A 55897-nucleotide genomic window follows, 5' to 3' on the forward strand; every position below is an offset into this window, starting at 1 on the left:
GTGTCTGCTGTTCGACCAGACCAAGCAGCTGTTCCAGCGATGGCTGTTCTACGGCATCGGCACGATGTTCTCGATGGCGGTACTGGCAGCGATGGTATCGATCGCGCTGGACATGGTGATCCGTGTCTCGACCGCGTTCTGATCCACCGCCTTGGTCAACAAGTTCCTACTCGAAGGCGCCTCCAGCGACGGCATGACAGCCAGGCGATGCAGCAGGGCGGCATGGGCTTGATCCTGACGACGTTGATTCTGACTGCGCCCCCAATGGCGGCCATGTTCTTCCAGGGCACCTTGGGTAGCTTCATGGCATATTCGCAGATAGGTGGCAGCCCGGTGGCTCAGGCGCCTGGTCCGAATGGCCAGCCGGCAGGGAGCTATTACGCTCCGCCGAAGCCTTCTAGCAGTACTGAGGCTCCGACGGCGGGTCAGGACGCGGCTTCCGGGACAGCTCGCATGGCCTTGCCACAGAACTCAGCGCCGACGATTCACGACACGGGCCTTCGCGGGGTGAATCGTTAACTTGATGCGTCGCCGCAAGTTGGCAAAAATTCTTGATCTGCTGTCGAGTCGCTTCTTATGAGAATGAATAATTTTCTATTGCTGATTCTCCTGATTCTTGCCCCACTAGTTGCTTATGGGGAGGGGCGCTGCCCGCCAGGTCAGTATCCGATTGGCGGGCAGGGTGCGGGTGGCTGTGCCCCGATTCCAGCCTCTCAGGGTGAGGGGAGTTCCGGGCCGCGTGCGATAGGTAAGTGGATCAAAACCTGGGGAGCCATATCCCGTTCTGTTGCGACCGGTGATGTGGGAGCTTCGGTTGGAAAGAGATCAAAGGCCGAGGCTGTCGCTGAGGCTCAGTCCCGGTGTGCGACATATGGTGCGAAGGATTGCACTGTAGGGATAACGTATAAGAACCAGTGCGTCGCTTACGCGGATCCGGCTCCGGGCTCTAAAGGCTTGATTTCAATGGCCGGCGGCCCAACGAGAGAGGCTGCTTCCACTGAGGTTCTGAAGTACTGTGCTGCTCACGGCGGTGGGCAGTGCACGATCAAGTACACCGATTGCAGTGAGCCGATCTTCCAAGAATTCTGATTGCTCGATGGAGCTGCGTTGATACATCCGACGTCCAGCGTCTATCGTATTCTGGCAGATTAGTGGCATCTGTCTCTAGGTGAGACTGCTGCTTGGCGCTTGAGTCACGTAGGTAGCCACTCATGGTGATTGCGCTTTTTTCAATCAAGAGCGCCTCTCAATCCAAGTTCCGTTAGGCGAGCAATCCCTCCTCGAAGTAGGGTGCGTTCGCGTCAAAAATGTTGACGCATCAGCCCCTCAGACGCAGGAACTTTTTCGTCGTTGACGGCTCTGAGGGCGAGTATTGCGGGTGACGCTCACGGCGCAGTAGCGCGGCATGGGCTTGATCCTGGCGAACACGATTCTGACTGTTGCCAATGGCGGCCATGTTCTTCCAAGGCACCTTGGGTAGCTTCATGGCATATTCGCAGATAGGTGGTAGCCCGGTGGCTCAGGCGCCGGGCCCGAGTGGGCAGCCGCCGGGTAGCTATTACACGCCGGCCGCTCCGGAGAAGGGGCATTCTGGCCAAGACAGTGGTGCGCTTGATCGTCATGCGACTGCACGTTCAACTCTTCCGTCGTCAGATTCCACCAGGGTTGCCGAAACCGGCCTCAGAGCTGCACATCCCGGCAATCAATAGCCGCCATACATAACGGAGTAAAAGTGTGAAATACATATTGCCCTTCATTCCTGCCGGCTTGCTCCTATGTTTTTTTATGACGGGTGAGGCGAAAGCGGAAGGGCGTTGTCCGCCAGGGCAGTACCCGGTCGGTGGTCAAGGAGTAGGTGGATGCGCACCTATTCCGGGCTCCGGTGCTGAAGGCGTGCAGAGCAGTCCTATTGCTACTGGGCGTTGGATCAAGACTTGGGGTGCAATTGCGGGGGCGGCAAGCACGGGCGATATGGGGGCTTCAGTTGGAAGGCGCTCCAAGCGAGAAGCCGTCTCAGAAGCGCTTGCTCGGTGCGCGACACACGGGGCGAAAGACTGCAAGATCGATACAACTTACAAGAACCAGTGCGTCGCATATGCTGACCCTGAGCCGGGCAGTAAGGGGATAGTTTCCATTTCAGTCGCCGGCTCAAGAGAGGACGCGACCAGTCGGGTTCTCTCCTACTGTGCGAAGAACGGTGGTGGGCAATGCAAGGTGTTGTACACGGATTGTGCTGAGCCAATATTTGAATCTTTCTGATCTATGCCAGTTGAGTCATAGGCGGGATTATGAATCGGCCTTTGCATGATGGGCATGGCCTGCTGAAGAGCAGGCCATCTCATTTATGGGCAAGCCGGAACTGCTGATCAAGGTGGTAATGCTGGGTGTCGTCACTAGTCACTTGAATGCAGTTGCATGGGGGATGCCCCAGTCTGGGGCATGGTAATTTTGGCGTCGACTTCGCTTAGCACAATAGCGCTGGTGAACAAGCATTCTCTGGCCGTTGCCTTTAGCAATCGCATGCCCGCACAGTTGGCGCAGCGGGGCGGCATGGGCCTGATCCCCACGACACTTTTGCTGATGCGTCTCACATTGGCAGCCAGATTCTTCCAGATAGCGCTGAGGCGTCCCCATGGCATATCCGCAGCCATGTGGCTGTCGTGAACGCCCGGGCACACTCCAGCGCGGTGCCCGACGCCAGGGCGGGTAGGCATCCATTCACGTTAACCCCGCTTTTTATGTGATCAAGTGCGCTTTTCATCCCAAGCCCCCTTCGACGAGCCCCGCCTCCTCGAAGTAAGCTGCGTGCGCGTCAAAATCCCGGCGCGCCGGTGCCATCGAACGCAGGAGCTTTTCCGTCCATGAGGACTGTGTCCCCCCGCGATGCGGGTGACGCTTGCCACCATCGCGGTTGCCGTGGGCTCGGGGCTATCATCCGCCATGGCGGCCGCAGGGCACGTGCGAGGCATCGCCCCGTTTCCGGCCTCCGCTCGGGAACTGGCAGGACGGGATTGAAGGAGTTGCAGGGGATGGAGAAGGGGAGTGGCGTACACATGGACAATGCCTTGGCGTTCGTTCCGTCCGGCGCGAACCTGCTGGAAGCCGTGCGCGGTGATCTGACCGGCAATGGTTTCCAGGACCAACTGCTGGTGATCGACCAACCTCCTCCGGAGGGCTTGTTGCCCGGCGAGCACGGACCGAACCGGGTCCTGCTGTTGCTGCTGGGCGATGCCACGGGCCGCTGGCAGCTGGCGGCACGCAACGACAAGCTGGTGCCGTGCTCAACGCGCGGTGGCATGGCCGGTGACCCCTTCGCCTACGTGACGATTGAAGACGGCGCGTTCAGCGTGATCACCAACGGCGGCAGCCGCGAACGCTGGAGCAGCGTCTACACGTTCCGGTATGCACCTGCCGAGCAGGCGTGCTGGGTGCATGGCGTGCAGCGCAGGGTGGTGGACACCGAGACCGAGGCCACCCATACGCGTGACTTCTCGGCCGCCGAACTTGGCCGGGTGCGGTTCGAGGATTTCGATCCGTCCGTCGTCGCCGACGTCAGCTTGCCCTGAGTGCCATGCCGGTGAGGAGGCGGGAGTATCCAACGATGATCGAGCAGGAGTTTCACCGTGTCGCAGGATAGGGAGTCGCAGCTGTTGCGGCAGGCCACAGAGGCCGGCATGACCTCGTCCCGGGAACTGGCCAACTTCATGGCGCAGGCCGGGCACGAGTCCCGTGGCTTGAGCCGTCTCAACGAGAGTTTCAACTTCACCCGGGGCATCTCGCAGATCCCGGTGGAAGCTGCGTGGCGCAATGGCAAGGCTGCGTTGGAGAGCGCCCGCCAGGAAGCGCTGCGTGGCCGCCCGGAAAACCTGGCTGAGCTGATGTACGGCGGACGCATGGGCAATGATGTGCCCGGCGACGCATTGAAGTACCACGGCCGCGGCTATCTGCCGTTGGTCGGCAAGGAGAATTACGAGCGTGCCGGCAAAGCGCTGGATCTGGACCTGGTGAATCACCCGGAACTGGCCGCGCAGCCCGAGCACGCAGGCCGCATTGCCGTGTGGCAGTGGCAGACGCGGGTGCCGGAAGCGGCGCGCGAGGACGTGCGCGAAGCGACGCGCGCGATCAATGGTGGCCTGAACGGCATCGAGGCCCGCCAGCAGCGATTCGAGGTGTGGCAGCAGAAGCTGACGCCAGATGTGATGGCGCGGCTGGAGCGGGGCGAAGTCGGGGCGCCGGCCCAGCAGGCAACGGGACGCGACATGTCGCAACCGGGCGAGCCGGGATACACGCTGTTCTCGGGAGCGCGCCAGCACCTGCAGCAGATGGGGCCGCAAAGCGGTCTGCGCAGCGTGCAGGAACTGGACAATGCTGCCGGCGCACTGGCGCTGAGCGCGCAGAAGGCGGGGATGTCGCGCATCGATCATCTCCTGGCTGGCAACGACGGCCGCACGTTGTTTGCCGTGCAGGGCGCGCTGGGTGACCCGGCCATGCTGCGCGCTTCGGTCGAGCGCGAACAGGCGGCGCAGCAGCCGCTGGCGCAGAGCAGCCAGCAGTTGGCCGCCAGTGTCGCCCAGCAGGACCCCGCGGCCGCGCTCGCCCGCGAGCAGGAGCAGCGCTCTCGATCCCTGTAGCACCTGATGCCGGCGGGCAGAGTGCCCGCAGGCGCTTTACGTACGACGCGTGGCGCCCTGTGGCGCCGACATGGAAACCCACTCGTAAGGACACCACATGCGAATCGTTCCCTCGAATACCCGGCACGCCGCTGCCCGCTGCACTGCATCCGTGCGCTGCCTGCCGTCGGTCTGGCTGTTGTCACTTGGACTTGTCGCGGGGGCGGCACAGGCTCAGGAGGTAGCGGCATCTGTGGTGGAGACGCCCCCCGCTGCCGAGGCTACCGTTGAGGCGCCTGCAGAGGCGGCGCCCGTTGCCGCGCGCGCGGCGGCCGACGCCGTTGTCGTGGCGCCGACGCCCGAGGTGTCGGCTGCCGTGACACCCCCTGCGACCCCTGTGGTGGACGCGCAGCCGGCGCCGACTGCGGATCCGGCGCCGGCGCCCGTTGCGCCCGCAGCGGCGGCACCTGTGGCTGCACCGCCCGCCTCCGTCGAGCCAACCGTTCCCGCGGTAGCCCCCGCTCCGCCCGCATTGGCCATCGTGCCGTTGCCGCCAGAGCAGGCGACCGAGCGGGCGCTCGGTGCCCGCTGCCCGGTGGATCTGGCCGGGCGGCTGGCGACCCAGGGCGACCTGCTGATTGGCGCCTGCCAGGGCACCATGCCGGCGCATCTGGCCGCGTTGCTGGTCGCGCTGCCCGTGCAGGACATCCACCTGCCGCGCAGCTGGCGCGAGCGCGAGGTGCGGCAGAAGGCCTGGTTCAAGGCTGTGCCGGGCTATGGCCAACGCCCGGACTTCATCGTTCGGATGGGCGACATCTGGGTGCGTTCGCTGGAAGGGCGCGACGCCGACAGCACGTTCTATCTGGTGTCAGCACCGTTCACCTGCAGCGACCAGGTCGCCAACCGCGATGAGTACGGCGCGGAGCCGGTCCGCGTGCCAGCGGGTGAATGCCGCGAGGCTCATGTGGCCCAGCGTGTGTACCAAGTCCGCGGGGACGCGGCGCCGAGGGATGTGACCGCCGATGCGTTGCCGGCCACGCCGCCGGTGACGGACGCCGACCGTGCGCGACAGCTGTCCCGTGAGGGCCGGCTCAATCTGGACCACAGCAAGTTGCAGTACGGCCCGGCGATGCGCTGGTTCGTGCAATACCCGGAAACGGCGCAGAAGGGCGGTCCGCGCGCCTACAGCGACTGGAACCGCGAGCACATCGCGTTCGTGGTCTGGACCGGCGATCGCTTCGAGCTGCGCGAGAAGGTCGCACGCGCGCAGTGGCCCTGTGATCCGGTGGCTCCCGGCGATCGCGCCTGCGGTGGATTCCCGGATTCGGGCCCGGATCCGTTCGTGACGGCCGGAGCATCCGTGCCAATGGCAGCGTCCAGCCCCTGAGCCGGAGTTTCGAAGTGATGCGGGAGCCGGGCTGACCGGCTCCCGCGCTGCATCAGGCCTGCAGGCTGCGGGTCTGGTTCCGCTGCTGTTCCAGCTGCTGGTCGCGCTCCAGCGCAACGCGCTGGTCGGCGGCCTGCTGGTCGATGCGCTGGCTGCTCTGTTCCAGCGGGGTGTTCATCGCCACTGCCGTATCCACCGACACACGAAGGTGGGCGGGGTCACCGCCCTGGCCCTGCACGGCGAAGCTGCGCGAGGCATCGGCATTCATGACCACTTCGTCGATGCGCTTGCCGCCTGCTGCGTGCATTTCGGCGGCCAGACTGCCTGCCAGTTGCGTGCTCATCACGTCTGGTACCCGGCCGACGCGGACATCCTGCGCGTGCACGCCACGGATCGCGTCGTTGAACAGTGGGTTGCCCACATGGTTGGCATCGTCCATTCGCAGCATGCTGGTGTGATGGCCGTTCTTCTCCGCTTCGCGGCGTGCCGGCTCACCGGGCTGCAGCGGGCCGCGGATGTGGTCGTACAGGTCGACGGCGCCGCCTGGAATGCCCCGCGCCGCGCGGGTGACACCACGGCGCAGTGATTCAACGTCGTCGCGGTACTCCTCGATCATCCTGGCGTTGTCTTTTGCCAGCTTCTGCGTTTCCGGGTGCTGCAGCACCGAGCCGTCACCGAGGAAGTTGCCCAGCTTGTGCGCGCCGAACGAGCTGCCTGCGGCGATGATCGGCCGGTCGGGGATAAGGGCGCGCAACGAGTGATTGCTGAAACCGTTCGCGGCGAGCGTGCTGATTTCATTCGGCCTGGCGTAGATGCGCACCTGGCCGAAGTGCGGCGACGCCGCGCTGACCGGATCGGAGGCCATGACATGGTTGATCATGGTGTTGCCACCTTCCGGGATGCGGTAGCTGAGGCTGACCGCGCCATAGGCGTTGAAGGTCTCGCCCTTGACGTTGAAGTGGTGCGAGGTGATCTGGGCCAGAGCGCCGCCGAGGGAGTGACCGGTGACGGTGACCTCTGGCGGACGTTGTCCGAGATCCTGCCCCTCCTTCTTGGCGTAAGCGAGGGCGCGTTGGGTCAGCGCGATTGCGTCCGGCGCCTGCACATTGGTACGGGCAACGACCATGCCACCATCGGTCAGAATCGCATCGCGTGCGATTTGTTCGGTTCCGCGATGTGCGACGACAATTTCATTGGTGTCGACTCGCTGGTAGATCGTTCCTTGATAACCGTTCAGCCGATTATCAACGTGCTCGAGGATCTTGTACTTGTGCCCGTTGATCGGAACGATTTCTTCTTGACCCGGTGCTCGACGACCGACCGCGTAATCCTTGTATGCATCTTCGGATAGCGCAGCGTAGTCTTGGCTGTTGAGGCTCATTGGCGGACCTCGCTGGCTTCAAGCGAAGCGGAGAACAGCGCATTCCGCAGTTCAGGGCGGAACTTTGTCGGATCCTTTTGGCCACTTGCACCGTAGTCCGGAATCTCGCTGACTCGGGGATAGTCGGCACGCGGATAGTGGCGGGTCTCGACTTGGCCTTCGATAAGGGCCGAGGCTTCAATAAATGACAGGAAGCGCGTCTCGCCTTCAGCGCCCGTCGCCTTCAACATCGCCCCAGCACCAGTGAACTCCCAGTGGCACACGCCGCGGCCGTAGTAGTCTTCATCCAGCATGCGGTCCACATAGAGCGTGCCCCGATACTCGCCATCGGCGACCTTGCGCAGCTCCACCGGCTCCTGGCTGGTGATGCGTGCGGCCGTGCCGGTGGCCGGCTCGATGTGACCGCACTGGTCTTCGTTGGTGACGTCGTACTGTGCGACGCCTTCGACCACCGCAAAATCGCCGGGGGCGTCCTTCAGGCGCAGCACCAGTTCATAGGCCTTGCGCGGGCTGGGGTTGAGCTTGGCGAGGCCACGCCCACCCTGGGCGACATCGGCTTCAGCAGCGGCACGTTCCTGGTTCATGGCGGTCTCCGGATTGCAGGCGGTCAATAGAAGCAGAGCAAGGCACGGGATCATCTTGTGGCGCAATGTCGGCCTCCTTGGGGGTAGGGATGGTTGAACTGGCAGCTCATGGCGCGAGTTTCTGCACAGTGGTGGTGGTTGAGAACAGCGCGTTGCGCAGATCTTCGCTGTACCCCGACGGATCTTCTTGGCCACTGGCGCCAAAGTTGGCGACAGTGGCGGCGCGCGGATAGATAAGGTTTGGGTAATAAAGCGTAAGAGGTGAGTCGCTCTCCATGCGCTCCTTGTCGACGAACGTCAGGAATCGCGTATCCGCCTCGCCGGTCGTAGCGCGCAACATCGCACCGACTCCCGTCAGCGCCCAATGGCAGACACCACGCCCGTAGTAATCCTCGTCCTGCATGCGGTCGAGGTAGAACGTGCCGCGGTACTCGCTCTCACCGACCTTGCGCAGCGTGACGAGCTCCTGGCTGGTAACACGGCTGGCGGTACCGGTCGCCCTCAGGACCCGGCCGCAGTCCTTGTGGTTGCTGACGTCGTACTGGGCAACGACCTCGACGACCGCGAAGGGACCAGGGGCATCCTTCAGTGTCAGTACCAGCTCGTAGACCTGCTGCGGTGACGGGTTGAGCTTGGCCAGGCCGCGTCCACCTGCGGCAACGTCACGCTCTGCGTCCGCGTAGGGCGAGCAGGCCGTCAGTGCCAGCAAGAGGCCCATCGGTACCAGATGGCGTCCCTTGCGTGTCTGCATGGTTACATCCATGGCGGCATCCTGCATCGTGCGTCCGTGTCCATATATCCTTCCCTGGTGACAGGTTTATCGATTATGGAGTGTTCTGGAAACCTGACGCCAGCGACGGCAGGGCGTCTGCGACGGAATTTTGACGCATTCAGCGTTCGGTGGTGTCGCCGAATCGATTGCGGCACGGGCGATTCGAGGTTCGCGGGGCGATTGCGCCTCGCGCTCGACATTTCGCCGCTAATTTGTGACAAAGGTCGCAAATTCACCCAATGCTCACGCAAGCGAACATTACGCCATGAACTACACCATCCGTGCCGAAGCCATTGATGATCATGCCACCCTCCGTGCGCTCACCGAGGCCGCATTCCGGGATGCTGCGCACAGCAGCCATACCGAGCAGTTCATCGTCGACGCCCTGCGCGCCCGCGGGCAGCTGAGCGTTTCGCTGGCGGCCGAGATGGACGGGAAGGTGATCGGTCATGTGGCGGTGTCGCCGGTGACGATCAGCGATGGCAGCACGGGCTGGTTCGGCCTGGGGCCGATCTCGGTTTTACCCGCGTGGCAGGGGCAGGGCATCGGTGCGGCCCTGATGCACGCCGCACTTGAAGCACTGCGTCAGCAGGGTGCACATGGCTGTGTATTGCTGGGCGAGCCGGCCTATTACGGTCGCTTCGGCTTCCGTGCCGAGCCGGGCCTGGTCCTGCCGGGTGTGCCCGCAGAGTACTTCCAGGCACTTTGCCTGCAGCCTCCGCTGGCACAGGGCGAGGTGCAGTACTCTCCGGCGTTCGAGGCGACGGCCTGATCCGGGCCTGGCACGTTCCGGCTCAGGGCGCCCGCCAGACGGTCGGTTCGGGTTGCGGCTTCGGAATGCGGTAGCCGCCGATGTGTTCAAGCAGTTCGTTGGTACGGCGCTGCTCGACCAGTACCTCACGCAGCAGGTTGCGCACGGCGAAGATGGCGAACGGCACCAGGATCCAGACCAGGCTGATGCCCAGCGCAAACAGGGTCAGCAGGGCTTTTGCACCATCCATGCACGGCGTTCCTTGGTCGAAAGCAGCCACGCTAGCACGTGGCCGCTGCCGACGGATGTCAGCCGTTATGCCGAAGATGGATGAGCGGATACGGACGGCCTTGCGAATCGAGCGGTGAGCGGCCGCTTTCGACGAAGCCCATGCGCAGGTAGAAGCCGACGGCCTGTGCGTTCTGTTCGTTGACGTCAGTGCTCAGCTGCGGATGCTGGGCAAGTGCATGTTGCAGCAGTTGCCGGCCGATCCCGGTGCCACGTACGTCGGGATCGATGAACAGCGCTTCCATGTGCGTGCCGTCGATCAGCATGAAGCCCAGCGGCCGATCCTGTGCATCGACAGCAACGGTCATCGGCGCCTGCGGCAGGAAACCGGCCACTTCGGCATCGATGGCCTGGCGGTCTTCGGCGCTGAGGAAGTCGTGGGTGGCGTCGACGGCACGGCGCCAGAGGTCGACGAGGGCGGCGCCGTCATCGGCGCGCGAGGGACGGAGGGTGGTCATGGGTTCACCAAGGTGCTTGCGGAAGGGCTCAGTATGAGGCCTGCAGCCTGGCTTCAGCGCGCTCGCTGCTTGGACCGCCTGTCGCGCGCAATTGCATCGCCTATACCCGCGCCGCCTGCACGGCCGCGGGCGTACAATGCGGCCCCGGCGGCCATCCTGGCCCTGCACACACGCGAGAACCGCCATGACCGACGCCCTGGGCGTGCCGGTGCACGACACCGATGAACACTGGATGCGCCACGCGCTGGCGCTGGCCGAGCGCGCGCAGCGCGAGTTCGACGAAATTCCGGTCGGAGCCGTGCTGGTGGGTGCCGATGGCCAGCTGCTGGGGGAGGGCTGGAACCTCAACATCGCCTCGCACGACCCCAGCGCGCACGCCGAGATCGTGGCGATGCGGGCCGGCGGAAAGCTGCTGACGAACCACCGCCTGCTCGGCAGCACGCTGTATGTGACCCTGGAGCCGTGCGCGATGTGCGCGATGGCGATCGTGCACGCACGCGTCGCCCGTCTGGTCTACGGCGCCAGTGACCCCAAGACGGGCGCCTGCGGCAGCGTGTTCGACCTCATTGGCGACGCCCGCCACAACCATCGCGTCGAGATTCACGGCGGGGTGCTGGCCAAGGAAGCCAGTACACGCCTGACCAATTATTTCCGCGCCAAACGTGGCAAGCCGCCGCTGCTGCTGGAAGACCACGCCGGCGAGGGCTGAGGGGCGAACGGGTATGATGGGCGCCTCTTTCCTTCACCGGTAGGCCGCGCGCCTGCCCAGCAACGAGGCGACACATGGCGGACAACGGCGCGGCCAACGAGCGACTGATCTGGATCGACCTGGAAATGACCGGGTTGGATACCGACAACGATTCGATCATCGAGATCGCCACCGTGGTCACCGATGCCCAGCTGAACGTGCTGGCCGAGGGTCCGGAATTCGCCATCCACCACCCGCTGGAAACGCTGGAAGCGATGGATGAGTGGAACCGCAACCAGCACCGTCGTTCCGGCCTGTGGCAGCGCGTGCTGGACAGCACCACCACGCTGGGCCAGGCCGAGGCGCAGACGGTGAACTTCCTGGCGCAGTGGATCCCGGCCGGCCTTTCGCCCATGTGCGGCAACTCGATCTGCCAGGATCGCCGCTTCCTGCACCGCCAGATGCCGAGGCTGGAGAAGTACTTCCACTACCGCAACCTGGACGTGTCCACGGTGAAGGAATTGGCCAAGCGCTGGGCGCCGAGCGTGGCCGCCGGCGTCGGCAAGAACAGCAACCATACCGCGCTGAGCGATGTACACGATTCAATCGCCGAGCTGCGTCACTACCGCCAGTTCATGGGCGCGCTGTCGGGCCTGCCGGCTGCCTGAACGACGCCGTCGGGTGACACGCCCACGGGTAGTGCCGGCCGCTGGCCGGCAAGGCGCCGGATCCGCCCCTTCTGGCGTGACCCGCGACGAAGCGTTCAACTTCCGGGCGCTAAGATCGGCGCCATGAACGAGCCGATCCTGCTCCCCCGCGACATCGCCCATGACGCCCGCGACTGGTCCGACCTGCAGCGCGCGGTGGCCCTGCTGGAAGCGCCGACCCTGACCGCGCGCATGGCCAACCTGGTCGGTACGCCGCTGGAGTTCGCGGTGAAGGCGCTGCCCAGCTCGGTCTCCAACCGCATCCACGGTGCGGTGCAGGCGGCGCTGTCCAAGTCGGCGCAGGCAGCCCTGTGGAGCATGGACAACTCGCCCGGCAAGGGAGCGTCGACCCGCTGGCACAAACTGGCGGCAGCCACCTCCGGTGCGGTCGGCGGCGCCTTCGGCTTTGCCGCCTTGCTCATCGAGTTGCCGGTGTCGACCACGATCATGATGCGTGCGGTGGCCGACGTCGCCCGCAGCGAGGGGTTTGACCTGTCCGACTTCAGCACCCGCCAGGCGTGCCTGGAGGTGTTCGCGCTGGGCGGCAACTCGCCACGCGATGACGCCAGCGAGACCGGCTACTACCTGGCCCGCGGCTTCACCACCGACGTGATGCGGCATCTTTCGGCCGAACTGGCTGGGCGTGTGGTGACCGGCCGCGACCTGACCCTGGGCGTGGCACCGAAGGAAGCTGGAAAGCTGCTGGCGAAGATGGTGGAAAAGGTGGCAGCGCGCTTCGGCGTGGTGGTCACCGAGAAATTCGCCGCACAGGCGGTGCCGATCGTCGGTGCTGCCGCCGGTGCAACGCTGAATACCATGTTCACCGACTACTACCAGGACATGGCGCGTGGTCACTTCATCGTGCGCCGGCTGGAGTTGAAGTACGGGGAAGATGTGGTGCGCACCTGCTATGACCGCGTGGCACACGGTGCGGTAAAGATCGAGCCAAGGGTGGAGTAGATCCACGCCATGCGTGGATGAGCCCTCGTACCGGGTGATCCTTGCCGTGGGGGAACAACTGTTTTGCCAGTGCGTGCCTGTTGCCTGGCGGGCGCCATCCCCATTCTTTGCGGCACTCCCCCCGCAAGAGATGTCCGCCATGTTGTTCACCTCCCACCGTCTGGGCCCGCTGACCCTGCCCAACCGCATCGTGATGCCGCCGATGACCCGCTCGCGTGCGGCTGCCGGCAATGTTGCTACCGCCGAGATGGCGACCTACTACGCGCAGCGTGCCGGTGCCGGCCTGATTGTCAGCGAAGGCACCCAGATCAGCCCGCAGGGCCAGGGCTATGCCTGGACGCCGGGCATCCACAGCCCCGAACAGGTAAAGGGCTGGCGGCAGGTGACCGATGCGGTGCACGCCGCCGGTGGCCGCATCTACGCGCAGTTGTGGCACGTCGGCCGCGTCTCGCATGTGGCCCTGCAGCCCGATGGCGCAGCGCCGGTGTCTTCCTCGGCATTGCTGGCCGATGGCGTGAAAGTGTTCGTCGACCCGACCGGGGTGGGTCCCGAAGCCGGGGTGGGCGAAATGATCCAGCATTCGATGCCGCGCGCGCTGCGCGAAGACGAGATTCCGGGCATCGTCGCCGATTACGCGCAGGCCGCCCGCAATGCGCTGGAGGCGGGCTTCGACGGCGTCGAACTGCATGGCGCCAATGGCTACCTGATCAACCAGTTCATCGACTCGCAGGCCAACCAGCGTACCGATGGCTATGGCGGTTCGCTGCAGAACCGGCTGCGCTTCCTGCGCGAGGTCGTGCAGGCGGTGGTCGCAGTAGCCGGTGGTGATCGCGTTGGCGTGCGCCTGGCGCCGCTGACCACGCTGCAGGGCGCGGTGGATGATACGCCGCAGGCCACCTATCTGGCGGCCGCGCATCTGCTGGGTGAACTGGGCGTGGGTTACCTGCACATTGCCGAAGCGGATTGGGACGATGCACCGTTGATGCCGGTGGCGTTCAAGCAGGCGCTGCGCATGGTCTACCCGGGTACGCTGATCTACGCCGGCAAGTACACCGCCGAGCGCGCCGAGCAGGCACTGGCGGAAGGCTGGGCTGACCTGATCGGCTTCGGCCGGCCGTTCATCGCCAACCCGGATCTGCCTGAGCGACTGCGACTGGGGGCGGAACTGAATCCGCCGGATCGTGCGACGTTCTTTGGCGGTGGCGCGGTCGGCTTCACCGATTACCCGACGCTGGAAGAGAGCGTCGCGGCCTGATCCTGGCCGCTGGCCGGCATTTCAATGTCGTATCGCCGACGGGTGGGTGCCGACCGTTGGTCGGCACTACCGGCATGGATCAGGGCTTGTCGCGCACCAGCGCGTCGGCCTCAACCACGCCGCCATCCTTGCCATGCAGGTACAGGTGCATGTCCTGCTGCGGGTACGGGATGTTGATGCCGGCCTTGTCAAAGCCCAGCTTGAGCTGCTCCAGCAGCGTGACCTTGGTGCCGAACCAGTCGGCCGACTTCACGTAGCAGCGGATGCCGAGGTTGATGGCGTGCGCACCCAGCTCGTACACCACCACGTCCGGGGCCGGCGTCTGCAGCACGCGCGGGTCGGCCTTCATCAGCGCCAGCGCGGTGTCGCGTGCCAGCTGGATGTTGTCCTCGTAGCCGATGCCGATCACCAGTTCGACGCGGCGGGTCGGTTCGGCGGTGAGGTTGATGATCGGTGCGGCGGTGATCAGCGTGTTCGGAATGGTGGTGTGCTGGTTGTCGGCACCGGTGATGACGGTCTGGAAGATGCGCACTTCGCGCACCGTGCCGGTCTGCCCGGCCACGGTCACCACATCGCCCACGCGGAACGGTCGCAGCGTCACCAGCATCACGCCCGAGGCGATGTTGGACAGCGAATCCTTCAACGCAAGACCGACCGCCAGGCCAGCGGTGCCGAGCACGGCCAGCAGCGGGGTGATCTTCACGCCGAGCGTGTCGATGGCCAGCAGCGCCACGATCACGAGTGAGGTGGCATAGACCACGTTGCGCAGGAAGCTGCCCAGCATCGGGTCCACGCCCATGCGCGCAGTGGCGCGCGGCATGGCATTGGACAGGCGTCGTGCCACCCACAGGCCCACCAGCAGCACCACGATGGCGGCCAGCAACGGTACGCCGTAGGTTTCCAGCAGGCGCTCCCAGTCGAGCGAGTGGAACCAGGGCGTTGCGGCGGGGGCGGGTGGGGCTGTAGCAATCATGCGGGCTCCTTGTCGAACGGGCGCGGCGCTCAAGAACGCCAAAAACTGAAGACCCCGCAGAGGCGGGGTTGCATGCGGGCAAATTATCGGCACGGCGGGATGAACGTGATGTCACCCATCTTCGATCAATGCGCCCGTACCCTTGAGCAGCGAGCGTAGTCCCTGCACCAGATGCGGTTCTACCGTGCTGAGCCAGAGGCGGCCGGGCACCAGCTCTTCCAATGTGCAGCCGGGGGTACTTTGCAGTATCCCAGCCAATGTCTTGTCGGGCGCGACGGGTGCACCCAGCTGTGCCGGATTGAGCAGACTAAGCGGGAAAATGTTGCGGGCCTTGTGCAGGCGCACCTCTGGCGGGGCGTCATACCAGATCTGGTTGCGGTCTTCTTCGTCCTGCGGCTGTGTGCCATCGCAGCAGCTCATGATGTAGGCCTGCGGGCTCCGCTCGAAGGGCGGGTGGGTGACGTAGCCAAAGTCCCAGTCATACAGAGCGATCAGCCCCACCAGGAGCTCGCGGAAGGACTGCGGTTCCAGAGAAAAGCGAGCGTCCTTGGGGAACAGAACGAATTCCGTTCCAAGCTCACAACTGGAGGAGAAGTCCACTGATGCGGTCAGATCATAGGCGGGCGCGTCACTTCCTTTGGGTACAGCGACAACACTGAGGAGAGTCAGCTCGTTGAAGCCACTGGCCAGAAGTCTTCGATGTGCTGCATTGCCCAGTTTTGCCAAGTTGCTGCTGTGGCCCTTTCCGTCAGACGCAAAGTGGGTGGCCTGTACTCCACGCTCTTCGAGCATGGATATAGCAAACTCGTGAAACTCCTGGAATTCCCGCGCTCCTGCCAACGGACCGGAGTAGTTGAACAGTCCAAGTGCGAATGGGATGGTCATGGGGCGAACCTTGCAGGGAAGTGATTCCAGTGCTCCCAGTGTGCGTCGGCCATTTCAGGGCGCCTACTGGAATAGTTGCAAATGACATATCGGCCCAGTTGGTCCCAAAAGCAGAAACCCCGCCGAGGCGGGGTTTCTTTAATCAGCCTTACAGCCGGATCAGCCGTTGGCCTTCAGCTTGGCCAGGCGCAGCCAGGTATCAACCACGGTGTCCGGGTTCAGCGACACCGACTCGATGCCTTCCTGCATCAGCCATTCGGCCAGATCGGGGTGATCGGACGGGCCCTGGCCGCAGATGCCGACGTACTTGCCCTTGGCACGTGCTGCCTTGATCGCCATCGACAGCAGCTTCTTCACTGCCGGGTTACGCTCGTCGAACAGGTGCGCGACGATCGACGAGTCGCGGTCCAGGCCCAGGCTCAGCTGGGTCAGGTCGTTGGAGCCGATCGAGAAGCCGTCGAAGATCTCCAGGAACTCATCGGCGAGCAGTGCGTTGGACGGCACTTCGCACATCATGATGATCTTCAGGCCGTTCTCGCCCTGCTTCAGGCCGTTCTGTTCCAGCACCTCGACGACCTTGCGGCCTTCTTCCAGGGTGCGCACGAACGGAATCATGACCCACAGGTTGTCCAGGCCCATTTCGTTGCGCACGCGCAGCACGGCCCTGCACTCCAGCGCGAAGGCGGCCGAGAAGCTCGGGTCGACGTAACGGCTGGCGCCGCGGAAGCCGATCATCGGGTTCTCTTCGTGCGGCTCGTAGTTGCTGCCGCCGATCAGGTTGGCGTACTCGTTGGACTTGAAGTCCGACAGGCGCACGATCACCGGGTTCGGTGCAACCGAGGCGGTGAGGGTGGCGATGCCTTCGGCCAGGCGGTCCACGTAGAAGCTGACCGGATCACCGTAGCCGGCGATCTTCTCGTCGATCTTCTTCTTGGTCGCGGCGTCCTGGCGGTCGTATTCCAGCAGCGCATTCGGATGGATGCCGATGTGGCTGGCGATGATCATTTCCAGGCGGGCCAGGCCGATGCCGGCGTTCGGCAGCTGACCGAAGTCGAAGGCACGTTCCGGGTTGGCCACGTTCATCATGATCTTCAGCGGGGCCGGCGGCATGTTGCCCAGATCGGTCGTGGTGCGTTCAAAGCCGAGCTTGCCTTCGTAGATGAAGCCGGTATCGCCTTCAGCGCAGCTGACGGTGACCAGCTGACCATCCTCGATGACCTGGGTGGCGTTGCCCGAACCAACCACGGCTGGCACGCCCAGCTCGCGCGCGATGATCGCGGCGTGGCAGGTGCGGCCACCGCGGTTGGTGACGATGGCCGAGGCGCGCTTCATCACCGGTTCCCAATCGGGATCGGTCATGTCGGCGATCAGCACGTCGCCCGGCTGCACGCGGTTCATGTCGTCCAGCGTCTTCACCACGCGGGCCACGCCCGAACCGATCTTGGCGCCGACGGCACGGCCCTCGGCCAGCACCTTGCCGCCCTTCTCGGTCAACGCGAAGCGCTCGATCTGGGTGGCGTGGCTGCGCGACTTCACCGTTTCCGGGCGCGCCTGCACGATGAACAGCTTGCCGCTGACACCGTCCTTGGCCCACTCGATGTCCATCGGGCGGCCGTAGTGCTTTTCGATGACCAGCGCCTGCTTGGCCAGTTCCTGCACGTCCTCGTCGCTGATCGAGAAGGTGGTGCGCAGTTCGGCCGGGGTGTCTTCAATACGGACGCGCTCACCGGGGACATCCGAATACACCATGCGGATCGCCTTGCTGCCGAGCGAGCGGCGCAGGATCGCCGGCTTGCCGGCCTGCAGGGTGGGCTTGTAGACGTAGTATTCGTCCGGATTGACCGCGCCCTGCACGACCATCTCGCCCAGGCCGAACGAGGAGGTGACGAACACCACGTCGCGGAAGCCGGACTCGGTGTCCAGGGTGAACAGCACGCCGGAGGAGCCGACGCCCGAACGCACCATCAGCTGCACGCCGGCGGACAGGAACACGTCCTCATGCTTGAAACCGTGGTGCACGCGGTAGGCGATGGCGCGGTCGTTGTACAGCGAGGCGAACACTTCCTTGACCTTGTGCACGACGTCGTCGGCACCGGTCACGTTGAGGAAGGTTTCCTGCTGTCCGGCGAAGGACGCATCCGGCAGATCCTCGGCGGTGGCAGACGAACGCACGGCCACGGCAACGTCGCCGCCGCCATTCTCGGCGCTCAGCTTGGCGTAGGCGGTGCGGATGTCCTGGTCCAGCTGCGGCTGCAGCGGGGCGTCGATTACCCAGCCGCGGATTTCCTTGCCGGCGGCGGTCAGCGCATTGACGTCCTCGACGTCCAGCGTGGCCAGCCTGTCGAAGATGCGCTTGGACAGGTCGTTGTGCGCGATGAAGTCCTTGAAGGCTTCAGCGGTGGTGGCATAACCGCCCGGCACCGAAACGCCCAGACCGGCCAGGTTGCCGATCATCTCGCCCAGGGACGAATTCTTGCCGCCTACGCGGGCCAGATCGGCCAGACGCAGTTCGTGCAACCACAGGATGTTCTCGTTCAAGCGCGATGCTCCGTTTGGCCATCGCCCGAGGCGGGCTGAGTGGCCGCGTCCGTAGGAAGAAGCCGATATGATGCCGGGCAGAGCACCGTCGGCACAAGCTTGTGCTGGCGGCCTTTTTAAGCTTCGTAGGGGGTAAAAGCGCGCATGTCGACCATCCGTCCGGTGTTCTACGTTTCCGATGGAACCGGTATCACCGCTGAAACCATTGGGCATAGCCTGCTGACCCAGTTCTCCGGATTCAGCTTCATTACCGACCGAATGTCGTTTGTCGACGACCCCGAAAAAGCGCGTGAAGCCTGCGCCCGGATCCAGGCGGCAGGTGAGCGCTACCAGGTCCGGCCGATCGTGGTGAACTCCTGCGTGGACCAGAGCCTGAGCCTGATCCTGGCCGACAGCGGGGCGCTGATGCTGGATGTGTTCGCGCCGTTCATCGAGCCCCTGGAGCGTGAACTGGCCAGCCCGCGCCTGGCCCGGGTCGGCCAGGCCCACGGCATGGTCGATTTCGATACCTACCACCGCCGCATCAACGCGATGAACTTCGCCCTGACCCATGACGATGGCATTGCGGTGAACTACGACGATGCCGACGTGATCCTGGTGGCGGTGTCGCGCGCCGGCAAGACGCCCACCTGCATCTACCTGGCCCTGCATTACGGGGTGCGCGCGGCCAACTACCCGTTGACCGACGAGGACCTGGAAAGCGACCGCCTGCCGCCGCGCCTGCGCAACTACCGACGCAAGCTGTTCGGGTTGACCATCGACCCGGACCGCCTGCAGCAGATCCGCCAGGAGCGCCGCCCGAACTCGCGCTACGCCAACCTGGACACCTGCAAGCGCGAGGTGGCCGCGGCCGAGACCATGTTCCGCATGGAGCGGATCCCGACCCTGAGCACCACGCATACCTCGATCGAGGAGATTTCCAGCAAGGTGCTGGCCACGCTGGGGCTGCAGCGCGAGCTGTATTGATCCGTGCGCCACGACCAACGGTCGTGGCCTACCTCCGGGGTGATGACCCTCCTGCGCTGGGGCATCGACCCTCCTGCACGGTGGGTATCGACCGGTGGTCGATACCGGGCCCCTTTGGCCGGGGTGATCCCGCCCCCACGTTGAAGCACCAACGTGTAGGATCGACCCATGGCCCGAGCCTTGCCCCGTACCGAACGCATTCCCCGCCTGAGCCGGCTGAGCTGGCTCATGGGCCTGTACGCGGAGAACTACCGCCATCTGGTGCGCCTGTTCGAACCGGCTGGACTGATGACGGGCAGCTACGTCTCCTCGGTCGGCGATGGCCTGGACGTTCGCCTGGACGTGATCGAGTGCCACCGCTACACGGTGGAACTGCGGCTGACCTACGACCTGGCCGACCCGGTCACTGGCGAGCCTGATCCATCGGCCTATGTTCGCCTGTACCGTGACGCGCGCCAGGCCGAGACCACCCACTGCTACGTCGGCCGCCGCTGGCAGGACACCATGGGGCTGTACCCGCCGCCGGCGGAGCTGATCAGCCACCGCATGCGGATGAACACCTTCCTCGGCAAGTGGCTGGAGTACCTGGCCGAGCGCGGCCACGGCGTGGCCACGCTGCGCCGCGATCCCGATGGCGTCGCGACGCCCGCCGAACGCCGCCTGTCGCTGGTGCGCTGATCGGCCATAATCCACGGCTCACCTGCCGCTGGATGCTGCCCATGCCGTACACCCCGATCGTCGCCACCCTGGGCTACGTGCTGTCGCCCGATCGTCGCCAGGTGCTGATGATCCATCGCAATACCCGTCCCGGTGACCATCATCTGGGCAAGTACAACGGGCTGGGTGGCAAGATCGAACCGACTGAAGACGTCGCGGCAGGCATGCGTCGCGAGATCGCCGAGGAAGCCGGCATCGACTGCACCGGCATGCGCCTGCGCGGCACCATCAGCTGGCCGGGATTCGGCAAGCACGGTGAGGACTGGCTGGGCTTCGTGTTCGTCATCGACAGCTTCGAAGGTACCCCGCACGGCGGCAACCACGAAGGTACGCTGGAGTGGGTGGACCTGGACAAGCTGGACACGCTGCCGATGTGGGAAGGCGACCGCAGCTTCCTGCCGCTGGTGTTCGACGCCGACCCGCGCCCGTTCCACGGGGTTATGCCGTACAGGGACGGGCGCATGGTCAGTTGGTCCTACAGCAGGCTGTGACCCGGTGAATCGGGGAGGTGCCAACCATTCCGGGGAGTGCCAATCTGGGTTGGCACGCTCTTTTGGTCGATTAATACCCGGGCAATATTGACAGTCATAAATTACCCGGGTAATATTCGCGCATCACCTCTGATGCCATTGCCATGCCTGCGTCCCGACTCCCTCCTTTCAGTTGTTTCGACGGCCATCGCCTCGTTGCCTGCGGCAGCCCGGAAGTGGCGGCACTGGCGCTCAAGCGGCTGCGCGCCGACAACGCTGCCGGACCATTGCTGGTGTTCGACAACGCCACCGGTCGCACCCGCGATTTCGATACGCGCGGCAGTGACGAGGAACTGCTGGCGCGGGTAACCGAAGCGTTTCCCCCCTCTGACGAGGCGGATGCCGAAATCACTGCCGAAGACGCTGCGACCCCGCGTGGCCGTGGCCGCCCCAAGCTGGGCGTGGTCGCCCGTGAAGTGACCTTGCTGCCGCGCCATTGGGCCTGGCTGGCCGAGCAGCCGGGCGGCGCCTCGGTGGCATTGCGAAAACTGGTGGAGACGGCCAGCCGCGCCGGTGCGGACAAGGACCGCCGGCGTCGCGATGCCGAACGCGCCTATCACTTCCTGCAGACCATCGCCGGCGACCTGCCGGGCTTCGAGGAGGCCATCCGCGTGCTGTTCGCGCACGACCGTGCGGGCCTGGAAGCGGTGCTGCATTCCTGGCCCAGGGATGTGCGCGACCACGCCCTGCGTCTGGCGTTCGACAGCGCTGACGGCTGATCCATCGCGCCGTCGTTGAACGGCGGCGCCACCTGATCGCGGGCCACGGCCCGGTCCCCTGTGCTTGCTTTGCTGGTGGAAACGCCGGGCAGGGCAGCGCCTTGCCCAGAGAACCCCATGAACTCCCCTGTACATCCCACGCCCCTGGTTGCGCCGCCGCTGTCGCGCACCTACCTGGCCCTGCTGGTGCCCATGCTGATGACCAATGCACTGCAGCTGGCCGCCGGCACGCTGGACAACGTCTACCTCGGCCATCTGCTTGGCACGCAGGCGGTGGCTGCCGCCGCTGCGTTCTTCCCGGTGTTCTTCCTGCTGATGGCCCTGGTGATGGGCCTGGCGACGGGCGCAATGGTGCTGATCGGCCAGGCCTGGGGCGCTGGCCAACCGCAGCGGGTACGCGCCGTGGCCGGCAGCGCGGTGGCGCTTGCCCTGCTGTTGTCGCTGCTGGTGATGGGCGTGGGCGGCGTGTTCGCGCCGCAGATGCTGGCGGCACTGGGGACGCCGGCGCCGGTCCTCGGCGAGGCCATCGTCTATGCGCGGGTGCTGCTGCTGAGTGCGCCGGTGTTCTTCCTGCTGTGGCTGGCGACGGCCGTGAGCCGCGCGGTGGGTGATGCAAAGACGCCGCTGCACGCGCTGCTGCTGGCGACCGTGCTCGGCCTGCTGTGCACGCCACTGCTGATCCTCGGCTGGGGCGGCCTGCCGCAGCTGGGCGCGGCCAGTGCCGCGGTGTCGGCAGCATTTGCCTCGCTGCTGGCGTTGGTCTGGTTGCTGTGGAGCTGGCATCGCCTGGGGCATCCGCTGGCACCCGGCCATGAGCTGCTGCGGGCCATCCGTTTCGATGGCGCGATCATTCGTTCGATGCTGCGCATCGGCGTGCCGTCCTCGCTGCAGATGCTCAGCCTGGCCATTGCCGAGATCGTGTTGCTCGGCTGGATCAACCGCTATGGCTACACCGCCACGGCGGCCTACGGTGCGGTCAACCAGTTGATGAGCTGGGTGCAGCTGCCGGCCATGTCGCTGGGCATCACCGCCACCATCCTCGCCGCGCATGCGATGGGGGCAGGACGTGCGGCACGATTGCCCGCCATTGCCCGCACCGGGGTGCTGCTGGGCCTGGCGATGCTGACGGTCGTGGTGCTGCTGGTGATGGCGCTGGCGCCGTGGCTGACCGGCCTGATCCTGGCGGCGCCGGAGGTGCGCGAACTGGCCGCACTTCAGCTGCGCACGGTGGTGTGGGGCGTGCTGGCGATGGGCGGCACCACGGTGCTGGTCGGCGTGATGCGCGGCAGCGGGACTGTGCTGCTGCCGGCGTTGCTGGGCATGACAGCGGTGTTGCTGCTGGAGCTGCCACTGGCGATGTGGCTGCAGGCGCGGCACGGGCTGACCGGCCTGTGGTGGGCGTGGCCGCTGGGACTGGTGGCGATGCTGGTGTTGCAGATGATGTGTTTCGCGAGGTGGCGCAGCCGGTTGCCGGCGGCGGCCTGACCGCAGCGCCATTGCCGGGGCAGCCGACCAGCGGCCGGCTCCACCGCTCGGTCGGATCGCATCCGGCGAAAATCCACGCCGATGCGGGTCGGGTAGCGCCGGGCCATGCCCGGCGGCAATCAGCGCCGATGCGCCAGCAGCAGGTGGAAATGCTTCTCCCGCGTCTGCCCGTCATTGCCGGCAGCAGTTTCGCGATGGCTGCGCCAGGCCGAGATGTTGAATCCCGACACGCGCATCGCCAGCTCAACTGCGTCCAGTTCGTGCAGCTGGAAATCGGCGGCAAACGGCAGGCTGCGCATGAAGGCCGCATCGCCGAACGCCAGGCACAGCCGCCCTCCCCGGCGCAGTACGCGCGCAAGCTCGTCCAGCACCGGGGCCAGGTTGGGCCAGAAGTACAGGGTGTTGACCGCCAGTGCGGCATCCACGGATGCCTCGTCCACCGGCAGCGCATGGGCATCGCCAAGCCGCATCGCGGCCCGGTCGCCCAGGCCGGCACTGGCCAGCCGCCGGTTGCCGGCCTCGACCATGGCGGCGGACAGTTCAACGCCCAGGTACTGGCTGCCCGGCGCTTGCAACAGCTGGGGCGCGAAGGCCGCATTGCCGGGGCCGATCTCCAGGATGCGTTCGCCGGCCGCCACCGCCAGCAGCCCGATCGCGGCCAGGTTCAGGGCGGTGTTGCTGAGGTTCATCGAGTCGGCCACCGCCAGTGCGGCGTCGCCATGGGGCTGCCGCAGCTGCGCGGCCAGGGTGGAAGCATCCAGCATCGTCGTCGTCCATCGAAGAGATTCGGACGTGGCGGCGGCGGGTCCGCCGATGACCATAGCGCTGACCTTGCGGCTTGGGAAGTAGGGAAACCCCGCGTCAGGGTGATGAGGAAATGTCCACCGTCGCAGTCGGTGAGATCTGGTTGTCCACAGGGGGTGTGGATTACGCGTGGGCAACTTTGTGGATAAGCCGCGACAGGCTCCACCCCCCTAGGCTGTCAAGATGGGTGGCGAAAAATTCACCGCCGGTGAGGGTGCGTGAGGGAGCAGTGAAGGCCGCGGCCTGCCGGCGCTGTCGCCGGCAGCGGCGCTCGCGGTAACCTGTGGGCCTCGATGCTCCGTGAGACCCCATGAAACGTCACTTCTCGATGCTGCGCGAATTCCAGCTGGCCGACTGGTTCACCTTGGCCAATGCTTTCTGCGGCACCGGTGCGGTGTTTGCCGCAATGCGCTTCCTGCAGGATGGCGAGCGCGGCTACCTGCTGTTCGGCATGGCGCTGATACCGCTGGCCTTCATCTTCGACGCCCTCGACGGCCGCATCGCGCGCTGGCGCAAGTCCAGCTCCACCCTGGGGCGCGAGCTGGATTCGCTGTCCGACGTGATCTCGTTCGGCGTCGCGCCGGCGGCGCTGGCCTATGCATGTGGCATGCAGGGCGGCTGGGACTGGCTGGTGCTGAGCTATTTCGTCTGCTGTGGCGTCAGCCGCCTGGCGCGCTACAACGTCACCGCCGAGGCAATGACCGGCGACGAGGGCAAGGTCACGTATTTTGAAGGCACCCCTATCCCGACCAGCCTGGTGCTGGTGATCGTGCTGGCGATCGCCGCCGGTACCGATGCCATCGGCCAGAACATCTGGTTCGGCCAGTGGCAGATCGGCCCGTGGCAGCTGCACCCGATGGTGCTGCTGTTCGCCCTGTCCGGGTCGCTGATGATCAGCAAGACCCTGCGCATTCCCAAGCCATGAGCCAGCCCTGCGGAGGCCTGCGATGACTAGCTCGGCCCACGACGCCGGCAGCAGTGATTTCGAGACCCTGGCCCGGCAGTACTTCGGCGCCTGGGGCGATGCCCTGCGCCACGCGGGCACGCCCGGCGCACCGGCCGGTGACGACCCCAGCAGCTGGCAACGGCTGTTCGACTGGTGGGGCCAGCTGTTGCCGGAACAGGGTCCAGGCGCGCCGGAAGATGCCGTGCGCCGGTTCCGCGAACAGGCCGGGAGCTGGTACGGCACCATGCAAGAGGTCGCCGCTCGGTTTGCCGGCCGCGACGCCAGCAGTGCCGATGTGGCCCAGGCCTGGCGTGAGGCGGTGCAGGGGCAGGGCGATGGCATGCTGCAATGGATGCTGCAAGGGGCCCGTGGCAGCACCCACGCCGGCGCCGCCGTGCCCGAATTCGCCGCATGGCTGCAGCAATTCCAGTTGCAGGCGGGCCCATGGCTGCAGAGCCCGGCATTCGGCCCCGGCCGCGAGCACCAGGCGCGCTGGCAGGCCCTGCTGCGTGCGCAGGAAGAATACCAGCAGCATTCGCGCGCCTATGTCGACCTGATCAAGCGGGCACTGGACGAGGCCTTTGCGTTGTTCGAGCAGCGCCTGGCCGAGCACGAACAGCCGGGCAGCCAGCTGACCAGCGCCCGCGCGATGTTCGACCTGTGGATCGAAGTGGCCGAGGAGGCCTACGCCAAGGTCGCCATGTCCGAACCGTTCCAGCAGGTGTACGCCTCGCTGGGCAACGCGCAGATGCGTCTGCGTGCCGGCCTGCAGCGCGAGGTGGAACAGATGAGTGAACGTATCGGCCTGCCGACCCGCAGCGAGATGGATGCCGCACACCGCCGCATCGCCGAGCTGGAGCGCAGCCTGCGCCGCCTGCAGGCGCAGGTGGCAGTGCAGGCCGGAACCGCTGCGGTCGATCCGGTTGCGCAGCCGGCGCCGGCAAAAGTGAAGCCTGCCGCGCGCAAGGCCGCGAAGAAGACCGCACCGGCAACGAAGGCGCCTGCAAAAAAGGCGGCTGCGAAAAAGCCCCAATCTCGCACCTCCTCACGGGCACGTGACCGATGAAGGGACCGCTGGGCTTCAACGCCGATGACCTGATGCAGGAGACCCTGGCCATGCAGCGCAAGCTGATGGAGGGGCTGAAGCTGCTGCCGCAGGTGGAAGACGTGGACTATGGCGTGACCGCGCGCGAGGAAGTCTGGCGCGACGGCAAGGTGGTGCTGTACCGCTTCGTCGGCGAACAGTCACCGACCCGGCGTACGCCGCTGCTGATCGTCTACGCGCTGGTCAACCGTCCGTACATGGTCGACCTGCAGGCCGACCGCTCCCTGGTGCAGAAGCTGTTGGCGCTGGGTCAGGACGTCTACGTGCTGGACTGGGGCTACCCGGATCGCTCGGAGCGCTTCCAGACCCTGGAGGACTACCTGCTGCGCTACATCGACGGCGCGGTGGATGCGCTGCGTGCGCGCAGTGGTAGCCCGGTCGACCTGCTCGGCATCTGCCAGGGTGGCGTGTTCGCGCTGTGCTACGCGGCGCTGCGCCGGCAGAAGCTGGGCAAGCTGATCACCATGGTCACCCCGGTCGATTTCCAGACCGCCGACAACATGCTCTCGCACTGGGCGCGGCAGGTGGACGTGGACCTGCTGGTCGACACGCTGGGCAACATCCCGGCAGACCTGATGAATGCCAGCTACCTGATGCTCAAGCCATTCCGCCTGAACGTGCAGAAGTACGTCGGCCTGCTCGACATCCTCGATGACAAGGCGGCGCTGGAGGACTTCCTGCGCATGGAAAAGTGGATCTTCGATTCGCCGGACCTGGCGGGCGAGGCGTTCCGCGATTTCATCAAGCAGTTCTACCAGGCCAATGGCCTGATGAAGGGCACGGTACGGATCGGCGACGAAGCGGTGGATCTGTCGCAGGTGACGCTGCCGGTGTTGAACATCTACGCCGAGCAGGACCATCTGGTGCCACCGGACGCCTCGCGCGCGATGCGCGGGCGCCTGGGTACGGATGACTACACCGAGTCCAGTTTCCGCGGTGGCCATATTGGTATCTACGTGTCCGGCCGCGCGCAGCGCGAAGTGCCGGCCACGATCGATGGCTGGCTGAAGGCGCGCGACCTGTAGAGTCGGGCCCTGCTCGACTGACTTGGAGGGATGATGACGTACCGGATTTTGTTGATTCTTGCGGTACTGCTGGCAGCGCCACTTGCCCAGGCCGCACCCAGTGCGGATGCACGGCGGGAGATCGCCCAGTTGATCGCCAGCCTGGACGGCTCGCAGTGCCGGTTCCAGCGCAATGGCAGCTGGTACGACGGCAGCGATGCGCGCGCCCATCTGCAGCGCAAGTACGACTACCTGCTGAAGAAGGACATGGTGGACAGCGCCGAGCAGTTCATCGAGCGCGCCGCCAGCCAGAGCAGCATGAGCGGCAAGCCTTACCGCATCCAGTGCCCGGGTCAGCCTGAACAGACCGCAGCCACCTGGTTCGGCGCACGCCTGCAGGCCCTGCGCCACCGCACGCCGTAGACATGGGGGCGGTGTAGAGTCGAGCCATGCTCGACTGCCTTGTCCGTTTCCCGGAGCCGCTGCCATGAACACCACGCCCAAGACGCTGTCGCGCTCATTGAACGATCGCATGATCGCCGGCGTGATGGGCGGCATCGCCCACCGCTTCGGCTGGAACCCCACGCTGGTGCGGATCGTGTTCGTGCTGATATCGATTGGCTCGGCCGCCTTCCCCGGCATTCTGATCTACCTGATCCTGTGGCTGCTGATGCCGAACGAGGCCGATTGAACACGGCCGCTCGACCCTGGCCGCTGTGGCTGCGTGCGCTGCAGATGCTGGGCGCAGCATGGACGTTGCCCAATTCGCTGCTCGGCCTGATTGGCGGCCTGGCCGGTATGCTCGGCGGCGCGTCATTGCGTTGGAGCGCGCGCGACTGTGCGCTGGTGTTCGACCGCTGGCCGTGGGGGCCAGGCGGGGCGATCACGCTGGGGAACGTGATCCTGCATACCGGCCATGACCTGGGCATTTCCTGCCGCACCTATGCGCATCAGGCGGGGTGGGGCGTGGAACCGCTGATCCGGCTGGATGATCACGAACGTGCGCACGTGTACCAGTACATGGTGCTGGGGCCGCTGTACCTGCCGGTGTACCTGCTGTGTGGCGGGGTGAGTGCGCGGAATCCATTCGAGCGCGCGGCCGATCATTTTGCCCGGTTCGGGCACGGCTGGTGGCCGTAGGTTCCAGCCAACGGCGCAGCCCCTCGTGGCGTGGTCGCGGAATACGTTTCATGCGATTGGGCCGGGCGGGCTGGGTTCGCGGGACACGCCGTAAACCCATCCATGGGGGCGCGATGGCGCCATCCATGGCGCCAACGGTCCCGCGAACCCATCCCGCCCGGCCGCTGACAGTTCCCGGCCGCGTCCAGCCACGGAAAAGAAAAAGAACAGCAGAAGCGGGTCGCGCGCTGCGCTTGCTCGTGTAGAGCCGAGCCCGCGCTCGGCTGCTTTCAGGCCAGCTCGCGAAGCCGAGCGCAGGCTCGGCTCTACAACAAAAAAGCGGCCAGCCCGGCTGCTTCTGCTTTTGATCTTCTTTTTATTCTCCGTGGGTGGCGGCAGGCACCAGGAATCTGTCAGCGGCCGGGCGGGTGGGTAGGGCGGGGTGTGCGCGGCATGGATGCCGCGGCCAAGCCCCCAATGGATGGGTTCACGGCGTCCCCGGCCTACCCACCCTCCCGGCCAGCCCACAGGAAACCGGCTTTCCGCGACCAACCAAACCACCCACGAGGGGCTGCGCCGTTGGCGGGAATCCCGTACTGATTCGTTAGCCGGAAGTTAAAGATCCGTAAGCATTCTGCTGCGATCCCGCCGTCATCTGCATGCAACCGATCGTCATTAGCCTTCGTGACGTTCCAGTCAGGTTCGACGCGGTAAGCTCTCCCTCGATGAGCTCGCAGCATCGCTCATCGAGTGCAGTACGCAGTAGCAATTTGGAGGAATACATCACATGGCAATCGTTCTTTATGTCGGTGGTAGCAAGGATGGCGAGAAGGGCGTGGTGCCCTACGGCTTCAGCAAATCCCGCGCCGACACCGCGCTGGGGCCGGAGTTCTACACGGAGCGGTTCATGGAACTGCAGGGTGTCGGCAAGGTCCGCCTGATGGCCCTGGAAGGCATGCGTGACGAGATCGTCATGCAGCGCGCCGCCCGCCACTACCGCTGACCTTCGTAACACGCGGCAGGGCGCGCCCACCATCGCGCGCCCGCGCCGGCATCCCAGCCCAGGGCCAGTCCGGGCCCGCGCTTTGCCAGGATGCCGGCGTCCAATCCGGCTACGCCGCTGAACCTTGCGCCCTGTCAATGCCTTGTCCGGCTCCGTCGCGGGTTGCCAGAATGGGGTCTTCCCGTAATGCGGCACAGACCTGAAGCAATGCACGACGCCAAGAACGCCCAGAGCGCGCTCGCCCAGCAGATCGCCCAGACCATCGCCGACGAGATCGGTGCCCAGTCCGCCCAGGTGCGCGCCGCCGTCGGCCTGCTCGACGAGGGCGCCAGCGTTCCGTTCATCGCGCGCTACCGCAAGGAAGTGACCGGCGGCCTGGACGACACCCAGCTGCGCAACCTGGAAGTGCGCCTGACCTACCTGCGCGAGCTGGAGGACCGTCGCGCAGCGGTGCTGGCCAGCATCGGCGAACAGGGCAAGCTCAGCGACGAACTGCGCAACGACATCCTGGCCGCCGATACCAAGAGCCGTCTGGAAGACCTGTACCTGCCGTACAAGCCCAAGCGCCGTACCCGCGCCCAGATCGCCCGCGAGGCGGGGCTGGAGCCGCTGGCCGATGGCCTGCTGGCCGACCCGACGCAGGACCCGCAGAGCTTTGCGGCCAGCTTCGTCAATGCCGACAAAGGCGTGGCCGACACCAAGGCTGCGCTGGAAGGTGCGCGCGCGATCCTGATGGAGCGCTGGGGTGAAGACGCCGCGCTGGTCGGCGAACTGCGCACCTGGCTGGGCGAAACCGGCGTGATCCGCGCGCGCGTGGCCGAGGGCAAGGAAACCGAAGGCGCCAAGTACCGCGATTACTTCGATCACGCCGAGTCGTTGGCGAAGATTCCCTCGCACCGGCTGCTGGCGCTGTTTCGCGCGCGCCGCGAGGAGATCCTGTTCCTGGAGCTGGACCCCGGCAGTGATGCCGAGGCCGGCCACCAGTACGCCGAAGGGCGCGTGGCGCGCAGGGCCGGCATCGCCGACCAGGGCCGCGCCGCCGACCGCTGGCTGCTGGACGCCTGCCGGCTCACCTGGCGCGCCAAGCTGCACACGCACCTGCTGCTGGACCTGTTCAACCAGGCCCGCGAGAAGGCCGAAGCCGAGGCCATCGCGGTGTTCGGCGACAACCTGAAGGACCTGTTGCTGGCGGCACCCGCCGGCCCGAAGACCGTGCTCGGACTGGACCCGGGCATCCGCACCGGCTGCAAGATCGCCGTGGTCGATGCCACCGGCAAGCTGGTGGCCACCGACACCATCTACCCGCACGAGCCGCGCCGCCAGTGGGAGCAGTCGCTGCAGACGATCAAGCAGCTGTGCGCCAAGCACAACGTGGAACTGATCGCGATCGGCAACGGCACCGCCAGCCGCGAAACCGACAAGCTGGCCGGCGAAGCGATCAAGGCCGCTGGCAACCCGAAGCTGCAGAAGGTGGTGGTCAGCGAGGCCGGCGCGTCGGTGTACTCGGCGTCCGAGTTCGCGGCCAGGGAGTTCCCGGAGCTGGACGTGTCGCTACGTGGGGCGGTGTCGATCGCCCGCCGCCTGCAGGACCCGCTGGCCGAACTGGTGAAGATCGAACCCAAGGCCATCGGTGTCGGCCAGTACCAGCACGATGTGGACCAGTACCGTCTGGCGCGCGCGCTGGATGCCCGCGTGGAGGACTGCGTGAACGCGGTGGGCGTGTACGTGAACACCGCTTCGGCTGCACTGTTGTCGCGGGTGTCCGGCCTGTCGGCCACGGTGGCCGAGAACATCGTGCGCCACCGTGATGCGAACGGCCCGTTCAAGCGCCGCAAGGACCTGCTGAAGGTCGCGCGCCTGGGCGAGAAGACCTTTGAACAGTGCGCGGGCTTCCTGCGCATTGCCGACGGTGATGAGCCGCTGGATGCTTCGGCGGTACACCCCGAGGCCTACCCGGTGGTCGAGCGCATCGTGGCCAGCACCGCGCGCCCGATCAAGGCGCTGATCGGTGATGGCAGCTTCCTGCGTGGCCTGAAGGCCGAGCAGTTCACCGATGCCACCTTCGGCGTGCCGACCGTGCGTGACATCCTCAAGGAACTGGAGAAGCCGGGCCGAGACCCACGCCCCGAGTTCAAGGCGGCACGCTTCGCCGAGGGTGTCGAGGACATCAAGGATCTGCGCGAGGGCATGGTGCTCGAGGGTGTGGTAAGCAACGTGGCGGCCTTTGGTGCCTTCGTCGATATCGGTGTGCACCAGGATGGCCTGATCCACATTTCGGCCCTGTCCGATACGTTCGTGAAGGACCCGCGCGACGTGGTCAAGGCCGGCGATATCGTCAAGGTGAAGGTGCTGGAGGTGGACGTGGCGCGCAAGCGCATCGCCCTGACCCGGCGCCTGGACGATACCCCCGGCCAAGCCACCAGCCGCCCGGGCCAGCGTGATGAGCGCGGCCATGGGCAGGGTCCGCGCCGCGATGCAGGCGGCCAGAACCGCGGGCCGAACCGGGGCCAGGGCAATGGCGGCCGTCCCGCCGCGTCCGCGCCCCCGGCCAACAACGCCCTGGCCGAGGCCTTCGCTCGCGCCAAGCGCAGTTGAGGACCGTGTTCCCCGTCACGCTTGATTCGTGGCGGGGGACTTGTCGATTTTCCCCGTGATTGCGCACACTTGCGCTTGAGGGGAGGCGTCCGGCCACCCCGCTGTTGCTGGGGAGGGCCATGACGCCAGCAGGACCCGTCGTCTTCGTTGAGGTCTGCAGCGTCGCGCTGCGGCCGCTGCCTCCCTGTGCGGGCCGGGGTACGGGTTGATGGCCGGCCAGGGAACCAACGGCAACGGGTTGCTGGAGCGGCGCCTGCAGGCGCTGGCCGAAGAGCGTCGTCGCCTGGCGATGATCATTGACGGCACCGCCGCCGGCACCTGGGAGTGGAACGTGCAGACCGGCGAGATGCGGGTCAATGCGCGCTGGGCGGAGATCGTCGGTTATCGCCTGGAAGAGCTGGAGCCGGTGTGCCAGAAGACGTTCCTGAAGCTGGTCCATCCCGATGACATCGTCCTGTCCGACGCGGCACTTGAGGATCATTTTGAAGGCCGCAGCGACAACTATGTCTGCCTGCTCCGCATGCGCCACAAGAACGGCCAGTGGATATGGATCCACGACCGTGGCCGCGTGTTCGAATGGGATGGGCAGGGACGACCGCTGTGGATGGCCGGTGCGCATGCCGACGTGACCGAGCTGCAGCAGGCGCGGCAGGACGCCGCCGAAAGCCGGCAGCGGCTGCAGGCCGTGGTCGATGCGTCCGACGAGGTGGCGGTGATCGCGACCGATACCGAAGGCACCATTACCCTGTTCAATACCGGTGCGCAACGCCTGCTGGGATACAGCGCGGAGGAAGTGGTCGGACAGCGGCGACTGGGTGATTTCCACGATCCGGACGAGTTGGCGGCATGGCTGCGCCCGCTGGCGGCTGCGGACGGACGCCTGCCGGGCGCGTTTGAAGCCCTCAGCGCCCGTGCCGATGCGCAGACCTATTCAAGGCAATGGACATTGCGGCGCAAGGACGGCCAGCCACGCCAGGTGCGCCTGTCGATCAGCCGCATGGATGGTGCCGGCGGCGCTCGCATCGGCTACGTCGGCATGTCCATCGACATCACCGAGATCCTGCAGGCACGTGCCGAAGCACGCCTGGCGGCGGAGAAATTCGCCGGTGCGTTCACGTCGGCGGCGCTGGGCATGGCGCTGGTGTCGCTGGAGGGGCGCTGGCTGGACGTCAATGACGCCCTGTGCCGGATCCTGGGCTACCCCCGCGAGGAACTGCTGCAGGTTGATTTCCAACGCCTGACCCACCCCGATGACCTGCAGGCCGACCTGGCCCTGGTGCAGGATCTGCTGGCCGGGCGGCGCAGTCACTATCACCTGGAAAAGCGCTATCTCGATCGCGACGGCAAGGTGATCTGGGCGCGGCTGTCGGTCTCGCTGGTGCGCAACGAGGATGGCGAGCCGCTGCATTTCGTGTCGCAGATCCAGGACATCAGCGCCCAGCGCAGCAGCGAACAGCGCCTGTTCGAGAGCGAGCAGCGCAGCCGCATCACCCTCGATGCCGTGGCCGATCTGGTGCTCAGCGTCAGTCTGGACGGTCGTATCGATTACGCCAACGCCGCTGCTGTCCGCACCCTCGCCGGTGATGGCGCGCTGTCGCTGGCAGGGCACAACGTGCAGGACGTGCTGGCGCTGACCACCGAATACGCGCCCGGCTCGGTGCTTGATGTATCCGTGCTGCTGGACCCGGAAAGCAATGCGGTGGACCTGCATGCCGACCTTCTGCTGCGCCTGGGCACGGCCACGATCCCGGTCGATCTGACCCGCGCCTGGCTGCGCGATGACGAGGGCCATGTGCGCGGCGCGGTGTGGGTGCTGCGCGACGACACCCAGCAGCGGGCGCGGCAGCGCGAAGCCCGCCACCTGGCCGAGATCGATCCGCTGACCGAGCTGAGCAACCGTCGTGGCTTCGAGGTGCATCTGCAGCAGGCGATCACCCGCGTGGAGCGTACCGGCCAGGCCGCCTCGCTGATGTACATCGACCTGGACCGCTTCAAGCCGGTCAACGACACCTGGGGCCATCTGGCCGGTGACGCCGTGCTGTGGGCGGTGGCCAGCGTGCTGCGCCACGGCGTGCGGGATTCGGATGTGGTGGCGCGGCTGGGTGGCGATGAGTTCGCGGTGATCCTGTCCGGTTGCACGCCGCGTCGTGCAGCGCGCATTGGCGGCGAGCTGCTGCACACCCTTGCGTCACTGTCGATTCCGTGGGACCAGGACCGCCTGCATGTGGGCGCCAGCATCGGCATCGCACCCTTGACGGGCGGGATGAGCGTCGACCAGGCCGTGGCGGCGGCCGATGCCCAGTGCTACCGGGCCAAGGCAATGGGCCGCAACAACGTGCAGGTACAGGGCGAGGCGAGTGAGCTGCCGGGCGGCGACATCGATCCGACCGAGGGCTGATCTCAACCTGTGAGAGGGCGTGCGCGAATACTCCGCGCACTTCCCCTCCTACAGGTGGTCCCATGAATGTCTGCAACCCGGTGACGCTGCGTGCCTACGCCCCGGCAATGGTCGGCTGGTGCCTGGCCCTGGCCGCCTGCCTGCGTGCGGAACAGCTGCGCGGCGACCTGCACGCGCAGGCCCTGCTGCCGGTGCTGCAGGGCGGCGCGGTCGCCTTGCTGGTGTTCACGCTGTCCTGCATCGGTGCCGCCAGCATCATGCTGTGGCGGGCGGGCAGGAACGCGGTGGAGTGATGCGGCGGATGGTTACCGCATCCCCCATGCGCAGTTGCGTCAGCGCAGTACTTCATCCGAACTGACCAGCTGCACGTCATGCATCAGGTTGAGGTAAGCCTCGTAATAGCCCTTGTGTGACGCGCCGACGATGGTCAGCATGCGGGTGCCTGGATGCTGGCCGAGCACGTCGCGCATGTTGGCGACCATGCGCAGGTTACGGGTTTCCCAGTAGCCCAGGTAGTTGCGGCCGAAGCCTTCCGGTGAGGGTTCGACAAGCGTCGCGCCGAAGTCGCTGTTGAACGCCACCATCGCGGTCTCGGGTGCGTTGTAGGCGCGATACATCGCGAGCAATCCTTCCGGCTGAACAAGATTGGCTCCGAGCCGTTCATCAGCCGCCCTGCGTGCTTTGACGAAGGCGTTGTCCCAGGCGCCGCGTATGGCGGCAGCGTAGGCCTTCTGCTGCGATTCCGGTGTGGGCGAATCCGCAGTGTGGTCGTCCACCGACCACAGGCGCTCCAGTCCGAGGCGTGCGGCAAGCACGCCGGCCACCAGGACGGCCTCGTTGCGGCGGGTCATGCGCGTGTCGAGGAACTGCACCAGCTCCGGAGTCAGGCTGTCGGCCGCACGGCGCTCTTCCCGGGGCAGCCGCAGCCATTGGACGACTGCCGAGCTGTTCTCGCCCGCAGCCAGGAAGACTGCAGCCAAGCGACGTCGCTGGGCAGCGCTTGGCGCCTTGGGCCAATCTGCAAGCAGGCGTTCCATTTCCACGTTGGCGCTGGGCACGTCCAGACCGGTGGCGGCCTGCGCCGGTGCCGGATCGACGCAGTAGTCCGCGACGCTCTCCGCGTATCGGGCCGGATTGCGGCGCATGAAGTCACACTGCAGGCCGGACAGGTTCTCCACTGCGATCGCGGTGGGCCGCCAGGCTTCCAGGCGCTGCAGCAGAGGTTCCAGCATCGCCGGCGTGAAGGTCTCCGGCAGGCTGGACAGGTGTGGGCTGCCCAGCACCAGCACTTCGTTCGGGCGTCCTGCGGGCGGTCCCTTCAGCTGGTCCGGGTGGAAGGCCGGTCGATAGGCGGTGCCGGTGGCCAGCGCATTGCTGCTGCATAGGGCCAGGAGAAGAAGGCTGGCAAAGCGAGGGAACATGCGATCTCCATGTAGATGAGCATCCTGCGGGACCTCCATGCTGGTCGTTTTCCCCTGCGGGCGAACCCCGCATCGGTCATGTAAACCTTTTTTCCTTGAGCTGCATCCTTGTGTGGGCGATGTGGTCGGCTGCCTCCCGGCGCCTGCGCTGTACAGCGTTCCGCCAACCGGTGGCGGAACGGATCCGGTCCAGCCGTTCATTGGCCCAATGCCTTGGTGTGAGGGCGGGGACACGTGAGAAAGGTGTGAAGTACACGGCAATTGTCCACCGCATTCCGCCTGTGATGGACGGAGTTGCGACGGACGTCGCGGAATGCCGCTAAAGCGGCCGACGGCATCGCCGATACTCCCTCTGGATCCCGCTCCAGTTACCCGCCGCAGGACCCCAGACTGCCCCCGATGGGCGGTCCGCGCAGTGTGTTCCGCCGCTTCCAGATGCCGATCGCAGCCGCAGCAGACGTTCTTGGCAGTCGCTCGAGAGGTGCCGGTTGGCACCTGTAGTCCCTGGCAACTGATGTTGCCGCCGGGCATCCCGCCCGTCGGGTCACAACCGCTTACCGGACACCGAGGATCAGACAATGCTCATTCCAGGCTTCACGGCGGGCGCGCAGGCGCCGGCCGAGCTGCATACCCGTTGGTCGCCGTGGCGTGCGCTGCTTGGCGTACTGGCGCCACAGCAACGCACCCGCACAGAGAAGGCGGTGACCGACCGGACCGAGCTGGAAGCGCAGGTGGCCGCGCTGCATCGCGTGCAGGCCGTCATCGAGTTCGCGCTCGACGGAACCATCCTGCAGGCCAATGACAATTTCCTGCAGGCGATGGGGTACCGGCTGGAGGAGATTCAGGGCAGGCATCATTCCCTGTTCGTCGACCCCGAGCAGGCGCGCAGCGCCGAGTACCGCGACTTCTGGGCGCGCTTGGGGCGCGGCGAATACGACGCCGGGCAGTACCGCCGGTTCGGCAAGGGCCAGCGCGAGATCTGGATCCAGGCCTCGTACAACCCGGTGCTGGATCGGCAGGGGCGGCCCTACAAGGTGGTCAAGTTCGCGACCGACATCACCCAGCAGAAGCTGCAGGCGGCCGACTCGGCGGGGCAACTTGCGGCGATCGCCAAGTCTCAGGCGGTGATCGAGTTCAGCATGGATGGCCGCATCCTGTCGGCCAATGACAAATTCCTGGCGGTGACCGGCTACAGCCTGGACGAGGTGCGCGGGCAGCACCATTCGTTGTTTGTCGAGCCCGGGCATCGCAGCAGCGTGGAATATCGCCAGTTCTGGGAGAAACTTGGGCGCGGCGAATATGATGCGGGCCAGTATCGGCGCCTGGGCAAGGACGGGCGCGAGGTCTGGATCCAGGCTTCCTACAACCCCATCCTGGACCTCAACGGAAAGCCGTTCAAGGTCGTGAAGTATGCCGCCGACATCACCGCGCAGGTGCACGAGAACCAGGCCATGCAGCGCGCCGTGGCGCAGACCCGAGAGGTGGTGGCTGCCGCCAAGCTGGGTGACCTGACCCAGCGCGTAGCCACCGCCGACAAGAGCGGGCCGATTGCCGAGTTGTGCGAAGGCGTGAATTCGCTGGTCGAGGCGATGTCCGCGATCATCGGCCAGATCAAGTTCGCGGCCGACACCATCGCCGTGGGTGCGACTGAAATCGCGCAGGGCAACAGCGACCTGTCGCAGCGCACCGAGCAGCAGGCGGCCTCGCTGGAGGAGACTGCGGTGTCGATGAAGGGTCTTGCCGAGACGGTGCAGCGCACCGCAACCAATGCCCGCCAGGCCAGCCAGCTGGCCGGTGGGGCAGCCGATGTCGCCGCGCGGGGCGGCAATGTGGTGCATGAGGTGGTCGAGACGATGGCGGCGATCAATGCCTCATCGCGGCGCATCGTCGACATCATCGGGGTGATCGACGGCATCGCCTTCCAGACCAACATTCTTGCGCTGAACGCAGCGGTGGAGGCCGCGCGCGCCGGTGAACATGGTCGTGGCTTCGCCGTGGTTGCCACCGAGATCCGTGAGCTGTCGCAGCGTTCGGCCAGCGCAGCCAAGGAGATCAAGCACCTGATCGATGCGTCGGTGGCCAATGTCGGCGCCGGTACCGCGCAGGTCGAGAGCGCGGGCCGCACCATGGATGAGATTGTGACAAACGTGCGCCGGGTCAGTGACCTGATGAGCGAAATCAGCACGGCCGCGCAGCAGCAGAGCGACGATATCCAGCAGATGAACCAGGCCGTCGATCTGATTGACCAGGGCACCCAGCAGAATGCCGCGTTGGTCGAGGAGGCATCGGCGGCGGCACGCAGCATGGAAGAACAGTCGGCGCAGCTGCTGCAGACCGTGGCCAGCTTCCGCGTGCAGGGCGCGGCAGGGCAGCGGCAGGGAGCGGCGGCGCTGCACGCCGTCTAGGCCCGGCGGTTGCATCTGTCTTCCGTAGTATCTGCGTCGCCATATACGCGGTTGCGCCCGGCGCGTTTGGCCCGATACAGGGCCTGGTCGGCGCGTTCGACCAGGTCGCGCGGATCGTGCTCTTCGCCCGGTGCCTGCCACGCCACGCCGACGCTGATGGTGACGGTGGCCTCGGGGGCGGGCAGGGCAGCCGCTTCGACCGAAGCGCGGACCCGCTCGCCCAGGGCCATGGCGTGGGCGGCATCGGGCGAGGGCAGGGCAGCGATGAACTCCTCGCCGCCATAGCGGGCCAGCAGATCGTCACCCCGTTGCAGGCAGCCATCAAGAATGGCGGCGACCGACTGCAGGCGCTGATCTCCTTCCGGGTGGCCATAGGTGTCATTGAGGCGCTTGAAGTGGTCGATATCGATCATGAGAACGGCCAGGCCCAGACCTTGGCGCCGCGCGCGGCGGTGGGCCGCGCCAAGCGATTCATCGAAGCTGCGTCGGTTGCCCAGGCCGGTCAGTGGATCACGCCGTGCCAGTTTTTCCAGCTCGTCGCGCTGGCGCTGGATCTCCACCTGGCTCAGCACGCTGCGCAGGGCATAGCCGAGCAGGGAGCCGATGAAGCCGACCGTGGCCAGGGTCGGCTGCAGGCGCGCGACCAGAAGCGCCACCAGCATCAGCAGCAATGGCAGCATCAATGGTACGCCGGCATCGATGATGCGCCGCAGGCTGCGGGATACCTCCACTGTCGGGTAGCGACGATGGCTGCCCGCCAGGGTGGCCAGCAGCACGAACAGTCCACTGATCAGCAGGTCGCCCCAACTGCCGTCGGGCACCTGCGGCTGATAGGTATTGATGTAGAAGGCCAGCAGGAAGTAGCCCAGCGCGTAGATCGTCAGCGTCCGGAAAAAATCGCGGCGGTCCGGATCGTCCTCGGCCAGGAAACGGATCAGTGCGAAGCAGAACAACAGGCTGTTCTGCACGCCGCTCATGGTGTTCAGGCACTGCGTCCACAAGGCGGTGTTCAGCGGCGCCATGGCCCGCGCATGCAGGTAGTACAGCAGCCAAAGCAGGGCAATGATCCCGAGGTCCACCGCACGGACGTAGCGGTTCCCGCCACCCGGGCTTGCAGCGACGTAGGTCAAGGGGATCCGGTAGAACACGTACAGGATCAGTGTTGAGGCGGTCATCTGCGCAGGGGCCAGGCCGGCCACATTGCGGAACAGCAGGGCCAGCAGGGCCAGCGAGAACAGGCCCACGGCCGCGCCCAGCGTCCGCCATTTGCAGGCGGCCTGGTGGCTGTCACGTGCACGCCGCACGCAGGCCAGTGCAGCCAGCAGCGGTGCGGTGATCAGCATCAGGTAGGAGCCGACCGGGTCCTGCGGGCCGATAAAGGCAATGACGAGCGCGTGCGTAACCAGAAAAAACAGCGCCGCACGCAACGTCATGCATTCCCCCACCCCCAGCTCCGGCTGGGATCACGATAGGCAGAAGCACGTGAGGCTTGCAAGAAAAGTGTGCGCTGTGTCTATTTAAATACTTGCCGGAAGTCGCAGTTGCGTTCCTCTGTGTTGGCGCGGAGCCTGTGCCGCGGGCGTTCATCCAGAAGGCACGGGTGTCCCCACGCGGTCGAGGGTGCAGCCGCGCTTGGCCACGCCCGGCAGTGAGAAGCAGCGCGACCAGGGCGTCGTGTCATCCGCGTGAGGTGGACGCAGCCGTGCGGTCGGGATCTCGGGGAGCGAGGGCAGGGCGGGCGTTGGCATCGATCCCAGTTCCGGCGCCCGGCACTGGAAATGCAGAAGGCCAGGTCAGGGACCTGGCCTTTGATGCAGTGGTGCCGGTGAAAGGACTCGAACCTTCATGGGGTTACCCCCGGCTGATTTTGAGTCAGCTGCGTATACCATTCCGCCACACCGGCAGGCAGCGTGCGAGTGTAACCGAGGTCGGCAGGGCTTTCATAGAGGCAAGGCCAATCGGGGCGCTTCCTGTCGGCATCGGCTCTGTGGTGGCTATACTGCGCCGGCTTGAATGCCTCCAGGAGCGGTGCCGGATGACAGTGTTGCAGGACCTGAGGGTGCTGGTGGTCGAGAACGACGAGATGAGCGCAGCCTTGCTGCAGATGCAGCTGGTGCATGCCGGCGCGACCGTGGTCGGGTTGGCGGCGAGCGTGGCTGAAGCATTGCGCATGCTGGAAGACTCGGCCCCGGATGTGGCCCTGCTGGACTATCGCCTGGCCCGCAACGAGACCAGCGAGCCAGTGGCGGCAGCATTGTCGGCGCGCGGCGTACCATTCGTGCTCGCCACCGGAATGCTGGCTGAGCAGCTGCCCGAGTCGATGCTGGCCGGAGTACTGCTGGTCAAGCCGTATCTGTCGGCGGATCTGACCAGGGCGCTGGCCCGTGCGGTGGGTCGTTCCAGCGCAACGGCGTGAGAACGGCGCTTCAGCCAGCCTCCTCGTACACGTAGCGGATGTCCTCGCGGTCGTCGAGGACGCGGTACTGCCCGGCCAGGTTGTCCGGATCGGGATTGAGCCACGCATCCAGATGCTCCCTGCGGATCGGTATCACCCCGCGATCGTGACCTGCGGCGGCGACATCGCGTGGCGGGGTGTCGGTGATCGTGGCGAACGAGAGCAGGCGGCCTTCCGGTCCCTCCCATTCCGCCCAAAGGCAGGCCAGCAGCAGGTCACGTGGCGGATCGGGGCGGAACTCGAGCACCACGTCCTGTTCCTTCTCGTCGGCACCCAGCATCCGGCCGGCGATGGCATGGCGTGGGACGTGCTCATAGAACGCCTGCACCACCACGACGCCGTGGCGCAAGCCAAACGCACCGCGCCAATAGCCTTCCAGGCTGTCGCGCCTGGCGTTGTAGGTGCCGGGGTACAGGACATCGTTGCGCGCCGTCTTGTCCGGCAGCCGGCATTGGTAGCGCATCGGCTTGATCACGCGTTTGCCGCCATCGCTGACCATGACCGGTGCATAGGTGCCGGGAAAGATGCGGTTGTCGCGTGGCAGCAGCTGCACCCGGTGCAGGTCTTCCAGTCGGGCTTGCGCGCGGCCGATGCGGTTGCCGGCCACGCGCAGGTCGTTGCGGGCTTTCTGGGTGGGGCGGGTCGCCAGCGTGGCATTGGCGATATCGCGTCGCTCGCGCTGGCGGGCCAGTTCCGCTTCCAGTTGCTGCCGTTCCTGCGCATGCCACTGCTGGATTTTCGCGACGATATCGCGGCCCTGCTCGGTGCGCGCGCCGGCAAAGCCGTCGTCCATGGCCTTCGGGGTCTTCGGTCGCTTCTTGCCGGGATCGTGCGCGTACAGCTCGGCGAACTCTTCCAGCGACAGGATGGCGCCGAATTCGCGCACCAGCTTGGCGTAGTCGGCGCGGATCAGGGCGGAGTAGCACATGGGAACTCTGCGGGCGTGGGTCGCAGCGGCTGCGACATGGATAAGGCAGGATAGCCCGACCTACAGGGAGATAGCGCATGAATGATTCCGTCGCCTGCCAGTTCCGCGACGCCGTGCCCACGGTTGAAGACTATTGCCAGCTGCGTGTACTGGCGGGCCTCAGTGCCAAGAGCCAGGAGGCGGCGGCACGCGCGCTGCCCAATACCCTGTATGGCGTGTGTGCCTACCAGGGCAACGAGCTGGTGGCGATGGGACGCATCGTCGGCGATGGCGGCTGCCACCTGCAGGTCTGCGATATCGCCGTGTTGCCGCGCCTGCAGGGGCAGGGCCTGGGCAAGGAGGTGATGCGTCGCCTGGATGGTTGGATGCAGGCCAACCTGCCGCCATCGGCATATGTCAGCCTTCTGGCAGATGGCGAAGCGCACCGTTTGTACGCGCGGTTTGGTTTCGCTCCCACCGCGCCTGCATCGATCGGGATGTACCGGCGGTTCTGAAGGCGGGTGGCGGTGAGGGCATCCACGCATGGCGTGGATCTACCCGGGCCCTGCAGTAGATCCACGCCATGCGTGGACAGGGCCTTCCCAGGAATCACAGGCAAAGAAAAACCCCGACCAGGGTCGGGGTTTTCAAGAATTGGCGTCCCCACGGGGATTCGAACCCCGGTCGCCACCGTGAAAGGGTGATGTCCTAGGCCTCTAGACGATGGGGACGCACGAAAACTTCAAGTTGTAGAACCTTCGACGGCCTAATGTCGAAAGTGGTGGAGCCAAGCGGGATCGAACCGCTGACCTCCTGCATGCCATGCAGGCGCTCTCCCAGCTGAGCTATGGCCCCGTGTTACCGAGCCGCCTATCATACCTGCGTGTTCACCTTTGTGGAAGCTTTTTTCGAGCTTTTTTCGTTTCGGTTCAACCGCGGCCACGGGGGCAGGGGAACCGCTACGCCACAACCTGAATGCCGGTAGGCGGTGAACAAAAAAGACCCGGTTATCGGCCGGGTCCTCATTGTTCGTGATGAGTGGCGTCCCCACGGGGATTCGAACCCCGGTCGCCACCGTGAAAGGGTGATGTCCTAGGCCTCTAGACGATGGGGACGCAATTCTCATCAATGTTCTTTAGCGACCTTTCGACGGCCTAATGCCGAAAGATTGGTGGAGCCAAGCGGGATCGAACCGCTGACCTCCTGCATGCCATGCAGGCGCTCTCCCAGCTGAGCTATGGCCCCACGTCGCTGAGGAGCGAAATAATAGCCTCGCCCCAGGGGGTTGGCAAGCATTTGTTGCACTTTTCTTCACGCGCGTTGCGACGCCGATATCAGTCCGCTGTCGCCTGCGCAGCGTCGTCGGTCAGCGCCGCCAGGATTGGGCACTGGTCCAGTGTGCCGTGGCCGGGGCAGGCGTTGACCAGCTGCGAAAGTGCGGTGTGCATGCGTTGCAGCTCCGTCATTCGCTGTGAGATGTCCTGCAGGCGTGCCTGCGCGGTATCGCGCACGCTGGCCATGTCCTGTGAGTGGTGATCGCTCAGTGCGAGCAGATCGCCGATCTCTTCCAGGCTGAAGCCCAGTGCCTTGGCGCGGCGGATGAATCGCAGCCGGCGCAGGTCCTGCTCGCCGAAGATGCGGTAACCGCCCGCCGAGCGGGCAGCGGTCGGCAGCAGCTGCTGCCGTTCGTAGTAGCGCACCGTATCGATCGGCACGCCCGCCTGGCGGGCCAGTTGTCCAATGTTCATGGCGGATTCCTGCGGATGCTGCCGGTCATTTTGAAGGATGGAGTCTGGTCGAGAGTCAAGGCTGGGTCCGGGGGCGCGCATTCAGGGCACTTTGCAACTTTCTTCATAGCCCCGCCGCTGGCCCAGTTCCTACCCTTCGCCTGAACCGGCCGTTCGATGGCCTGCAACGAAGCGAGGAGGGGCTGTGGAAGGATTCAGGAACGAAGGATTCGTCGAGATCGCGGTGGTCGAGTACCCCGGAGGTGATCCGTCCGCCGCCTCCGTTCTGGCCGAAATGGCGCACGTTGCCAATCGCCTGGCCCAGCAGCAGCGTCGGCCGTTCAAGCGGGTGCTGGTCACCCGCTGGATCGTGCCGGCCAGCCAGACCGGTGTGCATCGTATTGCCGGTGCGGAAATGCTTGATGCGGCCATTCCGGCCGTGATTGCGGTTCCCGGCCAGATCAGTGCCGGCGCGTGCCTGCGCGCGGACGAGGTCCTGCTGGACTGGCTGCGCGCACACTACGACGGCGGCAGCCTGCTGGCCGCTGCCAGTGATGGCGTCAGCGTGCTCGCACGGGCAGGGTTGCTGGCGGGACGCACGGTCAGTGGCCCCGATCTGGGGCGCCATCCAGGCCTGCTGGCGCAGGCAGCGAGCTGGGTGCCGAGCGAGCGGGCACTGGTGGATGACGGCGACCTGCTGACGGTCGGTGGGGTCCAGGCCTGGCGCTTCCTGGGGCTGCGCCTGCTGTACCGGCTGCATGGGCAGGGCGTGGCCAGCGCGGTCGCGCAGCAACTGGGCATCACCGTGCCCGCCACGATCCAGCAGGATCTTGAACGCTTCAGTGCCAACTTCGCACATGGCGATCGTGATGTGTTGAAGGCGCAGCGCTGGCTGCACACCACGGCCGCACGCGGCGCCACGCTTGCCGCGATCTGCGAGGTTTCCGGGCTGGAGCCGCGCACGCTGCAGCGGCGGTTCCTCAAGGCCACCGGCCTGCGGCCGATCGAATACTGCCAACGGCTGCGCATCGCCAAGGCCCAGACCCTGTTGCAGCAGGGAGCAGGCATCGACGAGGTGGCCTGGGGCGTCGGCTACGCTGACCAGAGTGCTTTCCGCAGGTTGTTTCTACGCATCGTGGGCATGACGCCAGCCAACTATCGGCGTCACGTCAACAGCAAGCGCCGCGAGCGGCCGTTGATGCCATCGGTGGCGGGCAGCCTGCGTGGGCTGCAATCGCCGTCGGTGATGCAACACGGGCGAAGCGCGGCCTGACGGCGCCAACATCGTCGCGCTTGCAACCGGGGCGCGACACTTCGACCATGCAGTCAGTGGACGATTGAACAGGTGGTTTGATGTCGAGCGTTGGGCCGGTGCCGATGCCGGTGGTGTTGATTCTCGCGTGCGTTTTGCTGGCGATGGCTGTGGCTCGCCTGTGGTCACGCAGGAAGGACGGCATGCCGCTGCCTTCTGCACCCAGCATGGTTCTGGACATGTTGCTGGTCGGCCTGCTGTGCGGCCGCATCAGTTTCGTAGCCTTGAACTTCACGCTGTACCGCGAGGCGCCGTGGGGCGTTCTGCAGATTGCCGATGGCGGTTATCACCTGGTGATCGTCCTGGTTGCGGGATTGGCATGGGGGCTGTGGCGACTACGCCCGTGGCGGGCGTTACGCATGCCCGTGCTGGGCGCGTCGTTGGCAGGGGTGCTGCTGTGGGCGGGTGGCAGCCAATTGCTGTCCGCATGGCAGGCGCGGCAGATGCCCCTGCCAGCAGTGCAGGTTGCTGACCTGGAGGGGGGCAGGGTTGATCTGCAGCAGTTCCGTGGCAAGCCACTGGTGTTGAACCTCTGGGCCAGCTGGTGTGGTCCCTGCCGACGCGAGATGCCGGTATTGGCAGCCGCGCAGGAGGCGCATGCGGAGGTGCAGTTCGTGTTCCTCAATCAGGGTGAAACCCTCGACGAGGTCCAGGGTTTTGTTGCGCGCGAACGCCTTATGCTGGACAACGTATTGCTGGACGGCGACGCTGCGGCTTCTACGGCGCTGGGCGTGCAGGCCTATCCCTCGACCCTGTTCTTCGACGCGGAAGGGCGCCTGCGAGAGCTGCACCTCGGCGAACTGACGGCAGCCGGTCTTGAACACAAACTGCGTCGGCTGCGGTAGCCTGCGCGGGCATCTCACTACGGAGTTCCCATGTTGTCGACTTCCCTGCGCGCCGCCCCCGCGGTGCTGTTGCTGCCGGTCCTGCTGGCATTGGCCGCCTGCAGCCAGGCACAGACGCCGCCGGGCAAGAGCGCTGCGCCACCGGCCGCGAGCGCCGCAGCTGCTGCCAACAAGGGCGACCGCCCTGCGGTGCTGAAGGGCATCGAGAAGCACGGTTTCGAGGTCGTTGCCGAGTTCGATGCCCCCGAAGGCCTGCGGGGCTTCGCTGGCGTGGTCGGTGGCCAGCAGCCGGCGGCGGCCTATGTCACTGCCGATGGCAAGCACGTACTGGTCGGCAGTCTGTTCGACGCGGAAGGCAATGATGTAGCCGCAGAGGCGGTTGAGAAGCTGGTCGCCTCGCCGATGTCCGCCAGGATGTGGAGCAAGCTGGAAGCCAGCGCGTGGGTGCCTGACGGCAAGGCCGATGCGCCACGCGTGGTCTACACCTTCAGCGATGCCAATTGCCCTTACTGCCACAAATTCTGGGAGGCGGCGCGTCCGTGGGTGGATGCAGGCAAGGTACAACTGCGCCACATCATGGTCGGCGTCATCCGTGAGGACAGTCCGGCCAAGGCGGCAGCGATCCTCTCCGCGCGTGACCCGAGCGCGGCCCTGCTTCAGAACGAGCACCAGTTCGACCGTGGCGGCATCAAGGCCCTGCCGAGCATCAGCCGCGACATCGCGGGCAAGCTCGACGCCAACCAGGTGCTGATGGTCGAGATGGGGTTCCAGGGCACGCCGGGTATCCTGTTCCAGGATGCGCAGGGCCAGGTGCAGCGCCGCGCCGGTCTGCCGCAGGGGGATGACCTGCAGACGGTGCTCGGCCCGCGCTGATCTGAGCCTGCATCATGATGTCGACCACAGGCCCGCATGGTGACGTGCGGGCCTGTTGCGTTCCAAGCCCCAGGCGAACACAACTGCTTGCGCATGGGCTGTTCGTCGTCACGGCTGAATCGTGACTGAGATCAAACATCACGCCTTGATTCCAATCAAGGCCAAAAACGACAGGCGGACTAGCCTGTGACGCATGGAATACAGCGTCAACGCGCCATGGATGCCGCGCCGCGGCTGCCCGGATGCGGGCAGGTCGGCACAGCCATTCACGACACTCTCACTCCCTGATTGTTACCCAGACTGCTGCGGTCGCCATCTCTCTGGCTGCGCGGCCTTGATGGAAGCGACATGGATAGAGGCAGGGCAGTGTCATTGTCCTGTTGTCTGCCGCGTGCAGGCTGACTGGTGTCGTCGACGCAGTACCCGCATTTCCAGCAACGGCAACGCGAGGCCAGGGCGGCGCATGCGTGCGCTCCGGAACCGTGATGCGAGTGTTCGTCCGGGGAGGATGCAATGCGTATGGCGGTACTGAATCTGGCATGTCTCGGGGCACTGGCGGTCATGCCGGCGTACGCGCAACAGGGTGATGCGCAGGATGCGCAGGCATTGCGGCGTGAGATTGCCGCCATGCGCCAGGCGCTGGAAGGCATGCAGCAACGGTTGGATCGGCTGGAGCAGCGGGATCATGCGCCTGTGCAGGCGCAGCCGCAGGCACAGGCGAAGCCCGGAGCGTTATCTTTCGCCCCCACAGCGGCCACGACGGGGGTGATCCATCCCACCCAGGTGCCGGGTGTCGCCCAGCCCGTATTGCCACAACGCGATTCGGTCGCCGATCCATCCACGGCGGCATCGCGTCCGGACAGTGCCGCGGGCCCGACCGATCCCGATCTGAAGGGGTTCTTTGCCATTCCCGGTACTGATACGGTGATCCGCATCGGCGGCTATGCCAAGTTGGATGCCATCGCGGATTCCCGCGCAGCCGGTGACGAGGACCAGTTCATTCCTTCGTCGATGCCGGTCGGTGGCAGCCACCGTGACGTGTCCAACTTCAACATCCACGCCAAGCAGACCCGCTTCAGTTTCGAGGCGCGGCGCCCGACCACGCACGGCAACCTCCGCTTCTACCTGGAAAACGACTTCTTCGGCAGCAGCGATGGCTACGAATTCCGGCTGCGTCACGCCTATGGCCAGCTCGGCAACACCTATGCCGGCTATGGCTATTCCAGTTTCATGGATCCGGACAGCCTGCCCGACACGCTGGATTTCGCTGGTCCAGGCGGCGCGGGCTATCTGCTGGTGGCCGGCATCCACCATAGCTTTGCGCTGGGCAAGGGCAACACCCTGACCGTCGCCGCCGAAGATCCGAAGACCGAACTTGCCGGTGCCAGCGAAGAGCGCGCTGCAGTGAACCGTCTGCCGGACGTGACCGTCACTGCGCGCATGGAACGCGACTGGGGCCACCTGCAACTGGGCGCAGTGGCACGCAGCCTGGCATACGACGGTGACAACGAGCGCGACCGGCGCATGGCTGGCGGCGTGCAGTTGAGCGGCTCGGCGTCGGTGGGCGAGCGCGACCTGCTGTTGTTCGGTGCGCTGGGAGGGCGCGGTCTCAGCCGCTATACCGCCGACCTGACCGGCTCCGGGCTGGACGCGGTGGTCGGTGCCGATGGCCGCCTCGACGCGTTGGACCTGCACGGCGGCTTCGTCGGCTATACCCACTACTGGTCCGAGCTGTGGCGATCGAACCTGATCTTCGGCCAGCTGACCCTGGAGCGGAATGCCGCACTGGCGGCCGATGCCTTCCGGCAGAGCCGGTACGGCGTATTCAACCTGATCTGGAGCCCCGCGCCGTCGTGGACGATGGGCATGGAGCTGCTGTACGGCCGCCTGGAACAGCAGGGCGGCGCACGCGGCGACACGGTCCGGGTGCAGGGCAGCCTGCAATACAACTTCATCAAATAGGCGCCAGCGGTCGTAAGCCAGCGCAACCGTCCCCACGCCCGGTGCTGCCGGGCTCATGCCAGTACCGGAGATCGTCATGGCAGAAGCAAAGAAAATCGGGGTGGTCGGAGCCACCTTCCTCGTCGCCGGCAACATGATGGGCTCAGGCGTGTTCCTGCTGCCGTCCAGCCTGGCCAAGATCGGTACCGCCTCGATCTGGGGCTGGCTGATCACCACCGCCGGTGCGCTGCTGCTGGCCTTCGTGTTCGCCAAGCTGGGCAAGCTCGCCCCAAAGGCGGGCGGTCCCTATGCCTACGCGCGCGACTGGTTCGGGCCGTACATGGGCTTCCAGACCAACACCATCTACTGGTTCGCCAACTGGATCGGCAACGTCGCCATCCCGATCGCGGCGGTGGGCTATTTCAGCTATTTCTTCCCGATCCTGTCCGAGCCACTGGTGCGTTGCATCGCGGTGCTGGTGCTGGTGTGGGCACTGAGCTTTGCCAACGTGATCGGCCCGGCCTTCGTCAGCCGCGTGCAGACGGTCACCACCAGCTTTGCGTTGGTGCCGATCCTGGGCATCGCCATTTTCGGCTGGTTCTTCTTCGATGCCGACATCTTCAAGGGCGCCTACAACGTGTCTGGCGAGTCGAACTTCGGTGCGATCTCGAGCGCCGCGGCACTGACCCTGTGGGCCTTCATCGGCGTCGAGTCTGCATCGGTGACTGCCGGTGTGGTCGAAAATCCGGAGAAGAACGTCGCCCGCGCGACGCTGGCCGGCGTGTTCCTGGCTGCCATTGCCTACATCGCCAGTTCCTCGGTAATCATGGGCATGGTGCCGAACGCGGAACTGCAGGTGTCCGACGCACCGTTCGCGTTGGCCGCGGCCAAGGCCGTCGGTGGCTGGGGCGGTGCACTGGTCAGCCTGTGCGCGTTCATCGGCGCGGCCGGTTCGCTGGGTGGCTGGATCCTGCTGACCGCGCAGAGTGCCAAGGCGGCCTCCGATGATGGCCTGTTCCCGAGCATCTTCAGCAAGACCAACAAGGACGACGTGCCGGTCAAGGGCGTGCTGATCGTGGCCGTGCTGATGACCCTGGCAGTGCTGGTCACCTCCACCTCGGAAACCGCATCGGCCCAGTTCGACGTGATCACGTCGGCGGCGGTGGTGCTGACCCTGCTGCCCTACATCTACTCGTGCGTGGCCTGCTACTTCGTGGTCGAGCGCTCGCACACCCTGGTCCACACCGGTGCGTTCTGGACGCTCACCAGCCTGACCGTCGTGTACTGCCTGTGGGCGATCTACGGCTCGTCGGGAACCATCGTGCAGTACGCCTTCCTGTTCGTGCTGTTCATCACCGTGTTCTATCCCTTCTTCAGCGAGGAGCGCCGCCAGCAGCGGCAGCGCGCCCGCGAGGCATCGGCCATCAGCGCCGGCGCCCGGCATTCCTGAGTTCGACAAGGAGAATCGACGTGTACTTCAAGTCCCTGGACTATCCGGTCATTGTCATCGACAACGACTACGAGTCGCCGCGCATCGGCGGCATCCTGATCCGTGCGCTGGTGGAAGAGCTGCGCAGCAATGACCAGCGCGTGCTGTGCGGGCTGAACCTGGATGATGCCCGGGCCGGCGCCCGCACCTACGTGGCGGCCTCGGCGGTGCTGATCTCGATCGACGGCAGTGAAGAGGTGGATGGCGAGTTCCAGCGCCTGACCGCTTTCCTGCGCGAGCAGAGCGCGCGCCGCGCCAACCTGCCGGTGTTCCTGTACGGCGAGCGCCGCACCATCGAGAAGGTGCCGAGCAAGCTGCTCAAATACATCCACGGCTTCATCTTCCTGTTCGAAGACACCAAGAGCTTCATCTCGCGGCAGGTGATGCGCGCGGCCGAAGACTACATGAAGAACCTGCTGCCCCCGTTCTTCAAGGCGTTGATCCACCATGCGGCCGAGTCGAACTACTCCTGGCACACGCCGGGCCATGCCGGCGGTGTGGCGTTCACCAAGTCACCGGTGGGCCGTGCATTCCACCAGTTCTACGGTGAGAACACCCTGCGCAGCGATCTGTCGATCTCGGTGCCGGAGCTGGGCTCACTGCTGGATCACACCGGCCCGATCAAGGATGCCGAGGAAGAGGCGGCGCGCAACTTCGGTGCCGACCATACCTTCTTCGTCACCAATGGCACCTCCACCGCCAACAAGATCGTCTGGCATGGCACGGTGGCGCGCGGCGACGTGGTGTTCGTCGACCGCAACTGCCACAAGTCGCTGCTGCATGCGTTGATCATGACCGGCGCGGTACCGGTGTACTTCACCCCCAGCCGCAATGCACACGGCATCATTGGCCCGATCAGCCTGGATCAGTTCACGCCGGAATCGTTGCAGGAGCGCATCGCCGCCAATCCGCTGGCCAGCAAGGCCTATCAGGCTGGCTCCAAGCCGCGCATCGCGGTGGTGACCAACTCGACCTACGACGGCCTGTGCTACAACGCCGAGAAGATTGCCGACGAAATCGGCAGCGCGGTCGACTTCCTGCATTTCGACGAAGCCTGGTACGCCTACGCCGCGTTCCATCCTTTCTACGAGAACCACTACGGCATGGCCAAGGGCAAGCCGCGTGAGCAGGATGCGATCATCTTCACCACGCATTCGACCCACAAGCTGCTGGCGGCGTTCTCGCAGGCGTCGATGATCCACGTGCGCAACTCGGCGCAACGGAACCTGGATGCCGAGCGCTTCAACGAGTCGTTCATGATGCATACCTCGACCAGCCCGCATTACGGGGTGATCGCCGCCTGTGACGTGGCCTCGAAGATGATGGAAGGCGATGCCGGCCGCTCGCTGGTGCAGGAAATGCATGACGAGGCGATTGCCTTCCGCCGCGCGATGCTGCATGTCCGCGATGACCTGGGGCGCGACGACTGGTGGTTCAGCGTATGGCAGCCGACCAGGCTCGAGCGCAGTCTGGACAAGGGAGATACGCCGGCGCCGATGGTGGCCAAGCGCGAAGAGTGGTACCTGCAACCTGACGCACACTGGCACGGCTTCGAGAACCTGGTCGACGACTATGTGCTGATCGACCCGATCAAGGTGACCCTGCTGACCCCAGGCCTGGCGATGGACGGCAGCATGGGCAAGCTGGGCATCCCTGCGGCGGTGCTGAGCAAGTTCCTGTGGGGCCGCGGCATTACCGTGGAGAAGACCAACCTGTACTCGGTGTTGTTCCTGTTCTCGATGGGCATCACCAAGGGCAAGTGGAGCACCCTGGTCACCGAACTGATGGCATTCAAGGAACTGTATGACCGCAACGCGCCGCTGAGCCAGGCACTGCCCACGCTGGAGGCTGATTATCCGAACGCGTACGCCGGTTGGGGCCTGCGCGACCTGTGCGACGCGCTTCATTCGTTCAACCAGGAATTCGGCGTGGCCAAGGTGATGCGCGAGATGTACGTGGATCTGCCGACACCGGTGATGACCCCGGCCGACGCCTACAACCACCTGGTGAAGGGCGAGATCGAGCGGGTCGATATCGAGCAGATCAGTGGCCGTATTGCGGCGACCATGCTGGTTCCGTACCCGCCGGGCATCCCGACCATCATGCCGGGCGAGCGCTTTGGCGACAGCGATGAGCCGATCATCCAGTCGCTGCGCATCGCCCGTGAGCAGAATGCCCGCTTCCCGGGCTTCGAGTCGGACGTGCACGGGCTCATCATCGAGCACGACGGCGACGTGACCTCGTACAAGGTGGAGGTACTGAAGGCCTGACCGGCGACGGTCGGCCCTTCGGCGAACGATGGATACCGCGCGCGAGCAACGCATCCTGAAGTTCTCGATCGGGGTCACCATCGCGGTCAGCGTGGTCGGCTTCAGCGGTGGCCTGCTGGTGGGATCGCAGGCCATCCTGTTCGACGGCGTGTACAGCCTGGTCGACGTTGCGTTGACCCTGGTGTCGCTGTCGGTACTGCGGCTGGTGGCGCGGGAACAGTGCCCGCGCTTCCAGTACGGCTACTGGCACCTGGAACCGATGGTCGAGGCACTGGGCGGGGTGATCCTGTCGCTGGCCTGCGTGTATGCGCTGGCCAACGCCGTGATCGGCTTGACCACGGGCGGGCACGAGGTGAAGTTAGGGCCCGCGCTGTGGTGGGCGGCATTGCTGAGTGCCAGCAACCTGGCGATGGCGGCGTTCGTCGCCCAGCGGGCGCGGCGCCTGCGCTCGGCGCTGTTGTGGCTGGATGTACGGGGCTGGCTGCTGGGTGGGTTGATGAGCCTGGCGGTAGTGCTGGCCTTCATACTGGCCCTGGTCCTGCATGGCGGTGAGTGGCACCACTGGGTGCCGTATCTGGATTCGATCGTGCTGGCGTTGATCAGCCTGGCGGTATTGCCGGTCCCGGCGCGCAGCGCGTGGAAGGCCATGCGTGAAGTGCTGCAGGTTGCGCCGGACGATCTGGACCGGCGCGTGCAGCAGGTGATGCAGGCGTTCGTGGCCGAGCGTGGCTACCTCGGTTTCACCAGCCACGTGGCGAAGATGGGGCGGATGCGCTTCATCGAGATCCATGTGCTGGCTGATCCGGCCACGCCGCTCGGCTCAGTGGGGGAGGTCGATGCGATGCGCGACGAGATCGCCGTGCGGCTGGATGCGCGGGGCAGCACGTTCTGGCTGACCATCGATTTCACTGCCGATCCGGCGTGGACGTGAGCCGGGATCTACACGTGGGCGCGATCGTTGCGCGTGGCGGACCGGTCTGTTGCACCGGATCTGTTTGACCTGAACCAATGTTGAGGTCGCAGACTGCCTCGCATCCCCCACGAGGCGCGCGGCATGAACCTGTTGACCACCCCGGGCCTCGGCCATGGCCTGCTGGAACTGTTCAATCCTGCGGGGCTTTACGATCCTTCGGCCAACGGCTACTCGCACGTGGCGGTGGTGCGCCTGCCCGCGCGGGTGATCCATATTGCCGGGCAGGGCGGTGAGGATGCCAATGGCCATCTCTCCCCCGGTTTCGAGGAACAGGTCGGGCAAGCGCTGGACAACCTGGAGATCGCGCTGCGGTCGGCGCAGGCAAGCCTGGCCGATGTCGCACGGTTGCGCATCCTGGTGGTGGACCACGACGAAGACCGGCTGGGCATCATCGCCCATCAGGTGCGGCGGCGCTGGCCGAACCGCTCGGCGCCCACCTGCACGCTGATCCCGGTGCCGCGGCTGGCGCTGGACGGCATGCTGTTCGAGATCGAGGCGGAGGCTTATGCCGCCTAGCGCAGGTAGTACTCCACCGGCACCACCAGCTCCTGCGGTGCCTTCAGTTCATCGGGAATGGGCGGCAGCGGCTGCGCGCGACGGAAGGTCTGCAGCGCGGCGTCATCGAGCATCGGCTGGCCACTGGACTGCTCCAGCCGCAGCGCCAGCAGGCGACCTTCGCGGTCGATGCTGGCCCTGACCCACGCAGTGCCCTGCTGCCGGCGCGAGCGCGCGGCGGCAGGGTAGTAGCGGTAACGCTCCAGCCGCGCCATCAGGCGGGCTTCCCACTGGTCGCTGGCGGCGCCGGCCTGGAAGTCTGCCGGTGGCGCGTCTGGAGCGGGCGGCGCGGCCGTGATCGATGCCGGTGCGGGACTTGCATCGGTCGCGGCCGCAGGCGGGGCGACTGGCAGTGGCTGGCGGCCCGTCCCACCCGTTTCGCTGGCGGCCAGCTCTCCCTCGCGTGCCGCCGTAGGCTTGGGTGGCGGCGGCGACTTCGTGGGCTGCGAGGCGCGGGCCTGCTGCGCCTGGCTGGGGGTCTCGGCCTGGCGTTCCTCCACCGGTTGCGGCGGCGTGGCCGGTGCCAGCAGGCGCAGGCTGATGCGCACGTCCTGCTCGGGCGGCGGCATCGGCGGCATCGCGACCCAGTGCACCAACAGCAGCAGTGGCAGCAGATGCAGGACGACGGTGATCGCGATCGCCTGCCAGTGTTGGCCACGCTCACTCATCGTCCAGCACCCACAGCAGATCGGCATCAGCTGCATCGACGGTTTCACCCGGTGAAGCCAATGCGATCACCAGCGCAGGCGTATCCTGTGACAGGTAGCCCGGTACCCCGGTACCGCGCAGTACATGCCAGCGACCTGCTACCAGCAGCGCTGGCGCGGGCGCATCGAGCAGCACCCGCGCCATGCGCGTATCGCGGGCCTGTTGCACGGCCAGCATCCCTTCCAGCATCGGTGCCGCGTCTGCGTGCTGGGCCAGCACCACCGCCGACAGGCGCTGGCGGGCAGCGGCCACCGGGAATCGCACGCCCTCGGTCGAGGTCAGCAGCGCGTTGACCTCGGCACGCGACAGGTTTCCGCCGAACAACGGCGTGCCTGCATCGGCAGCCTCCCGTACCAGCCCGCCATACGCGGCCCACGGCCAGCGCGTATCCCAGTCCAGCAGTTCCCGCAGGCGTGCACCTTCGGCCTGGTTGCCCTTGGCCAGCCAGCGCTGCACCCGCTGCAGGCGTGGCTGGCGCTGGCTGGCGATCATTTCCAGCACCAGTGAACCTTGCGGGCGCTGCCGCTGCAGGGCCTGCAGCAGCCAGCGCTGGGCGGCGTGGTCTCCGGCGAGATCATGGCGTTCACCCAGCAACAGCCGCTGGGCGTCCGCCGCGCGTGTCACGAATGCGGCTTCGTCCAGGTGCTGGCCAGTGGCCAGGTCGATCACTGTGCCGGGCACCGGCTGCGCGCCAGCCACCGCGGCCAGCGCGAGCAGGCATACGGGCAGCCAGCGACGGCTAGAACGCCACGTTGACGCCCATCGAAACGGTGCGGCCACGGCCGTTGCCGCGGTCCAGGATCGGGCTGAAGATGCTGTCGATCGAGGCATTGTTGTCATAGGCCTTGTTCTGCAGGTTTTCGATGTTCAGCCACAGCGTGGTGTTGGCCTGGGGCTTGAAGCTCGCGTAGAAGTCCAGCAGCACGCCGGTGCCGCCGGTCTTGCGGGTCTGGAAGAAGTCGTAGCCTTCCTCGGTCGGCCCGGAGTACTCGGCGCGCAGGCCGGCCTGCACGCGCTGCTGCCACCAGCGGCCGCCCACGTCCAGCGTCCAGTAGCGGTCGGGCAGGGAGGTGATGTCTTCCAGGTTGACGAACTCGATGGCCGGCGCACTGGTGTGCGAGCGGGTCCAGCTGAGCGTGGTGTGGTAGTGCTCGCTGGCGTAATGCGCTTCCAGTTCGATACCGCGCATGCGCACCACGCCGGGGTGGTTCATCCAGCGCGTGGTGGTGCTGAAGTCGTCCACGTCCAGTGCATCGGTCCAGGCAGTGAGTTGCGGATCGCCGTCGATCGGCACCACGAACGGTTCCACTTCCGGCGGATGCACGATCAGCAGGTACTGCGGCTTGATGTAGTCGCGGATGCGGTTGTCGAAGCGGGTGACCCGCAGCTGCGCCAGGTCGCCGTCGACCAGCAGCGAGGAGGCGCTGAGGTTGGCGCCGAACTGCAGGTTGCGCGATCGCTCACGGCGCAGGAACGGGTTGGCGCCAACGCCATCGGCATCACTCATGCCTTCCAGCGGGATCTTCTCGAAGAACATCTCCTGCACGCGCGGCGGACGCGACGTCCGCGAGACCTCGGCGAACAGCTGCAGCCAGTCAGTGGCCTGCAGTGAAACCGCCAGGCTCGGGCTGAGTGCGCGCTCGCTGCGCCGCACGTCGATGTCGCCGCCATTGATCTCCGCGCACTGGCCGGGTACATCCGAGCACACCGGGATGTGGCCACGGATGCCGAAGCGGTCCTGGCGCAGGCCGGCAGTCAGCGCGTAGATGTCGTACTGCAGTTCCAGCGTGCTGAACACGCTGTCCAGCTGGCTGCGACCCTGCGGGTTGGCACCGCGCAGGATGGGCGTATCGGCCACATAGATGTCCGACTGGTGCTTGATGCCGGTGTTCCAGCGCGCCTGCAGTGCGCCGATGTCGAAGCGACTGGTGTTGTCGACGGTCCAGCTGCTCAGGCTGCTGTGGGTGCGGCGGCCGATGTAGCTTGAATCTTCCACCGGCGGATAGAACAGCCGGGTCTTGTTGCTCGCGAAGGTCGCGCGCAGGTCGATCCATGGCGAATAGGGCGTGTACTGGTAGCTGGCGCGCTGGTTGCGCGCGGAAATCTGCCACGGGTAGTTGTGGTAGAAGTCGTTTTCGTAACGCATGTGGCTCAGGTCGAGCCGATGCTGGTCGCTGGGCTGCAGGCTTGCTTTCAGCAGCCAGCTGCTGGGCTGCTGGCTGCCGGGGTCGGCGCTGTTCTTCTGCCCACGCGCGGTCGCGTATTCGCTGCTGCGGCTGCTGCTGGCGGCGGCCAGCAGGCCGAACTGACGGTCGCCACCTTCTTCGCTGTGGCGCCATGCACCGGCGAAGGTGCGGCCGCTGCCATAGCCGTTGTTGCCATGGCGAT

General features: G+C 65.8%; 52 protein-coding genes, 5 tRNA genes and 2 pseudogenes (1 of these 59 cut by a window edge). 38 read left to right on the forward strand and 21 right to left on the reverse strand.

Annotated elements, in window-relative coordinates; all coding sequences use genetic code 11:
- The 7 genes and pseudogenes from R5H29_RS03965 to R5H29_RS03995 all read left to right on the forward strand — a co-directional run.
- Nucleotides 1-519, forward strand: a pseudogene (locus tag R5H29_RS03965) (type IV secretion system protein); the annotation flags it as partial.
- 63 nt (nucleotides 520-582) lie between these two features.
- Nucleotides 583-1089: a DUF4189 domain-containing protein gene (locus R5H29_RS03970; protein WP_229301627.1), complete on the forward strand. Its 507-nt coding sequence runs from the start codon at nucleotides 583-585 to the stop codon at nucleotides 1087-1089.
- Between the two features lie 313 nt (nucleotides 1090-1402).
- A pseudogene (locus tag R5H29_RS03975) lies at nucleotides 1403-1593 on the forward strand (type VI secretion protein); the annotation flags it as partial.
- Nucleotides 1594-1785: 192 nt separating this feature from the next.
- Entirely contained in the window at nucleotides 1786-2259 is a 474-nt protein-coding gene (locus R5H29_RS03980) for a DUF4189 domain-containing protein (RefSeq protein WP_155030449.1), read from the forward strand.
- A 770-nt stretch (nucleotides 2260-3029) separates the two neighbouring features.
- On the forward strand, nucleotides 3030-3566 hold the full coding sequence (locus R5H29_RS03985; RefSeq protein WP_332328791.1) for a hypothetical protein: 537 nt from the start codon (nucleotides 3030-3032) through the stop codon (nucleotides 3564-3566).
- Nucleotides 3567-3623: 57 nt separating this feature from the next.
- Entirely contained in the window at nucleotides 3624-4631 is a 1008-nt protein-coding gene (locus R5H29_RS03990; protein WP_332328792.1) for an XVIPCD domain-containing protein, read from the forward strand.
- A gap of 97 nt (nucleotides 4632-4728) precedes the next feature.
- Nucleotides 4729-5997: a hypothetical protein gene (locus R5H29_RS03995; protein ID WP_407073519.1), complete on the forward strand. Its 1269-nt coding sequence runs from the start codon at nucleotides 4729-4731 to the stop codon at nucleotides 5995-5997.
- 52 nt (nucleotides 5998-6049) lie between these two features.
- Here the strand turns inward: R5H29_RS03995 and R5H29_RS04000 are convergent, their stop codons facing one another.
- From R5H29_RS04000 to R5H29_RS04010, 3 genes are read right to left on the reverse strand one after another with little or no spacing between them, the layout of a single operon-like run.
- On the reverse strand, nucleotides 6050-7378 hold the full coding sequence (locus R5H29_RS04000) for an XVIPCD domain-containing protein (RefSeq protein WP_329847457.1): 1329 nt from the start codon (nucleotides 7376-7378) through the stop codon (nucleotides 6050-6052).
- Complete coding sequence (locus R5H29_RS04005; protein WP_332328794.1) at nucleotides 7375-8028, reverse strand: hypothetical protein; 654 nt, start codon at nucleotides 8026-8028, stop codon at nucleotides 7375-7377. The genes R5H29_RS04000 and R5H29_RS04005 overlap by 4 nt, the downstream gene beginning before the upstream one ends.
- Before the next feature lie 40 nt (nucleotides 8029-8068).
- Nucleotides 8069-8725, reverse strand: coding sequence for a hypothetical protein (locus R5H29_RS04010; protein ID WP_407073520.1), 657 nt, complete (start codon nucleotides 8723-8725; stop codon nucleotides 8069-8071).
- Between the two features lie 274 nt (nucleotides 8726-8999).
- On the opposite strand from R5H29_RS04010, the gene R5H29_RS04015 reads away from it, so the two are divergent.
- Entirely contained in the window at nucleotides 9000-9506 is a 507-nt protein-coding gene (locus tag R5H29_RS04015; protein ID WP_332328796.1) for an N-acetyltransferase, read from the forward strand.
- Nucleotides 9507-9528: 22 nt separating this feature from the next.
- On the opposite strand, the gene R5H29_RS04020 is transcribed toward R5H29_RS04015, so the two are convergent.
- On the reverse strand, nucleotides 9529-9735 hold the full coding sequence (locus R5H29_RS04020; RefSeq protein WP_005410107.1) for a hypothetical protein: 207 nt from the start codon (nucleotides 9733-9735) through the stop codon (nucleotides 9529-9531).
- A gap of 58 nt (nucleotides 9736-9793) precedes the next feature.
- Nucleotides 9794-10231 carry an acetyltransferase gene (locus R5H29_RS04025; protein ID WP_010484891.1) on the reverse strand — a complete coding sequence of 146 codons (438 nt, stop codon included), beginning with the start codon at nucleotides 10229-10231 and terminating at the stop codon, nucleotides 9794-9796.
- 184 nt (nucleotides 10232-10415) lie between these two features.
- Here R5H29_RS04025 and tadA point away from each other — a divergent pair, with 184 nt between their 5' ends.
- The 4 genes from tadA to R5H29_RS04045 all read left to right on the forward strand — a co-directional run bounded on the left by tadA (nucleotide 10416) and on the right by R5H29_RS04045 (nucleotide 13841).
- Nucleotides 10416-10940: a tRNA adenosine(34) deaminase TadA gene (tadA, locus tag R5H29_RS04030; RefSeq protein WP_329848334.1), complete on the forward strand. Its 525-nt coding sequence runs from the start codon at nucleotides 10416-10418 to the stop codon at nucleotides 10938-10940.
- A 74-nt stretch (nucleotides 10941-11014) separates the two neighbouring features.
- A complete protein-coding gene (orn, locus tag R5H29_RS04035; protein ID WP_053462697.1) occupies nucleotides 11015-11587 on the forward strand; it encodes an oligoribonuclease in 573 nt (190 codons plus the stop codon).
- A gap of 123 nt (nucleotides 11588-11710) precedes the next feature.
- Nucleotides 11711-12586, forward strand: a complete 876-nt coding sequence (locus R5H29_RS04040) for an EcsC family protein (protein WP_164145241.1) — start codon at nucleotides 11711-11713, stop codon at nucleotides 12584-12586.
- A 139-nt stretch (nucleotides 12587-12725) separates the two neighbouring features.
- Nucleotides 12726-13841, forward strand: coding sequence for an alkene reductase (locus R5H29_RS04045; protein ID WP_332328797.1), 1116 nt, complete (start codon nucleotides 12726-12728; stop codon nucleotides 13839-13841).
- Nucleotides 13842-13920: 79 nt separating this feature from the next.
- Here the strand turns inward: R5H29_RS04045 and R5H29_RS04050 are convergent, their stop codons facing one another.
- From R5H29_RS04050 to ppsA, 3 genes are all read right to left on the reverse strand, one after another.
- Entirely contained in the window at nucleotides 13921-14814 is an 894-nt protein-coding gene (locus tag R5H29_RS04050) for a mechanosensitive ion channel domain-containing protein (RefSeq protein ID WP_332328799.1), read from the reverse strand.
- Between the two features lie 111 nt (nucleotides 14815-14925).
- Nucleotides 14926-15699, reverse strand: coding sequence for a hypothetical protein (locus R5H29_RS04055; RefSeq protein ID WP_332328800.1), 774 nt, complete (start codon nucleotides 15697-15699; stop codon nucleotides 14926-14928).
- A gap of 159 nt (nucleotides 15700-15858) precedes the next feature.
- Entirely contained in the window at nucleotides 15859-18237 is a 2379-nt protein-coding gene (gene ppsA, locus R5H29_RS04060; protein WP_111099058.1) for a phosphoenolpyruvate synthase, read from the reverse strand.
- A gap of 144 nt (nucleotides 18238-18381) precedes the next feature.
- Here ppsA and R5H29_RS04065 point away from each other — a divergent pair, with 144 nt between their 5' ends.
- The 5 genes from R5H29_RS04065 to R5H29_RS04085 all read left to right on the forward strand — a co-directional run bounded on the left by R5H29_RS04065 (nucleotide 18382) and on the right by R5H29_RS04085 (nucleotide 22654).
- The gene (locus R5H29_RS04065; RefSeq protein WP_005417170.1) at nucleotides 18382-19203 is read left to right on the forward strand and encodes a pyruvate, water dikinase regulatory protein; all 822 of its coding nucleotides are present in this window, start codon (nucleotides 18382-18384) and stop codon (nucleotides 19201-19203) included.
- A gap of 168 nt (nucleotides 19204-19371) precedes the next feature.
- Nucleotides 19372-19881 carry a DUF1249 domain-containing protein gene (locus R5H29_RS04070; protein ID WP_332328801.1) on the forward strand — a complete coding sequence of 170 codons (510 nt, stop codon included), beginning with the start codon at nucleotides 19372-19374 and terminating at the stop codon, nucleotides 19879-19881.
- 41 nt (nucleotides 19882-19922) lie between these two features.
- Nucleotides 19923-20411 (forward strand): 8-oxo-dGTP diphosphatase, encoded by a 489-nt coding sequence (locus R5H29_RS04075; RefSeq protein ID WP_332328802.1) that lies wholly within the window; start codon nucleotides 19923-19925, stop codon nucleotides 20409-20411.
- A 143-nt stretch (nucleotides 20412-20554) separates the two neighbouring features.
- The gene (locus R5H29_RS04080; RefSeq protein WP_021202814.1) at nucleotides 20555-21169 is read left to right on the forward strand and encodes a DUF2239 family protein; all 615 of its coding nucleotides are present in this window, start codon (nucleotides 20555-20557) and stop codon (nucleotides 21167-21169) included.
- Between the two features lie 117 nt (nucleotides 21170-21286).
- Complete coding sequence (locus R5H29_RS04085) at nucleotides 21287-22654, forward strand: MATE family efflux transporter (protein ID WP_233654045.1); 1368 nt, start codon at nucleotides 21287-21289, stop codon at nucleotides 22652-22654.
- A 119-nt stretch (nucleotides 22655-22773) separates the two neighbouring features.
- Here R5H29_RS04085 and R5H29_RS04090 read toward each other — a convergent pair whose 3' ends face one another.
- Nucleotides 22774-23418, reverse strand: coding sequence for a class I SAM-dependent methyltransferase (locus tag R5H29_RS04090; RefSeq protein WP_332328804.1), 645 nt, complete (start codon nucleotides 23416-23418; stop codon nucleotides 22774-22776).
- 350 nt (nucleotides 23419-23768) lie between these two features.
- Here R5H29_RS04090 and R5H29_RS04095 point away from each other — a divergent pair, with 350 nt between their 5' ends.
- The 10 genes from R5H29_RS04095 (at nucleotide 23769) to R5H29_RS04140 (ending at nucleotide 33921) form a co-directional block, all read left to right on the forward strand.
- A complete protein-coding gene (locus R5H29_RS04095) occupies nucleotides 23769-24383 on the forward strand; it encodes a phosphatidylcholine/phosphatidylserine synthase (RefSeq protein ID WP_019660264.1) in 615 nt (204 codons plus the stop codon).
- Between the two features lie 22 nt (nucleotides 24384-24405).
- The gene (gene phaE, locus R5H29_RS04100; protein ID WP_227844449.1) at nucleotides 24406-25470 is read left to right on the forward strand and encodes a class III poly(R)-hydroxyalkanoic acid synthase subunit PhaE; all 1065 of its coding nucleotides are present in this window, start codon (nucleotides 24406-24408) and stop codon (nucleotides 25468-25470) included.
- Entirely contained in the window at nucleotides 25467-26534 is a 1068-nt protein-coding gene (gene phaC / locus R5H29_RS04105) for a class III poly(R)-hydroxyalkanoic acid synthase subunit PhaC (RefSeq protein ID WP_332328805.1), read from the forward strand. Before phaE ends, phaC begins: the two co-directional genes overlap by 4 nt.
- 33 nt (nucleotides 26535-26567) lie before the next feature.
- Entirely contained in the window at nucleotides 26568-26936 is a 369-nt protein-coding gene (locus R5H29_RS04110) for a YfeK family protein (protein WP_026347052.1), read from the forward strand.
- Nucleotides 26937-27000: 64 nt separating this feature from the next.
- Entirely contained in the window at nucleotides 27001-27204 is a 204-nt protein-coding gene (locus R5H29_RS04115) for a PspC domain-containing protein (RefSeq protein WP_058981420.1), read from the forward strand.
- The gene (locus R5H29_RS04120) at nucleotides 27201-27653 is read left to right on the forward strand and encodes a hypothetical protein (protein WP_151356488.1); all 453 of its coding nucleotides are present in this window, start codon (nucleotides 27201-27203) and stop codon (nucleotides 27651-27653) included. The genes R5H29_RS04115 and R5H29_RS04120 overlap by 4 nt, the downstream gene beginning before the upstream one ends.
- 766 nt (nucleotides 27654-28419) lie before the next feature.
- Nucleotides 28420-28635, forward strand: a complete 216-nt coding sequence (locus R5H29_RS04125; protein ID WP_005410085.1) for a hypothetical protein — start codon at nucleotides 28420-28422, stop codon at nucleotides 28633-28635.
- Between the two features lie 207 nt (nucleotides 28636-28842).
- Nucleotides 28843-31230: a Tex family protein gene (locus tag R5H29_RS04130; protein ID WP_019660258.1), complete on the forward strand. Its 2388-nt coding sequence runs from the start codon at nucleotides 28843-28845 to the stop codon at nucleotides 31228-31230.
- A gap of 208 nt (nucleotides 31231-31438) precedes the next feature.
- On the forward strand, nucleotides 31439-33628 hold the full coding sequence (locus R5H29_RS04135; RefSeq protein ID WP_332328806.1) for a PAS domain S-box protein: 2190 nt from the start codon (nucleotides 31439-31441) through the stop codon (nucleotides 33626-33628).
- Nucleotides 33629-33690: 62 nt separating this feature from the next.
- Nucleotides 33691-33921, forward strand: a complete 231-nt coding sequence (locus R5H29_RS04140; RefSeq protein ID WP_019660256.1) for a hypothetical protein — start codon at nucleotides 33691-33693, stop codon at nucleotides 33919-33921.
- A gap of 39 nt (nucleotides 33922-33960) precedes the next feature.
- On the opposite strand, the gene R5H29_RS04145 is transcribed toward R5H29_RS04140, so the two are convergent.
- Nucleotides 33961-35049 carry a DUF5694 domain-containing protein gene (locus R5H29_RS04145; protein WP_180877634.1) on the reverse strand — a complete coding sequence of 363 codons (1089 nt, stop codon included), beginning with the start codon at nucleotides 35047-35049 and terminating at the stop codon, nucleotides 33961-33963.
- 578 nt (nucleotides 35050-35627) lie between these two features.
- Here R5H29_RS04145 and R5H29_RS04150 point away from each other — a divergent pair.
- Nucleotides 35628-37454, forward strand: a complete 1827-nt coding sequence (locus R5H29_RS04150; protein ID WP_332328807.1) for a methyl-accepting chemotaxis protein — start codon at nucleotides 35628-35630, stop codon at nucleotides 37452-37454.
- On the opposite strand, the gene R5H29_RS04155 is transcribed toward R5H29_RS04150, so the two are convergent.
- Together R5H29_RS04155 and R5H29_RS04160 are read right to left on the reverse strand one after the other, a co-directional pair.
- The gene (locus tag R5H29_RS04155) at nucleotides 37451-38887 is read right to left on the reverse strand and encodes a GGDEF domain-containing protein (protein WP_332328808.1); all 1437 of its coding nucleotides are present in this window, start codon (nucleotides 38885-38887) and stop codon (nucleotides 37451-37453) included. The two genes, R5H29_RS04150 and R5H29_RS04155, sit on opposite strands and share 4 nt — an antisense overlap.
- A gap of 384 nt (nucleotides 38888-39271) precedes the next feature.
- Nucleotides 39272-39357: transfer RNA gene (locus tag R5H29_RS04160), tRNA-Leu, on the reverse strand.
- A gap of 132 nt (nucleotides 39358-39489) precedes the next feature.
- Here R5H29_RS04160 and R5H29_RS04165 point away from each other — a divergent pair.
- Entirely contained in the window at nucleotides 39490-39870 is a 381-nt protein-coding gene (locus tag R5H29_RS04165) for a response regulator (protein WP_021204524.1), read from the forward strand.
- Nucleotides 39871-39880: 10 nt separating this feature from the next.
- Here R5H29_RS04165 and R5H29_RS04170 read toward each other — a convergent pair whose 3' ends face one another.
- On the reverse strand, nucleotides 39881-40837 hold the full coding sequence (locus R5H29_RS04170) for an SOS response-associated peptidase family protein (protein WP_019660251.1): 957 nt from the start codon (nucleotides 40835-40837) through the stop codon (nucleotides 39881-39883).
- Between the two features lie 77 nt (nucleotides 40838-40914).
- Between R5H29_RS04170 and R5H29_RS04175 the strand changes: the two genes are divergently transcribed.
- Nucleotides 40915-41331: a GNAT family N-acetyltransferase gene (locus tag R5H29_RS04175; protein WP_019660250.1), complete on the forward strand. Its 417-nt coding sequence runs from the start codon at nucleotides 40915-40917 to the stop codon at nucleotides 41329-41331.
- A gap of 140 nt (nucleotides 41332-41471) precedes the next feature.
- Here the strand turns inward: R5H29_RS04175 and R5H29_RS04180 are convergent.
- The 5 genes from R5H29_RS04180 to R5H29_RS04200 form a co-directional block, all read right to left on the reverse strand.
- A tRNA-Glu gene (locus R5H29_RS04180) sits at nucleotides 41472-41547 on the reverse strand.
- A 48-nt stretch (nucleotides 41548-41595) separates the two neighbouring features.
- Nucleotides 41596-41671, reverse strand: a tRNA-Ala gene (locus tag R5H29_RS04185).
- 184 nt (nucleotides 41672-41855) lie between these two features.
- Nucleotides 41856-41931: transfer RNA gene (locus R5H29_RS04190), tRNA-Glu, on the reverse strand.
- Nucleotides 41932-41985: 54 nt separating this feature from the next.
- Nucleotides 41986-42061: transfer RNA gene (locus R5H29_RS04195), tRNA-Ala, on the reverse strand.
- A gap of 89 nt (nucleotides 42062-42150) precedes the next feature.
- On the reverse strand, nucleotides 42151-42564 hold the full coding sequence (locus tag R5H29_RS04200) for a heavy metal-responsive transcriptional regulator (RefSeq protein ID WP_134735599.1): 414 nt from the start codon (nucleotides 42562-42564) through the stop codon (nucleotides 42151-42153).
- A gap of 184 nt (nucleotides 42565-42748) precedes the next feature.
- On the opposite strand from R5H29_RS04200, the gene R5H29_RS04205 reads away from it, so the two are divergent.
- The 8 genes from R5H29_RS04205 to R5H29_RS04240 all read left to right on the forward strand — a co-directional run bounded on the left by R5H29_RS04205 (nucleotide 42749) and on the right by R5H29_RS04240 (nucleotide 52762).
- On the forward strand, nucleotides 42749-43816 hold the full coding sequence (locus R5H29_RS04205) for a GlxA family transcriptional regulator (RefSeq protein WP_019660248.1): 1068 nt from the start codon (nucleotides 42749-42751) through the stop codon (nucleotides 43814-43816).
- A gap of 80 nt (nucleotides 43817-43896) precedes the next feature.
- On the forward strand, nucleotides 43897-44700 hold the full coding sequence (locus R5H29_RS04210) for a redoxin family protein (protein WP_134735600.1): 804 nt from the start codon (nucleotides 43897-43899) through the stop codon (nucleotides 44698-44700).
- Between the two features lie 30 nt (nucleotides 44701-44730).
- A complete protein-coding gene (dsbG, locus tag R5H29_RS04215; RefSeq protein WP_134730743.1) occupies nucleotides 44731-45573 on the forward strand; it encodes a thiol:disulfide interchange protein DsbG in 843 nt (280 codons plus the stop codon).
- Between the two features lie 513 nt (nucleotides 45574-46086).
- Nucleotides 46087-47535: a DcaP family trimeric outer membrane transporter gene (locus tag R5H29_RS04220; protein WP_164145156.1), complete on the forward strand. Its 1449-nt coding sequence runs from the start codon at nucleotides 46087-46089 to the stop codon at nucleotides 47533-47535.
- Between the two features lie 76 nt (nucleotides 47536-47611).
- Nucleotides 47612-48964, forward strand: coding sequence for an arginine/agmatine antiporter (adiC, locus tag R5H29_RS04225; RefSeq protein WP_021204506.1), 1353 nt, complete (start codon nucleotides 47612-47614; stop codon nucleotides 48962-48964).
- A 20-nt stretch (nucleotides 48965-48984) separates the two neighbouring features.
- Nucleotides 48985-51273 (forward strand): Orn/Lys/Arg decarboxylase N-terminal domain-containing protein, encoded by a 2289-nt coding sequence (locus R5H29_RS04230; RefSeq protein WP_332328809.1) that lies wholly within the window; start codon nucleotides 48985-48987, stop codon nucleotides 51271-51273.
- 28 nt (nucleotides 51274-51301) lie between these two features.
- Nucleotides 51302-52204, forward strand: a complete 903-nt coding sequence (locus tag R5H29_RS04235; protein ID WP_332328810.1) for a cation diffusion facilitator family transporter — start codon at nucleotides 51302-51304, stop codon at nucleotides 52202-52204.
- A 123-nt stretch (nucleotides 52205-52327) separates the two neighbouring features.
- Nucleotides 52328-52762, forward strand: coding sequence for a RidA family protein (locus R5H29_RS04240; protein WP_019660241.1), 435 nt, complete (start codon nucleotides 52328-52330; stop codon nucleotides 52760-52762).
- Here the strand turns inward: R5H29_RS04240 and R5H29_RS04245 are convergent.
- The 3 genes in view from R5H29_RS04245 to R5H29_RS04255 are tightly spaced (at most 40 nt apart) and all read right to left on the reverse strand, a layout consistent with a single transcriptional unit that may run on beyond the window.
- Nucleotides 52759-53469 (reverse strand): energy transducer TonB, encoded by a 711-nt coding sequence (locus tag R5H29_RS04245; RefSeq protein WP_332328811.1) that lies wholly within the window; start codon nucleotides 53467-53469, stop codon nucleotides 52759-52761. The genes R5H29_RS04240 and R5H29_RS04245 overlap by 4 nt on opposite strands.
- Nucleotides 53462-54208, reverse strand: a complete 747-nt coding sequence (locus R5H29_RS04250) for a ChaN family lipoprotein (protein ID WP_332328812.1) — start codon at nucleotides 54206-54208, stop codon at nucleotides 53462-53464. The genes R5H29_RS04245 and R5H29_RS04250 overlap by 8 nt, the downstream gene beginning before the upstream one ends.
- A 40-nt stretch (nucleotides 54209-54248) precedes the next feature.
- Nucleotides 54249-55897, reverse strand: the 3' portion of a protein-coding gene (locus R5H29_RS04255) for a TonB-dependent receptor domain-containing protein (protein ID WP_332328813.1). It continues 823 nt past the right edge of the window; 1649 of the gene's 2472 nt are visible here — the last part of the coding sequence; the start codon falls outside the window, past its right edge; its stop codon occupies nucleotides 54249-54251.

This window comes from Stenotrophomonas sp. A3_2 (assembly GCF_036624925.1).
GTDB lineage: Bacteria > Pseudomonadota > Gammaproteobacteria > Xanthomonadales > Xanthomonadaceae > Stenotrophomonas > Stenotrophomonas hibiscicola.

Excerpts from the sequence above, each read along its gene's own strand:
- R5H29_RS03970 (WP_229301627.1), top strand. The coding sequence starts at position 583 with ATGAATAATTTTCTATTGCTGATTCTCCTGATTCTTGCCCCACTAGTT.
- R5H29_RS03980 (WP_155030449.1), top strand. The coding sequence starts at position 1,786 with ATGACGGGTGAGGCGAAAGCGGAAGGGCGTTGTCCGCCAGGGCAGTAC.
- R5H29_RS03985 (WP_332328791.1), top strand. The coding sequence starts at position 3,030 with ATGGAGAAGGGGAGTGGCGTACACATGGACAATGCCTTGGCGTTCGTT.
- R5H29_RS03995 (WP_407073519.1), top strand. The coding sequence starts at position 4,729 with ATGCGAATCGTTCCCTCGAATACCCGGCACGCCGCTGCCCGCTGCACT.
- R5H29_RS04000 (WP_329847457.1), bottom strand. The coding sequence starts at position 7,378 with ATGAGCCTCAACAGCCAAGACTACGCTGCGCTATCCGAAGATGCATAC.
- R5H29_RS04010 (WP_407073520.1), bottom strand. The coding sequence starts at position 8,725 with ATGGATGTAACCATGCAGACACGCAAGGGACGCCATCTGGTACCGATG.
- R5H29_RS04015 (WP_332328796.1), top strand. The coding sequence starts at position 9,000 with ATGAACTACACCATCCGTGCCGAAGCCATTGATGATCATGCCACCCTC.
- R5H29_RS04020 (WP_005410107.1), bottom strand. The coding sequence starts at position 9,735 with ATGGATGGTGCAAAAGCCCTGCTGACCCTGTTTGCGCTGGGCATCAGC.
- R5H29_RS04025 (WP_010484891.1), bottom strand. The coding sequence starts at position 10,231 with ATGACCACCCTCCGTCCCTCGCGCGCCGATGACGGCGCCGCCCTCGTC.
- tadA (WP_329848334.1), top strand. The coding sequence starts at position 10,416 with ATGACCGACGCCCTGGGCGTGCCGGTGCACGACACCGATGAACACTGG.
- orn (WP_053462697.1), top strand. The coding sequence starts at position 11,015 with ATGGCGGACAACGGCGCGGCCAACGAGCGACTGATCTGGATCGACCTG.
- R5H29_RS04040 (WP_164145241.1), top strand. The coding sequence starts at position 11,711 with ATGAACGAGCCGATCCTGCTCCCCCGCGACATCGCCCATGACGCCCGC.
- R5H29_RS04045 (WP_332328797.1), top strand. The coding sequence starts at position 12,726 with ATGTTGTTCACCTCCCACCGTCTGGGCCCGCTGACCCTGCCCAACCGC.
- R5H29_RS04050 (WP_332328799.1), bottom strand. The coding sequence starts at position 14,814 with ATGATTGCTACAGCCCCACCCGCCCCCGCCGCAACGCCCTGGTTCCAC.
- R5H29_RS04055 (WP_332328800.1), bottom strand. The coding sequence starts at position 15,699 with ATGACCATCCCATTCGCACTTGGACTGTTCAACTACTCCGGTCCGTTG.
- R5H29_RS04065 (WP_005417170.1), top strand. The coding sequence starts at position 18,382 with ATGTCGACCATCCGTCCGGTGTTCTACGTTTCCGATGGAACCGGTATC.
- R5H29_RS04070 (WP_332328801.1), top strand. The coding sequence starts at position 19,372 with ATGGCCCGAGCCTTGCCCCGTACCGAACGCATTCCCCGCCTGAGCCGG.
- R5H29_RS04075 (WP_332328802.1), top strand. The coding sequence starts at position 19,923 with ATGCCGTACACCCCGATCGTCGCCACCCTGGGCTACGTGCTGTCGCCC.
- R5H29_RS04080 (WP_021202814.1), top strand. The coding sequence starts at position 20,555 with ATGCCTGCGTCCCGACTCCCTCCTTTCAGTTGTTTCGACGGCCATCGC.
- R5H29_RS04085 (WP_233654045.1), top strand. The coding sequence starts at position 21,287 with ATGAACTCCCCTGTACATCCCACGCCCCTGGTTGCGCCGCCGCTGTCG.
- R5H29_RS04090 (WP_332328804.1), bottom strand. The coding sequence starts at position 23,418 with ATGCTGGATGCTTCCACCCTGGCCGCGCAGCTGCGGCAGCCCCATGGC.
- R5H29_RS04095 (WP_019660264.1), top strand. The coding sequence starts at position 23,769 with ATGAAACGTCACTTCTCGATGCTGCGCGAATTCCAGCTGGCCGACTGG.
- phaE (WP_227844449.1), top strand. The coding sequence starts at position 24,406 with ATGACTAGCTCGGCCCACGACGCCGGCAGCAGTGATTTCGAGACCCTG.
- phaC (WP_332328805.1), top strand. The coding sequence starts at position 25,467 with ATGAAGGGACCGCTGGGCTTCAACGCCGATGACCTGATGCAGGAGACC.
- R5H29_RS04110 (WP_026347052.1), top strand. The coding sequence starts at position 26,568 with ATGACGTACCGGATTTTGTTGATTCTTGCGGTACTGCTGGCAGCGCCA.
- R5H29_RS04115 (WP_058981420.1), top strand. The coding sequence starts at position 27,001 with ATGAACACCACGCCCAAGACGCTGTCGCGCTCATTGAACGATCGCATG.
- R5H29_RS04125 (WP_005410085.1), top strand. The coding sequence starts at position 28,420 with ATGGCAATCGTTCTTTATGTCGGTGGTAGCAAGGATGGCGAGAAGGGC.
- R5H29_RS04130 (WP_019660258.1), top strand. The coding sequence starts at position 28,843 with ATGCACGACGCCAAGAACGCCCAGAGCGCGCTCGCCCAGCAGATCGCC.
- R5H29_RS04135 (WP_332328806.1), top strand. The coding sequence starts at position 31,439 with ATGGCCGGCCAGGGAACCAACGGCAACGGGTTGCTGGAGCGGCGCCTG.
- R5H29_RS04140 (WP_019660256.1), top strand. The coding sequence starts at position 33,691 with ATGAATGTCTGCAACCCGGTGACGCTGCGTGCCTACGCCCCGGCAATG.
- R5H29_RS04145 (WP_180877634.1), bottom strand. The coding sequence starts at position 35,049 with ATGTTCCCTCGCTTTGCCAGCCTTCTTCTCCTGGCCCTATGCAGCAGC.
- R5H29_RS04150 (WP_332328807.1), top strand. The coding sequence starts at position 35,628 with ATGCTCATTCCAGGCTTCACGGCGGGCGCGCAGGCGCCGGCCGAGCTG.
- R5H29_RS04155 (WP_332328808.1), bottom strand. The coding sequence starts at position 38,887 with ATGACGTTGCGTGCGGCGCTGTTTTTTCTGGTTACGCACGCGCTCGTC.
- R5H29_RS04165 (WP_021204524.1), top strand. The coding sequence starts at position 39,490 with ATGACAGTGTTGCAGGACCTGAGGGTGCTGGTGGTCGAGAACGACGAG.
- R5H29_RS04170 (WP_019660251.1), bottom strand. The coding sequence starts at position 40,837 with ATGTGCTACTCCGCCCTGATCCGCGCCGACTACGCCAAGCTGGTGCGC.
- R5H29_RS04175 (WP_019660250.1), top strand. The coding sequence starts at position 40,915 with ATGAATGATTCCGTCGCCTGCCAGTTCCGCGACGCCGTGCCCACGGTT.
- R5H29_RS04200 (WP_134735599.1), bottom strand. The coding sequence starts at position 42,564 with ATGAACATTGGACAACTGGCCCGCCAGGCGGGCGTGCCGATCGATACG.
- R5H29_RS04210 (WP_134735600.1), top strand. The coding sequence starts at position 43,897 with ATGTCGAGCGTTGGGCCGGTGCCGATGCCGGTGGTGTTGATTCTCGCG.
- dsbG (WP_134730743.1), top strand. The coding sequence starts at position 44,731 with ATGTTGTCGACTTCCCTGCGCGCCGCCCCCGCGGTGCTGTTGCTGCCG.
- R5H29_RS04220 (WP_164145156.1), top strand. The coding sequence starts at position 46,087 with ATGCGTATGGCGGTACTGAATCTGGCATGTCTCGGGGCACTGGCGGTC.
- adiC (WP_021204506.1), top strand. The coding sequence starts at position 47,612 with ATGGCAGAAGCAAAGAAAATCGGGGTGGTCGGAGCCACCTTCCTCGTC.
- R5H29_RS04235 (WP_332328810.1), top strand. The coding sequence starts at position 51,302 with ATGGATACCGCGCGCGAGCAACGCATCCTGAAGTTCTCGATCGGGGTC.
- R5H29_RS04240 (WP_019660241.1), top strand. The coding sequence starts at position 52,328 with ATGAACCTGTTGACCACCCCGGGCCTCGGCCATGGCCTGCTGGAACTG.
- R5H29_RS04245 (WP_332328811.1), bottom strand. The coding sequence starts at position 53,469 with ATGAGTGAGCGTGGCCAACACTGGCAGGCGATCGCGATCACCGTCGTC.